The sequence below is a fragment of the Ectobacillus funiculus genome (genome assembly GCF_004138295.1).
In the GTDB taxonomy this organism is placed as follows: Bacteria; Bacillota; Bacilli; order Bacillales; family Bacillaceae_G; genus Ectobacillus; species Ectobacillus funiculus.
In genome coordinates, this window is the sequence record NZ_SCFM01000016.1 from 1 (window position 1) to 57,671 (window position 57,671).

At 37.1% G+C, this 57,671-nt stretch carries 55 protein-coding genes, 2 pseudogenes and 2 riboswitches (1 of these 59 running past the window's edge); of the genes and pseudogenes, 37 read left to right on the top strand and 20 right to left on the bottom strand.

Translation table 11 applies throughout. From position 1 onward, the window contains the following. On the top strand, positions 1–438 hold a 438-nt coding region (locus EP737_RS12255; RefSeq protein WP_165350775.1), incomplete at its 5' end, for an ABC transporter permease. 443 nt (positions 439–881) lie between these two features. On the opposite strand, the gene EP737_RS12260 is transcribed toward EP737_RS12255, so the two are convergent. Together EP737_RS12260 and EP737_RS12265 are read right to left on the bottom strand one after the other, a co-directional pair. After that, a complete protein-coding gene (locus EP737_RS12260; protein WP_129728267.1) occupies positions 882–1,724 on the bottom strand; it encodes an aldo/keto reductase in 843 nt (280 codons plus the stop codon). Between the two features lie 175 nt (positions 1,725–1,899). Then, positions 1,900–2,337 carry an RrF2 family transcriptional regulator gene (locus EP737_RS12265; protein WP_129728268.1) on the bottom strand — a complete coding sequence of 146 codons (438 nt, stop codon included), beginning with the start codon at positions 2,335–2,337 and terminating at the stop codon, positions 1,900–1,902. A 239-nt stretch (positions 2,338–2,576) separates the two neighbouring features. Between EP737_RS12265 and hmpA the strand changes: the two genes are divergently transcribed. Continuing rightward, positions 2,577–3,815 carry an NO-inducible flavohemoprotein gene (hmpA, locus tag EP737_RS12270; protein WP_129728269.1) on the top strand — a complete coding sequence of 413 codons (1,239 nt, stop codon included), beginning with the start codon at positions 2,577–2,579 and terminating at the stop codon, positions 3,813–3,815. A gap of 569 nt (positions 3,816–4,384) precedes the next feature. Next, complete coding sequence (locus tag EP737_RS12275) at positions 4,385–5,785, top strand: amino acid permease (RefSeq protein WP_129728270.1); 1,401 nt, start codon at positions 4,385–4,387, stop codon at positions 5,783–5,785. Positions 5,786–6,103: 318 nt separating this feature from the next. Here EP737_RS12275 and EP737_RS12280 read toward each other — a convergent pair whose 3' ends face one another. Beyond that, positions 6,104–6,649, bottom strand: a complete 546-nt coding sequence (locus EP737_RS12280; protein WP_129728271.1) for a sugar O-acetyltransferase — start codon at positions 6,647–6,649, stop codon at positions 6,104–6,106. A 36-nt stretch (positions 6,650–6,685) separates the two neighbouring features. Continuing rightward, positions 6,686–7,231 (bottom strand): cupin domain-containing protein, encoded by a 546-nt coding sequence (locus EP737_RS12285; protein ID WP_129728272.1) that lies wholly within the window; start codon positions 7,229–7,231, stop codon positions 6,686–6,688. Between the two features lie 161 nt (positions 7,232–7,392). Here EP737_RS12285 and EP737_RS12290 point away from each other — a divergent pair, with 161 nt between their 5' ends. Continuing rightward, positions 7,393–8,745: a D-serine ammonia-lyase gene (locus EP737_RS12290; RefSeq protein ID WP_129728273.1), complete on the top strand. Its 1,353-nt coding sequence runs from the start codon at positions 7,393–7,395 to the stop codon at positions 8,743–8,745. A gap of 325 nt (positions 8,746–9,070) precedes the next feature. On the opposite strand, the gene EP737_RS12295 is transcribed toward EP737_RS12290, so the two are convergent. Then, positions 9,071–9,418: a spore coat protein gene (locus EP737_RS12295; RefSeq protein WP_129728274.1), complete on the bottom strand. Its 348-nt coding sequence runs from the start codon at positions 9,416–9,418 to the stop codon at positions 9,071–9,073. A gap of 22 nt (positions 9,419–9,440) precedes the next feature. After that, positions 9,441–9,716, bottom strand: coding sequence for a ferritin family protein (locus tag EP737_RS12300; protein WP_425455901.1), 276 nt, complete (start codon positions 9,714–9,716; stop codon positions 9,441–9,443). A 212-nt stretch (positions 9,717–9,928) separates the two neighbouring features. On the opposite strand from EP737_RS12300, the gene EP737_RS12305 reads away from it, so the two are divergent. The 3 genes from EP737_RS12305 to EP737_RS12315 all read left to right on the top strand — a co-directional run bounded on the left by EP737_RS12305 (position 9,929) and on the right by EP737_RS12315 (position 12,983). Next, entirely contained in the window at positions 9,929–10,531 is a 603-nt protein-coding gene (locus tag EP737_RS12305) for an NADPH-dependent FMN reductase (RefSeq protein ID WP_129728276.1), read from the top strand. Beyond that, complete coding sequence (locus EP737_RS12310; RefSeq protein WP_129728277.1) at positions 10,506–11,594, top strand: CdaR family transcriptional regulator; 1,089 nt, start codon at positions 10,506–10,508, stop codon at positions 11,592–11,594. Before EP737_RS12305 ends, EP737_RS12310 begins: the two co-directional genes overlap by 26 nt. Positions 11,595–11,843: 249 nt before the next feature. After that, entirely contained in the window at positions 11,844–12,983 is a 1,140-nt protein-coding gene (locus tag EP737_RS12315) for a glycerate kinase (protein ID WP_129728278.1), read from the top strand. 441 nt (positions 12,984–13,424) lie between these two features. Beyond that, positions 13,425–13,570, bottom strand: a riboswitch (cyclic di-AMP (ydaO/yuaA leader). 152 nt (positions 13,571–13,722) lie between these two features. On the opposite strand, the gene EP737_RS12320 is transcribed toward EP737_RS12315, so the two are convergent. Beyond that, positions 13,723–14,226 (bottom strand): DUF6241 domain-containing protein, encoded by a 504-nt coding sequence (locus tag EP737_RS12320; RefSeq protein WP_129728279.1) that lies wholly within the window; start codon positions 14,224–14,226, stop codon positions 13,723–13,725. Positions 14,227–14,567: 341 nt separating this feature from the next. On the opposite strand from EP737_RS12320, the gene EP737_RS12330 reads away from it, so the two are divergent. Next, positions 14,568–15,479 (top strand): 1,4-dihydroxy-2-naphthoate polyprenyltransferase, encoded by a 912-nt coding sequence (locus EP737_RS12330; protein ID WP_129728280.1) that lies wholly within the window; start codon positions 14,568–14,570, stop codon positions 15,477–15,479. A 301-nt stretch (positions 15,480–15,780) separates the two neighbouring features. Here EP737_RS12330 and EP737_RS12335 read toward each other — a convergent pair whose 3' ends face one another. After that, positions 15,781–16,425: a YczE/YyaS/YitT family protein gene (locus tag EP737_RS12335; RefSeq protein ID WP_129728281.1), complete on the bottom strand. Its 645-nt coding sequence runs from the start codon at positions 16,423–16,425 to the stop codon at positions 15,781–15,783. A gap of 124 nt (positions 16,426–16,549) precedes the next feature. Here EP737_RS12335 and EP737_RS12340 point away from each other — a divergent pair, with 124 nt between their 5' ends. Then, on the top strand, positions 16,550–17,002 hold the full coding sequence (locus tag EP737_RS12340; RefSeq protein WP_129728282.1) for a MarR family winged helix-turn-helix transcriptional regulator: 453 nt from the start codon (positions 16,550–16,552) through the stop codon (positions 17,000–17,002). A gap of 25 nt (positions 17,003–17,027) precedes the next feature. After that, on the top strand, positions 17,028–17,558 hold the full coding sequence (gene paiA / locus EP737_RS12345; protein ID WP_129728283.1) for a spermidine/spermine N(1)-acetyltransferase: 531 nt from the start codon (positions 17,028–17,030) through the stop codon (positions 17,556–17,558). A 32-nt stretch (positions 17,559–17,590) separates the two neighbouring features. Here paiA and EP737_RS12350 read toward each other — a convergent pair whose 3' ends face one another. Further along, on the bottom strand, positions 17,591–17,770 hold the full coding sequence (locus tag EP737_RS12350) for a LysR family transcriptional regulator (protein ID WP_205650930.1): 180 nt from the start codon (positions 17,768–17,770) through the stop codon (positions 17,591–17,593). A 625-nt stretch (positions 17,771–18,395) separates the two neighbouring features. On the opposite strand from EP737_RS12350, the gene EP737_RS12355 reads away from it, so the two are divergent. Both EP737_RS12355 and EP737_RS12360 read left to right on the top strand, forming a co-directional pair. Further along, positions 18,396–19,328 (top strand): ABC transporter ATP-binding protein, encoded by a 933-nt coding sequence (locus EP737_RS12355; RefSeq protein WP_129728285.1) that lies wholly within the window; start codon positions 18,396–18,398, stop codon positions 19,326–19,328. Next, positions 19,321–20,265, top strand: coding sequence for an ABC transporter permease (locus tag EP737_RS12360; RefSeq protein ID WP_129728286.1), 945 nt, complete (start codon positions 19,321–19,323; stop codon positions 20,263–20,265). Before EP737_RS12355 ends, EP737_RS12360 begins: the two co-directional genes overlap by 8 nt. 262 nt (positions 20,266–20,527) lie before the next feature. Here EP737_RS12360 and EP737_RS12365 read toward each other — a convergent pair whose 3' ends face one another. Then, the gene (locus EP737_RS12365; RefSeq protein WP_129728287.1) at positions 20,528–20,830 is read right to left on the bottom strand and encodes a hypothetical protein; all 303 of its coding nucleotides are present in this window, start codon (positions 20,828–20,830) and stop codon (positions 20,528–20,530) included. A gap of 894 nt (positions 20,831–21,724) precedes the next feature. On the opposite strand from EP737_RS12365, the gene EP737_RS12370 reads away from it, so the two are divergent. Then, positions 21,725–22,012 (top strand): ArsR/SmtB family transcription factor, encoded by a 288-nt coding sequence (locus EP737_RS12370; RefSeq protein ID WP_129728288.1) that lies wholly within the window; start codon positions 21,725–21,727, stop codon positions 22,010–22,012. A 70-nt stretch (positions 22,013–22,082) separates the two neighbouring features. After that, positions 22,083–23,414: an MFS transporter gene (locus tag EP737_RS12375; protein ID WP_129728289.1), complete on the top strand. Its 1,332-nt coding sequence runs from the start codon at positions 22,083–22,085 to the stop codon at positions 23,412–23,414. A gap of 470 nt (positions 23,415–23,884) precedes the next feature. Here the strand turns inward: EP737_RS12375 and EP737_RS12380 are convergent, their stop codons facing one another. Continuing rightward, positions 23,885–24,631 (bottom strand): NADPH-dependent F420 reductase, encoded by a 747-nt coding sequence (locus EP737_RS12380; protein WP_129728290.1) that lies wholly within the window; start codon positions 24,629–24,631, stop codon positions 23,885–23,887. A 244-nt stretch (positions 24,632–24,875) separates the two neighbouring features. Here EP737_RS12380 and EP737_RS12385 point away from each other — a divergent pair, with 244 nt between their 5' ends. Further along, a complete protein-coding gene (locus EP737_RS12385) occupies positions 24,876–25,235 on the top strand; it encodes a winged helix-turn-helix transcriptional regulator (RefSeq protein ID WP_176541386.1) in 360 nt (119 codons plus the stop codon). 202 nt (positions 25,236–25,437) lie between these two features. On the opposite strand, the gene EP737_RS12390 is transcribed toward EP737_RS12385, so the two are convergent. Next, complete coding sequence (locus EP737_RS12390) at positions 25,438–26,277, bottom strand: tyrosine-type recombinase/integrase (RefSeq protein WP_129728291.1); 840 nt, start codon at positions 26,275–26,277, stop codon at positions 25,438–25,440. Positions 26,278–26,612: 335 nt separating this feature from the next. Here EP737_RS12390 and EP737_RS12395 point away from each other — a divergent pair, with 335 nt between their 5' ends. Continuing rightward, the gene (locus tag EP737_RS12395; protein WP_129728292.1) at positions 26,613–27,065 is read left to right on the top strand and encodes a MarR family winged helix-turn-helix transcriptional regulator; all 453 of its coding nucleotides are present in this window, start codon (positions 26,613–26,615) and stop codon (positions 27,063–27,065) included. Further along, positions 27,062–27,484 (top strand): organic hydroperoxide resistance protein, encoded by a 423-nt coding sequence (locus tag EP737_RS12400; RefSeq protein ID WP_129728293.1) that lies wholly within the window; start codon positions 27,062–27,064, stop codon positions 27,482–27,484. The genes EP737_RS12395 and EP737_RS12400 overlap by 4 nt, the downstream gene beginning before the upstream one ends. Positions 27,485–27,909: 425 nt before the next feature. Here the strand turns inward: EP737_RS12400 and EP737_RS12405 are convergent, their stop codons facing one another. Next, the gene (locus EP737_RS12405; protein WP_129728294.1) at positions 27,910–28,410 is read right to left on the bottom strand and encodes a CBO0543 family protein; all 501 of its coding nucleotides are present in this window, start codon (positions 28,408–28,410) and stop codon (positions 27,910–27,912) included. A gap of 153 nt (positions 28,411–28,563) precedes the next feature. Between EP737_RS12405 and EP737_RS12410 the strand changes: the two genes are divergently transcribed. From EP737_RS12410 to EP737_RS12420, 3 genes are all read left to right on the top strand, one after another. After that, positions 28,564–29,568: a DUF3231 family protein gene (locus tag EP737_RS12410; RefSeq protein WP_129728295.1), complete on the top strand. Its 1,005-nt coding sequence runs from the start codon at positions 28,564–28,566 to the stop codon at positions 29,566–29,568. Positions 29,569–30,122: 554 nt separating this feature from the next. After that, positions 30,123–31,127 (top strand): DUF3231 family protein, encoded by a 1,005-nt coding sequence (locus EP737_RS12415; RefSeq protein WP_129728296.1) that lies wholly within the window; start codon positions 30,123–30,125, stop codon positions 31,125–31,127. Positions 31,128–31,636: 509 nt separating this feature from the next. Continuing rightward, positions 31,637–32,116: a hypothetical protein gene (locus EP737_RS12420; protein WP_129728297.1), complete on the top strand. Its 480-nt coding sequence runs from the start codon at positions 31,637–31,639 to the stop codon at positions 32,114–32,116. Between the two features lie 131 nt (positions 32,117–32,247). On the opposite strand, the gene EP737_RS26555 is transcribed toward EP737_RS12420, so the two are convergent. Further along, positions 32,248–32,400, bottom strand: a complete 153-nt coding sequence (locus EP737_RS26555; protein WP_129728298.1) for an aspartyl-phosphate phosphatase Spo0E family protein — start codon at positions 32,398–32,400, stop codon at positions 32,248–32,250. A 106-nt stretch (positions 32,401–32,506) separates the two neighbouring features. Then, positions 32,507–32,597, bottom strand: a riboswitch (cyclic di-GMP riboswitch). Between the two features lie 432 nt (positions 32,598–33,029). On the opposite strand from EP737_RS26555, the pseudogene EP737_RS12430 reads away from it, so the two are divergent. The 4 genes and pseudogenes from EP737_RS12430 to EP737_RS12445 all read left to right on the top strand — a co-directional run. Then, positions 33,030–33,149, top strand: a pseudogene (locus EP737_RS12430) (NAD(P)/FAD-dependent oxidoreductase); the annotation flags it as partial. Between the two features lie 659 nt (positions 33,150–33,808). Beyond that, positions 33,809–35,644, top strand: coding sequence for a beta-glucoside-specific PTS transporter subunit IIABC (locus EP737_RS12435; RefSeq protein WP_129728299.1), 1,836 nt, complete (start codon positions 33,809–33,811; stop codon positions 35,642–35,644). Positions 35,645–35,788: 144 nt separating this feature from the next. After that, entirely contained in the window at positions 35,789–37,231 is a 1,443-nt protein-coding gene (locus EP737_RS12440) for a glycoside hydrolase family 1 protein (RefSeq protein WP_129728300.1), read from the top strand. A 130-nt stretch (positions 37,232–37,361) separates the two neighbouring features. After that, entirely contained in the window at positions 37,362–37,739 is a 378-nt protein-coding gene (locus EP737_RS12445) for an MATE family efflux transporter (RefSeq protein ID WP_205650931.1), read from the top strand. Between the two features lie 89 nt (positions 37,740–37,828). Here EP737_RS12445 and EP737_RS12450 read toward each other — a convergent pair whose 3' ends face one another. After that, positions 37,829–38,623, bottom strand: a complete 795-nt coding sequence (locus EP737_RS12450) for an HAD family hydrolase (protein ID WP_129728302.1) — start codon at positions 38,621–38,623, stop codon at positions 37,829–37,831. Positions 38,624–38,985: 362 nt separating this feature from the next. On the opposite strand from EP737_RS12450, the gene EP737_RS12455 reads away from it, so the two are divergent. The 3 genes from EP737_RS12455 (at position 38,986) to EP737_RS12465 (ending at position 42,255) form a co-directional block, all read left to right on the top strand. Further along, a complete protein-coding gene (locus EP737_RS12455) occupies positions 38,986–40,020 on the top strand; it encodes an ROK family transcriptional regulator (RefSeq protein ID WP_425455899.1) in 1,035 nt (344 codons plus the stop codon). A gap of 53 nt (positions 40,021–40,073) precedes the next feature. Further along, complete coding sequence (locus EP737_RS12460; protein WP_129728303.1) at positions 40,074–41,306, top strand: MFS transporter; 1,233 nt, start codon at positions 40,074–40,076, stop codon at positions 41,304–41,306. A 262-nt stretch (positions 41,307–41,568) separates the two neighbouring features. Further along, the gene (locus tag EP737_RS12465; RefSeq protein WP_129728304.1) at positions 41,569–42,255 is read left to right on the top strand and encodes a hypothetical protein; all 687 of its coding nucleotides are present in this window, start codon (positions 41,569–41,571) and stop codon (positions 42,253–42,255) included. A 186-nt stretch (positions 42,256–42,441) separates the two neighbouring features. Here the strand turns inward: EP737_RS12465 and EP737_RS12470 are convergent, their stop codons facing one another. Next, positions 42,442–42,621 carry a small acid-soluble spore protein H gene (locus EP737_RS12470; protein ID WP_129728305.1) on the bottom strand — a complete coding sequence of 60 codons (180 nt, stop codon included), beginning with the start codon at positions 42,619–42,621 and terminating at the stop codon, positions 42,442–42,444. Between the two features lie 413 nt (positions 42,622–43,034). Here EP737_RS12470 and EP737_RS12475 point away from each other — a divergent pair, with 413 nt between their 5' ends. The 5 genes and pseudogenes from EP737_RS12475 to EP737_RS12495 form a co-directional block, all read left to right on the top strand. Continuing rightward, a complete protein-coding gene (locus EP737_RS12475; protein WP_165350776.1) occupies positions 43,035–44,369 on the top strand; it encodes a cytochrome P450 in 1,335 nt (444 codons plus the stop codon). An 834-nt stretch (positions 44,370–45,203) separates the two neighbouring features. Beyond that, a complete protein-coding gene (locus tag EP737_RS12480) occupies positions 45,204–45,596 on the top strand; it encodes a hypothetical protein (RefSeq protein WP_129728307.1) in 393 nt (130 codons plus the stop codon). 321 nt (positions 45,597–45,917) lie between these two features. Beyond that, on the top strand, positions 45,918–46,823 hold the full coding sequence (gene bla / locus EP737_RS12485; RefSeq protein WP_425455902.1) for a class A beta-lactamase: 906 nt from the start codon (positions 45,918–45,920) through the stop codon (positions 46,821–46,823). 853 nt (positions 46,824–47,676) lie between these two features. Beyond that, a complete protein-coding gene (locus EP737_RS12490) occupies positions 47,677–48,768 on the top strand; it encodes an MBL fold metallo-hydrolase (protein WP_129728309.1) in 1,092 nt (363 codons plus the stop codon). Positions 48,769–48,964: 196 nt separating this feature from the next. Further along, positions 48,965–49,222, top strand: a pseudogene (locus EP737_RS12495) (hypothetical protein); the annotation flags it as partial. Between the two features lie 67 nt (positions 49,223–49,289). Here EP737_RS12495 and EP737_RS12500 read toward each other — a convergent pair. Together EP737_RS12500 and EP737_RS12505 are read right to left on the bottom strand one after the other, a co-directional pair. Then, complete coding sequence (locus EP737_RS12500) at positions 49,290–49,595, bottom strand: AzlD domain-containing protein (protein ID WP_129728310.1); 306 nt, start codon at positions 49,593–49,595, stop codon at positions 49,290–49,292. Continuing rightward, positions 49,588–50,304 carry an AzlC family ABC transporter permease gene (locus EP737_RS12505; protein ID WP_129728311.1) on the bottom strand — a complete coding sequence of 239 codons (717 nt, stop codon included), beginning with the start codon at positions 50,302–50,304 and terminating at the stop codon, positions 49,588–49,590. Before EP737_RS12505 ends, EP737_RS12500 begins: the two co-directional genes overlap by 8 nt. 111 nt (positions 50,305–50,415) lie before the next feature. Here EP737_RS12505 and EP737_RS12510 point away from each other — a divergent pair, with 111 nt between their 5' ends. Both EP737_RS12510 and EP737_RS12515 read left to right on the top strand, forming a co-directional pair. Then, complete coding sequence (locus EP737_RS12510; RefSeq protein ID WP_129728312.1) at positions 50,416–51,285, top strand: LysR family transcriptional regulator; 870 nt, start codon at positions 50,416–50,418, stop codon at positions 51,283–51,285. A gap of 362 nt (positions 51,286–51,647) precedes the next feature. Further along, the gene (locus EP737_RS12515) at positions 51,648–51,794 is read left to right on the top strand and encodes a YjcZ family sporulation protein (RefSeq protein ID WP_129728313.1); all 147 of its coding nucleotides are present in this window, start codon (positions 51,648–51,650) and stop codon (positions 51,792–51,794) included. Positions 51,795–52,377: 583 nt separating this feature from the next. Here EP737_RS12515 and EP737_RS12520 read toward each other — a convergent pair. Further along, the gene (locus tag EP737_RS12520) at positions 52,378–52,800 is read right to left on the bottom strand and encodes an RrF2 family transcriptional regulator (RefSeq protein ID WP_129728314.1); all 423 of its coding nucleotides are present in this window, start codon (positions 52,798–52,800) and stop codon (positions 52,378–52,380) included. Between the two features lie 218 nt (positions 52,801–53,018). Here EP737_RS12520 and EP737_RS12525 point away from each other — a divergent pair, with 218 nt between their 5' ends. Together EP737_RS12525 and EP737_RS12530 are read left to right on the top strand one after the other, a co-directional pair. Then, on the top strand, positions 53,019–53,522 hold the full coding sequence (locus tag EP737_RS12525; protein WP_129728315.1) for a cysteine dioxygenase: 504 nt from the start codon (positions 53,019–53,021) through the stop codon (positions 53,520–53,522). Next, the gene (locus EP737_RS12530; protein ID WP_129728316.1) at positions 53,519–54,952 is read left to right on the top strand and encodes a 4-hydroxyphenylacetate 3-hydroxylase family protein; all 1,434 of its coding nucleotides are present in this window, start codon (positions 53,519–53,521) and stop codon (positions 54,950–54,952) included. The genes EP737_RS12525 and EP737_RS12530 overlap by 4 nt, the downstream gene beginning before the upstream one ends. A 323-nt stretch (positions 54,953–55,275) precedes the next feature. Here the strand turns inward: EP737_RS12530 and EP737_RS12535 are convergent, their stop codons facing one another. Beyond that, a complete protein-coding gene (locus tag EP737_RS12535; protein WP_129728317.1) occupies positions 55,276–56,271 on the bottom strand; it encodes a helix-turn-helix domain-containing protein in 996 nt (331 codons plus the stop codon). Between the two features lie 482 nt (positions 56,272–56,753). On the opposite strand from EP737_RS12535, the gene EP737_RS12540 reads away from it, so the two are divergent. Continuing rightward, on the top strand, positions 56,754–57,671 hold the 5' portion of the coding sequence (locus EP737_RS12540; RefSeq protein WP_129728318.1) for a tyrosine-type recombinase/integrase. It continues 258 nt past the right edge of the window; only the first 918 of its 1,176 coding nucleotides appear in the window; the start codon lies at positions 56,754–56,756; its stop codon lies beyond the right edge, outside the window.

A 57,671-nucleotide genomic window follows, 5' to 3' on the forward strand; every position in this document is an offset into this window, starting at 1 on the left:
ATCGTAATGGGTATTATTTCACATATCATGTTAAGCCAAATGAGATTTGGTAAGTACACATACGCAATCGGCGGGAATGAACAAGCTGCACGTATTTGCGGGATTCCAGTCGATCGCTACAAAATTATGATTTTCACATACGCAGGTCTTTTAGCAGGTATTGCAGGTTTGATGTTAACAGCGCGTATTTCTGCGGGACAGCCAAGTCTTGGATTAATGTATGAATTGGATGCAATCGCTGCTGCGGTTATCGGCGGAACAAGCTTAAATGGCGGAATTGGTACGATTCCAGGAACAATGATTGGTGCTTTGATTATCGGGGTTCTAAACAATGGACTTGATTTAATGAACGTATCTTCTTACTGGCAGCAGATTTTAAAGGGAGCGATCATCGTAGCAGCAGTACTTCTTGACTCTCGTAAAAACAAAAAATCTTAAAAAGTTGTAGGCGAACTCTACGAAAAAATCTATTTTATAAGTTGAAAAGTGGCAGGGCTCGCCGATTGGCGAGCCCTGACCTTGGGCGGAGACAGAGGCGTAGTTGCCCTTATACTGTATTCCTAAAGTTTCTTACTACGTCGAATGGTCTCCTAGCTAGAAATGTATACTTTCTTACAGTGTAAATAAATTCAATACCCGTGTGTAATAAAAATCAGCCAAGTGCTTTTTCAAAGAAGCCTTGGCTGATTTCGTATGTATTCTCTCCTTGGATAATCGCAGTTGATAAGAATCAGTGTATTCTGTAGTGATGCAAGAATTACAAGGAAAAAAGCAAACCTTCTGGCACACAAATAAGAAAACAGAAGTATCTGTATAACTAACACTATTCATTTTTGCAAACGATCATTGTATTTACACCAGAACCGTTTTACTTGCAATTGTTAAAATTCTTCATAAGTAGCAGGATCTTGATTGTTAATTCTACCATCTGGACGAGTTAATTCTGCGATCATACTCATTTCCGTTTCAGTTAGGGAAAAATCAAAAATTGAGATATTCTCAAGTTGTCGTTCAGGAGATGAAGATTTAGGAATTGAGATTGCCCCTAGCTGATAGTGCCAACGTAAAATAACTTGTGAAATCGTCTTGTTATGATAGTCAGCAATCCTTCCAAGCGTTTCATTTCGTAGAACGGCACTTGCACGAGCTAATGGACTCCAGGACTCTATTGTAATGTTGTTCTCTTCGTGCCATATTCTTTGTTGTTCCTGGTTAAAGAATGGGTGTAATTCTATTTGGTTTATGCTTGGCTTCGTGCCAGTTTCTTTTTCTAAACGTTCTATATGTTCAGGTAAGAAATTACAAACACCAATTGAACGAATCAGCCCCGATTTTTTAGCGTCAAGTAATGCTTGCCAAGCTTCTACATATTTATCCTGCTTAGGATTAGGCCAATGAATAAGGTATAAATCATAATAATCTAGATTTGCACGATATAAGGATTCTTGAATGGTAGTAACCGCTTTATCGTACGCTTGATAACGACCTGGTAATTTGGAGGTAATTCTTAATTCCTCACGTGGAATCGAACTTCGCCGAACAGCTTCACCTACAGTCCCTTCATTTTCATAATTATAAGCAGTATCAATTAGTCGATAACCTGCATCAATTGCGCTAGTTATAGCATTGGCACCTGCATTTCCATTCAGGCTATATGTACCAAGACCTATAACTGGTAAAGTAAGGCCATCATTAAGCGTAATCTCTGGGATTGATATACTCATAATTAATCACTCCTTTTCAGTAATATTTTAAGATTATCATCTGTATGAACAGAAATTCAAATAATTGAACTGCTGTTGCCTTGTCAGATTTATATAAACGGTAATCGTTAGATTTCTGTACTAACACAATTGAAAAAGCTGTTCATCTTTCCAACAGCTTTTTCAATTGTAATCGTCAAGTTTGAAAGTTAAATAGTTCTAAAAGCCCATCCTGTGTGACAATATCGGCAAGCGTATATTGATCTAGTACATTTAGATAAGCCTGAAGTGCATCATGTAGAATATGTTTTAATCGGCACGTGGGACTCAAAATACAAGAGTTTTTTTCAGCATTAAAGCATTCCACCAGATGGAAATCTTCCTCGGTCTTACGAATGACAGCTCCTATGTTAATTTGATCTGGTTTTAATGCAAGACGAATTCCGCCGTTTCGGCCTCTTATCGTTTCAATAAAGCCAAGCTTACCAAGTTCATGGATCACTTTCATGAGATGGTTTTTGGAGATGGTATATTTATCGGCGATATCCTTAATATTTGCAAGTTGGTCATTATTTTGCATTGCTAAATAAATCAGAACCCTTAAGGAATAGTCAGTATATTGTGTTAGGCGCATTGCCTCGACCTCTTTCAAAACAGCATGTAATTACTTTTATCTTACTATATTTTTTTAGGAATACAAAAGGGAGATACCCATTACCAAGTTATAAGTTTGAAAAAAAGCAAATTATGTCTAATTTGTTAAAGATGTATTTTAAATATTGCTTTTAAGTAAGGTTATCACTATGATAAAGATATATTTAAAATACATCTTTAAATGAGTCATAAAAAAACAGACACATGGAGGTTATCGCTATGTTAAGCGCAAAAACAATTGAGACAATTAAAGCGACCGTTCCCGCATTAGAAATTTATGGAGAAGCAATTACGAAGCGTTTTTATGAAATGATGTTTACGAATCATCCTGAACTTTTAAACATCTTTAATCATATGAATCAAAAGCAAGGGAGACAACAAGGAGCGCTTGCAAATACTGTATATGCAGCAGCCCAGCATATTGATAAGCTGGAACAAATCATTCCTGTTGTTAAGCAAATTGCACACAAGCATCGCAGCCTCGGTGTAAAACCAGAACATTATCCTATTGTTGGTGAGCATTTATTATTAGCAATTAAGGACGTATTGGGTGATGCGGCAACAGATGAAATCATTGATGCATGGGGTGAAGCATACGGTGTCATTGCTCAGGCATTTATTAGTATAGAAAAAGAAATGTATGATGAAGCAGAACAGCAAGAAGGCGGATGGGCAGGATTCAGAACCTTTGTTGTGGACAAAAAGGTAACAGAAAGCACGGCTATCACATCATTTTATCTAAAGCCGCAAGACAATCAACTTCTTCCTTCATTTCTGCCTGGGCAGTATACTAGTGTCAAAATAAGTGACCCAGGAGAACAGTATACACATATCCGCCAATACAGTCTATCAGATGCACCAGGGAAAGACTATTACCGGATCAGTGTAAAGCGTGAGTGTGGAAACAACTACCCTGATGGAAAAGTGTCCAATTACCTTTATAATCAAATAAAAGAAGGAGATACATTGGAAATAAGCGCTCCTGCGGGTGACTTTACATTAAATATGGATACTACTATACCTGTTATTTTAATCAGCGGTGGAGTTGGCTTAACGCCAATGGTAAGTATGCTGAATACAGTTGCAGAAAAGCAACCTGAACGTGATGTAACATTTATTCACGCAGCCATTAATGGAGAACACCATGCACTGCGTGATTCTGTTGAAAAGTTGACACAGGAAAAGAAACATGTAAAATCCTTTATCTGCTATGAGGCGCCAACGGAAAAAGATCGTGCAGCGGGCAATTACGACAAGGAAGGCTACATCGATCTTCCATGGTTAAAAGAAGTGCTGCAATCAAATGAAGCTGATTTTTACTTCTGTGGACCACTTCCATTTATGAAAACTATTCGCAGTGCACTTTTAGAGTGGGGAGTACCGCAAAATCGAATTCATTTCGAATTTTTCGGACCTGCTGTGGATTTAGATAAGAAAGAAGAAGTAACTCAAAATTAAAGCGAAAGATAGAACTGGAAGAAAGCTAGATTTTTTAGGTTGCTTGTATCTATTAACAGGAGGCGTGTTGAACGGTTAGTTAATAGAAGGGGAACGAGGAAGCTAAGTGTAGGACTCATCAGAGTGCCTATGCTTAGCTTTTTTTACTGTTTCTAGTTGAAATCAACAAAACTAATGTACACCTATAGGAAATAGTTTACATTCAACACAAAAAATCCGTGTTCCAATAAGAAAGGAACACGGTCATACAAATTAGGAGGAAGGTCTTATGGAATACCTCAAACTTCTCCTTCATACGCTGTATGTAGCAAAGACAAGCAGAGGGAAGGATGAAACAAGCGATTTCTCCCTATCAAATTGAATACAAGATGACCATGGGAAATCGAGTTGTAGGTGAATGTACAGCACATGTCTTTTCTGAATTCCTTGTTATAGAAAAAGTTAAACAGGAATTGTTTTGGTTTTGCAACATCCATTGAATTACTTTACTATGAAAAAATGTTATAATTATTTTTCATAACTATATATGAATAGAACTTTGTATCGATTTAGTGTAGGAGAGGTGAATCATGGTTAAGAACACACAAAACAAAGAACTTCAGAGGGGATTAGAGGAAAGGCATATTACCCTAATGTCTTTAGGGGCTGCGATTGGGGTCGGCTTATTTCTTGGTTCGTCTACGGCCATACAGACAGCAGGGCCGGGAATATTAGTCGTATATGCCATCGCTGGACTTATTATGTTTTTTATTATGAGAGCCCTTGGGGAAATGGCGATCCAAAAGCCTGTTGCCGGTTCCTTCAGCCAATATTCGCATGATTATTTAGGACCACTTGCGGGGTACTTAACTGGATGGACCTATTGGTTTTTATGGATTGCCACCTGTATGGCTGAAATTACAGCTGTAGGTATTTATATGCAATACTGGATTCCTGACATCCCGCGCTGGCTTTGGTCGTTAGCCGCACTATTGCTAATGTCATTAGTCAACTTCCTTGCTGTAAAAGCCTATGGTGAATTGGAGTTCTGGTTTGCCCTTATCAAAATCGTCACAATTATTTTAATGATTGTGTCCGGTGCTGGAATGATTATTTTTGGTTTTGGAAATGGCGGGATTGCGACTGGCATTCATAACCTTTGGAGCCACGGAGGATTTTTCCCGCACGGTATAAACGGACTGTTAATGTCGATGCAAATGGTCATGTTTGCCTACCTTGGAATTGAAATGATTGGCGTCACTGCCGGGGAAGTTAAAAACCCGCAGAAAAACCTAGCTAAAGCCATTGATAATGTGTTCTGGCGGATTCTTATCTTCTATGTGGGTGCATTATTTGTAATTATGTCCATTTACCCCTGGAATGAAATCGGCTCAAAAGGTAGTCCGTTTGTGTTGACCTTTGAACAACTTGGGATTCCAGCTGCAGCAGGCATCATCAACTTTGTTGTTTTAACAGCCGCACTTTCATCTTGTAACAGTGGAATTTTTAGTACGGCGAGAATGCTGTTTAACCTTGCTGAAAATGGAGATGCACCCAAAAAATTAGGGAGAGTAACAAAAAATGGCATCCCAGGATTCGCTGTTATTTGTTCAGCCGTTGTTTTATTGATGGGTGTTCTATTAAATTATGTTGTGCCAGCCAAGGTATTCACATGGGTAACGAGTATTGCCACATTTGCAGCTATTTGGACATGGGGAATTATTTTACTATCACAGATAGCTTACCGCAAAAACTTAAATTCTAGTGAGAAGAAAACGTTGAAATATAAGGTTCCTTTTTTCCCATTGTCATCGTATATTTCGCTCGTGTTTTTAGCCTTTGTTCTTGTCGTGATGGCTATTAGCCCAGATACACGAATTGCCTTATATGTTGGCCCATCTTGGATCATACTTTTAATTGCTTTTTACTTTTTAACCGGCTTACATAAAAAGAATTCAAAGGATAGAATAAAGGAAGAGCATATCAGCTAAGCAGCAAGGAGGATTTATTGGGGCTGCTGACAAGCTAAATTGCCGAACACTAAGGCACAAAATATAGTAATAACAAAGAAGATGAACCACTATCCTGTAGTGATTCGTCTTCTTTTGCTTTTGGTCTTTATTTGTCAACATCCCCTAGGGGGTTGCCTTTTTATATAGTTTTTGGTAATCGGCATTAGTAGATTTATTTAGAAAGTATTTGTATTGTTACTTTTGTAGTAAGTCCCTTTGTGGTCTATGACAGCTATTCTGTCTGGGGCTGCCTGTTGGTATAACATTCGAAAGCGGAAGTCATCTTTTAACAACTCCTTACTCGATGGTTCTTAATGGCTTTGCTGGATTTCCTGCTACAATCGTATTAGGAGGTACATCTTTTGTAACGACTGATCCTCCCGCAACAATGGAGTTATCACCAATCGTAATTCCAGGCAAAATGACACAGTTCCCCCCAATCCATACACTGTTACCGATCCCGATTGGTATCGCATATCCACTCTTATTCCTATCTTTAGGTTCTATCGAGTGTCCAGCGGTATAAATTCCAACATTCGGACCTATCATGCAGTCATCGCCAATTCTTACTTCTGCCATATCTAAGATTGTGCAGTTATATCCAGCGTAGAAGTTCTTACCAACGTGAATGTTATAACCTAAGTCACAGTGAAAATTGTGTTCAATACTAACATTTTCACCTACACTTCCGAACAACTCTTGAATAAGGTTTTCTCTTTTTTCAAAGTCCTCAACGTCACTTCTGTTAAATTCCTGAACGAGTTTATGAGCACGAATACTCTTCTGTTTCAATTCTTCTGTTCCTCTTTGGTACATAATTCTTTCTTTATCTGTTTGAGCCATATTGTGTCTCCAATCTTATTAAAATTAGACTCTTATCTAAAAAGCTGGTGGAGTTACTGAAAAAAGTATAGCAGCATTTTTATCAAAGTTATTTTCCCATTTATGCTTCATATGTGCTGGTATTTTTACACTGTCACCAGATTCTAATATGAATTCCTCATCATTTAAAAACACTTTAATTTTACCTTCTAATACATAAGCAACTTCTTCTCCTTTATGCCCCAACAGTTTCTCGGATGAAGCTGTGTTCGGTGGGAAATTCATAATGGCTGCTGCAAGGTTTCCAGTAAAATCAGGCGAAACGAGCTCATAAGATAAGTTTTCAATGATCATTTTCTTTCGGCTATTCGATCTAACAACTAAATTCATCGTGTTGGTTTCTTCAATGAAGAAACTAAATGTAGGAACATCTAGGGATTTCGCTAAAGTTTTAAGGGTTTGAATAGAAGGGTTTGCTAAGCCACGTTCAATCTGGCTTAACATTGAAGGTGTTATTTCAGCTAACTTTGCTAGTTCTCTAATACTTAAATCTTTAGTTTTCCTATACTTTTCAACCTTCTTACCAATATCTATATTTTCCATTGCTATGCACTCCTTGATAAAGAACGTTAATTTTAATTTAACATCTTTAAATAAAACTTAACAACTTAAACGGTTTGTGTTAAATTTTATTTAACGTTTGTTTAATTAGATTTTAATTCACCTTGATGGTTATAATCAAGTCGATTAGGAGGATTAACTAAATGAAAGAGATTGAATGCAGAAATCTACAAACATTAAAAGACCACTATCCTTTACTAAACAAACTCATTTCGATGGAAGAAATATTGTGGTTAAATCCTAATGTTAAAAAATATAAAACAGGAATCGGAAATTCTCCCCTTACTCAAGATAATGTAGAGGATGCAGAGGAAAGATTGAAACGTTTTGCTCCATATATCGCAAGGGTCTTCCCAGAAACAAAAAAGCTGAATGGGATAATAGAATCTCCTTTAGTGAAAATTCCTTCCATGAAACAATCCTTAGAACAGAATTATCAACAGCCTATATTAGGTGAGTTATTGCTTAAGTGTGATAGTCACCTTCCTATATCAGGGTCTATAAAAGCAAGAGGCGGGATTTATGAAGTTCTCAAACATGCCGAAGAATTAGCTCTTCAACATCAATTGTTGACAATTCAAGATGACTATTCAATTTTAGATAGCGATAGGTTTCGAACATTCTTCTCACAATATTCAATCGCAGTAGGTTCGACTGGGAATTTAGGACTTAGTATAGGCATCATGAGTGCAAAGTTAGGTTTTAATGTGACTGTTCATATGTCTGCTGATGCAAAACAATGGAAAAAAGACTTGCTTCGAGGAAAGAATGTTCATGTCATTGAATATGAAGCGGATTATAGTAAAGCAGTGGAGGAAGGTCGAATCCAAGCAGATGGGGACCCTACATGTTATTTTGTGGATGATGAGAATTCTCATGACTTATTTTTAGGATACGCCGTGGCAGCATCTCGATTAAAAAAACAATTAGAAGAGTTAGAGATAACCATTGATGAAAATCATCCTTTATTTGTTTACCTTCCATGTGGAGTAGGCGGTGGTCCTGGCGGTATAGCTTTTGGTTTGAAGTTATTGTATCAAGACCATGTTCATTGTTTCTTTGCTGAACCTACCCACTCTCCATGTATGTTACTTGGTTTAATGACCGGACTTCATGATAAGATTTCTGTACAAGAAATTGGTATTGATAATGAAACAGACGCTGATGGGCTTGCTGTTGGAAGAGCATCTGGATTTGTGGGTAAAACTATGGAACCGTTTATAAGTGGTAATTATACGATTAGCGATGAACAATTGTATAAATTATTAAAGGAACTAGTTGATACAGAGGGGATTCATCTAGAACCTTCAGCACTGGCAGGCATGATAGGACCAATTAAATTATATAAAGAAGGGGCAGATTATTTACTGAAGCACAATTTAACAGAAAAAATGAGTAAGGGTACGCATATTGTTTGGGGGACTGGTGGAAATATGGTTCCTAAAGAAATGATGAAGCAATATTATCAAAAAGGATTGAATGTAACACGGGGTTAGTTGATCCCCGTGTTTTTTATTTTAGACAACCACATTTAAATTTAGAGAAATTACGTCAAATAAAAAAGAAAGTCACACAGACCGCATATTTTAGAATAAAGTTTAGTAAAAAACGTTTATAATCCTTAATGTATCAACGTTTTTATAAAAATACGGACTATATTTTGATCAATCTTTTTTATAAACACCGTAACTTCATTTCAAAGCCATAATACAGAGTAGAACGAAACAATAACTAACTAAACAAACACAAAACTTTTACCTATCTATTTAGGTGTGAAGTTTGAGTTAATAAATAATACTGGATGTCTCTTTTAACTTTTAATTAAGAGTATGGAAATTGGGTTGAGTAGTTGCTAAATTGCTTGTATGCTTGATCCAGTTTTTGCTGATCTTCAGCTTCAAGCTTATACCAGCCATTTTGAAACATTAAAGTATAGAGCTCACGGCAGCTTTGATGTGTTTCGTTTAGTATTTGAAGTATGTCGTTATGAAGCTGATCGTGGCTTGCTTCACGTACAGCGATATTTAAACTGTCTGTTAAATGTTTACAAGCGCTGAGACCATCGTTGATAAAATCACGGTCATTCATTTCTGGTCCTTTCACTTTTGGCAGCTGGCCTGTTTGTTGATTCGCAATTTGGTTACTGTTTTGATTTTGCTGAGTTTGCATTTTTGCTACCTCCATTTTTTTTTTACTGTAAAGGATGAGAATTCGGTAAATGTGCTAATGCTTCATTGTTATTAACCTGCAGATGGGGGAGTAATCTTTGATAGTGATTTTGGTGCATTTGCCCTGTTTTTTCCAGTACTTGTTTTATATCAGGATTGTTTACCTGCTCGGCTAGATGATGAAATTTCTTAAATGCTAGAAGCTCCCATGATAAGACATCTTTAATGTAAAGCAAATCTTTCGTCGTAATCGCTCTAGGTGGATTAGGAATCTGTGGTTGATTCATTTGTGTTTGCATTTGCATTGAAAAATCTCCTTTCGTTTTCATATCTGGCTTAGAATTAGCAAATAATATCCAGAATATACAGGGTTCTTTATTCAACTGATGAAGCAAATTAGTTGAACATAACATTTCAAAACAATATGATTATGGGGATGGAATATTAAGGGATTTGAAGAAATAATGGAAATTTAAAAATCAAATTTGTAGTTAATAGAATGGATGATACTATGAATGAAAAAAGAATAAAGATACTTGCTATTTCAGGAAGTTTACGAAAGAACTCTTCTAATACAAATATTTTATATGCTATTTCTAATCTGAAATCAGAAAATATTGATTTTCATTTTTATGAAGGACTGGAACATCTCCCACATTTTAATCCTGAAATAGATACAGAGGATCCTCCTTCTTCTGTTAAAGACTTACGCGAACAATTAAAACTAGCTAAGGGCGTAATAATATGCACTCCAGAGTATGCTAGGGGGGTTCCAGGGGTCCTAAAAAATGCTCTTGATTGGGTTGTGTCTTCGGGAGAACTCATGAATAAACCAGTTGCTGTTATTAGTGCTTCTCCACATAGTTCAGGTGGAGATAAAGCTCATGAGTCAATTATGCTCACATTGCAGATGGTCGAAGCAAAAATACCAAAAGAAAGCACACTACAAATTGCTCATGTAGGAACCAAGATTAATAATAAAGCTGAAATCTTAGATTCCACAACAAAGAAACAGTTAAAGTCAGTGCTTAATTCCCTTATTTCATCTATTTTTAATCATACATTTTATAATATTGAGGACATAAGCGATGATGAAAGAAAATTTCCGAATTAGCCATTCGTTAGCCCAAACAATTGTAGATGCAGCAAAAGAAGTGGTTGGAAAGGACATCAACTTTATACAATTAGACGGAAAAATTATTGCTAGTACTGATCCCAGCCGAATTGGCTCCTTTCACGAAGCTGCTTTTCAAGTAAAAGAAAAGAGAACGGTAGTAGAGGTTTCTGAGAATAACACATTCAAAGGAACGAAAAAAGGCATTAACTATCCGGTTATGATTGACCAACAGATGCTTGGTATCATTGGTATATCAGGTGATCCCGAAGAATGTAAATCGTTAGGATTTTTACTCACAAAGATTACAGAAGTATTGATTAAAGAACAAACGATGGCAGATAAAGTTTATTCTTTAGATGAACTACGTTCCTCTATTGTGCGCATGCTTATTTTTGAGGATGAAAAAAATAATGCTTCCATGAAGGACTATTTACAACAGCTTCAATATGAGCTAGAAGAGGTTGCGTTTGTAAGTGTCATCCATATACATGGGTTAAACAATCCCTCTTCACTTCCTGTTAATATGCACGATATTTTACTAAAGCAAGGAATCAAACTCTTTACTTATTTGTTCCCAAACCAATATGCTATCATTGTTAATGAATCGCAGTATGAAACGACAGTACAAATATTAAAAACGTATTTTGATTCCATGCAGATAAGTTGTTCTATCGGAATTGGCAGCATCAGTGCTTTAGAAGAACTCGCGACGTCCTATAAACATGCAAAGTTTGCCTTAAAATATGCCCTTTCAAAGCAAGTACGTGTATGTGAATACGCAAAACTTGACTTAGAAATGATCATGGAAAATATTGATCCCCATATAAGAAATGACTATGCTTTGAAACTAGTGGGTAAGCTTTCGGAAGCAGAAAGGACACTCTTACACACCTACTACAAGTATAATCTTTCTTTAAAAGAGACAGCTGCGGAGTTATTTATTCATAAAAATACGCTACAATATCGTCTTGACAAAATTACTGAAAAAACAAAGGTAAATCCAAGAGAATACCATGATTCCGTTAAACTTTATATTGCTCTTTTGCTTCAAACGCTTTAGTTTGAAGTTTTTTGCACTTTAAGAAAGTATAAATTTCTAGCCAGAAGACAATTCGACGTAGTGAAAAATTTTAGGAATAAAGTATAAGTAGGGCTACGCCTCTGTTTTCGCCCAAAGGCAGGGATCGCCAATCGGCGGGTTTTCTTTATTACAGGAACCAAAATTTTGTCTAATTATTTGTTACGTAGCCCATAACATCCTCATTTTACTTCGTCTATAATTAAACATAAGTAAAGGAGGTCTTAAAAAATGAAGGTTTTAATTGCTATCGATTCATTTAAAGGAAGCATTTCTTCCATAGACGGCAGCAAAGCCATTTCTTTAGGAATAAAAGATGTCGATCCTGATATAGAGATTGTGACCCTTCCTTTAGCGGACGGTGGAGAAGGAACTGTAGAAGCGTTGGTTCAAGCAACCGAAGGACAATTTGTCAAAAGGGAGGTAATAGGCCCGTTACATGAGAAGGTAGATGCTGTATACGGTATTTTAGGAGATAAAAAAACAGCAGTGATTGAAGTGGCGGCAGCATGTGGTTTACCACTTGTTCCTTCTAACAAACGCAATCCATTTGTTACAACTACATATGGAGTTGGTGAATTGATTTGCGATGCGATAGAGAAAGGATGTCGCGACTTTGTCATCGGGCTTGGAGGGAGTGCTACAAATGATGCGGGCGTTGGGATGCTTCAAGCATTGGGGTTTAAATTCTTAAATCAGTACAATGAAGAAATCGGTTGGGGAGGAAAGGAACTGCAAAACATCCACAAAATCGATGTAGCCGATATACACCCTGAGCTCCAGGCTTGCACATTTAAAGTGGCTTGTGATGTGAATAATCCTCTTTATGGACCAACCGGAGCTGCTTATATTTTTGGTCCCCAAAAAGGTGCAACAGCAGAAATGATCAAAGAGCTTGATCAAGGGCTTGAAAACTTTGCACAGATTGTTCTGGATGAGTTAGGTATGGATATTCATAATATAGCTGGTGCAGGAGCTGCCGGTGGACTTGGAGCTGCATTTGCAGGCTTTTTACATGCCAGTCTCCAGTCTGGAATCCAATTAATTTTAGATCTCATTGCAATGGAAGAAAAGATACAAGGTGCCGATTTTGTTATTACAGGGGAAGGAAGGTTAGATGGACAAACTTCAATGGGGAAAGCTCCCTTAGGTGTGGCACAATTAGCGCATAAACACCATATCCCAGTAATTGCACTAGCAGGCGGTATTTCAGAGGAAACATCAACCTTAAATAAACTTGGCATAACTTCTTATTTCTCTATTATGAATGCACCAATGTCTCTTGAAGAAGCAATGGATTCAAAAATAACTTTTGATAATTTACGATTAACTACTAAGCAGTTATTTCGATTGATTCGAGCGGTTCGTTAATGATGATCAAAGTGTAAGCGAACATCGGCAACTCTCTCGAGAAACTCATAACACATTCAAAAGAGAAGCCTTGTATCAGTGTATTGATTACCTGAACAGCTTATTTTTGTTAAGACACACAACAGAAGATTAATTAAATAGACTACTTAATATAATTCGATTTATAGGAAGCTATAGAAAAAATACTACACAAAAAGTGGCCACAAGGGTCACTTTTTGTGTAGTATTTTTATTGTTTATGAGATAACATGTCGATGTATGCTTGGATAATTTCTAATATTTGATATCCCATGAGAGATACTGCAGTAAAAGAGAAAAAACCAATGACAATAAAACGAATCCACATAATAGATCTTCTCCCTTCATATGGTAATAGATGCTAATAAGTGACTCTAAAAGTCATCTATACCCTTAAGGAGAACTTATATGAGGCATGATGCCACATCCTCTCTTCATTACGCTTACGAGGTTAGCTGTCGGACTCGGGATTAGAGAGTTTCCCTACCTTAAAAGGATTCGCCCCTAGTGACTTATAATCACTGGTTTGGTTCCCCCGTTCCTAATTCAGGATTCAGCAAAAAATTTTTTGGTATTTTATAGATTACCATATTTTAACAATGAGTGCAAATGAAATTTTTTGGTTGTGGTGCAAAACTCGTTTGTGACATAAAAAAATATGCATGTGTCATGCGACTTGCATTTTGATGAGAGGATAGCATCTATTTCTCCACCTGGTTTATCAATTTGCACTTTCCAAATAAGCCTTTTCTTCTTCTGCTGTAGCAAGTCTTGTGGCTATTCCAACGTTTCCACCTTGCCATTTCCAAACCTGATTATGAACCTCAACACAGTAGGAGAAATCACCCTTTTCCCATTCTCTTAGAGCTTTCATATAAAAATCATACTGAGAAAGATGGTCTTTATTTTTCTCAGCTATTGCAATTGTTGCCTTAATGTTTTTTGAAGACATTCTAGTAAATGTCCATTTCTCATTGGCTGCTACCTTTTGGTGAGTCATTCCATGAAGAATGGTTTGTACCTCTGCATCAGTAATCATTTCAGACTTTAAATCCACTTCATCTTTGATTTGAACCTCAGTTGGACCTTTTTCAGCCTTGGTTGAAGTCTTTACATTCTTACTTTCCCAATGGTCAATATAGGAAAAAGTAGCATAAACACTTCCTACGAGTAAACCGATGGAAATCGTAATCCACATTAAAAACTTCATTATTGATTTTGTCATAATATCCCCCTGTTGGAAAATCCTTTATTGCTCATTATAACATCTGAATAATTTGGATGGTCTACAAGTGAGAAAGAAGACTTATTGAACTAGCACTTAGTTTTGATTATCAAATACCATAGAAAAGTGATAGATGATGACATATCTGAACGTGCAAAAGAAATATTTCTTAATTAAAAGTGCAGGACAGTTTAATTTTTGATGTGTGTTTTTAACTTTCCTAATATTAAATCATGTCAGGATAAGCATTTACTTGGTATAATGTATCATGCAAACAGGAGGTAGATAGAAAAAATACTTCTAGTGATGTAATACTGAAATGCAGGGAGAGGGAACAATTTATGGAGAATCAAAAAGAAATTAGTTCCGCTAAATTAATGTGGAGAATGACGCGACCTCATACATTAACGGCGACGTTTGCTCCTGTCATATTAGGGACAGTTGCAGCACTTTATGAAACCAAGATCCATTGGCTTTTATTTATTGCGATGATGCTTGCATGTTTAGCATTGCAAATTGCAACGAATTTATTTAATGAATATTATGATTTTAAACGTGGATTAGATACTGCTGATTCTGTTGGAATTGGTGGTGGAATCGTCCGTCATGGATTGAAGCCAAAAAATGTTTTAACAGTTGCGATTGTATTGTATATCGTGGCAGCATGTATCGGTGTGTATATCTGCATGAATAGTAGCTGGTGGTTAGCGGTCATCGGTTTATTCGGGATGGCAGTTGGCTATTTATACACAGGTGGTCCATTCCCAATTGCGTATACGCCACTGGGAGAGTTATTTTCTGGATTGTCAATGGGGACAGGATTTGTACTAATTGCTTTCTTTATTCAAGCCCATATGTTAACAGTTGAAAGTATATTGATTTCCATTCCGATTGGGATTTTAGTAGGGGCAATCAACATGTCGAATAACATCCGGGATATTGATGAAGACATTAAAGGTGGAAGAAAAACGTTGGCTATCCTCCTTGGAAGAGAGAAGGCAGTGGCAGCCCTAGCTATTTTCTTTTTAATTTCTTATTTATGGATTGTAGCGATTGTATTGCTGGGTTATGTAAGCCCTTGGGCATTGGTTATGTTCCTGGGTTTGAAAAAGCCAATTTCTGCCATTCGAAGCTTTCGAAAAGGAGCAAAAGAACCGCAATATATGCGTGTAGCAATGAAAGCAACAGCGATCACAAATACGATTTTTGCTTTCCTGTTATCAGCAGGACTATTAATTAGTTATTTGTTTTAAATAGAAAAGCATTCCCGAACGGTAGAGGGGATGCTTTTTTCATTTATTTCACTTTAAGAAAGTATAAATTTCTAGCGAGGAGACAATTTGACGTAGTGAGAAATTTTAGGAATAAAGTATAAGGGCAACTACGCCTCTTACGAAAATTATGTAAACAAACAATGCCCTCCATGTCACTTGACTGGAGGGCATTGCTATAGGCTTTTAGATACGTTGAATTCTGATAGTATGTGATTAACATGCATAGGATATACACTGTTCCTTGTTCAACTACGGGCAGGCTAGTTGAACAAGAAAAGTTCTATATTGAATGGTTTTTATCTTTAGCATAATTTGGTGATGTACTAGAGTTTGTTAATATGCGGTCTAATACTTTTTCAGTAAATGGCATAAAGTAATTAAGTACTAGCCCCCCTAAACAAACGGTTAATAAAGTTCCAACGCCAATTGGTCCATGTAAAATCATTGCTATTATCAAGAATACGAGGTAAATGAATGTTCTCGAAAAAAATATGTTTGTTCTAGTTAATTCTTGTATGATTAATGTTAATCGGTCAATTGGAATCGGTGCAAAATTTGTGTGTAAATATGTTGCAGTTCCTAATCCGATAACAACTAAGCCGATTCCAAAACAAACAACTTTGCTGTACCATAGTTCGGGTGTTATCAAATTGTGTAATAAAAAAAGCCACATATCAATACCAATACCTGTTATAAATGCTGTTAACAACCCTAAAACTTCTGGTCTTTGTCTTTTTAAAAATGAATTACAACATATCAATATAAAAGCCAGTATGATTTCCCAACTTCCCACAGTAAGCCCCACATTTATGGACAGTCCTACTAAAAGTGCATCAAAAGGTGAAGTTCCAAGGTCTGATTGTATGGTGAAAGAAATACCAAGGGTTAATACTAAAATTCCTAATACATAAAAAACATATTTCACTTGATTCGACCTCTTTATTATTGTTTTTTTTTTTTTTTTGTTGCAAATGCAACAAAATTAAGTTACATTTAATATATGCCATTTTTGTTGTATTTGCAACAAAATACATACTAAGGAGTTAATTATGAAGGAAATTCTTCGTGAAATTGGAATGATAGCAAGGGCATTAGATTCTATAAGTAATATAGAATTTAAAGAATTTGAACTTACAAAAGGGCAGTATTTGTACCTTGTGCGAATATGTGAAAACCCAGGAATCATTCAAGAAAAGTTAGCTGAGATGATAAAAGTAGATCGAACAACAGCAGCTCGTGCTATAAAAAAACTTGAAATGAATGGCTTTATTGAAAAAAAGGAAGATAAACATAACAAAAAAAATAAAAAACTCTTTCCAACAGAGAAAGGGAAAAATGTTTATCCTTTTATAAAAAGAGAACATGATTATTCCGATATCGTTGCATTAGAGGGATTTTCCGAAACAGAAGTAGAAACCATTTTCAATCTTCTTCAAAGAGTAAGAAAAAATGTAGAAAAAGACTGGGAATTTGTAAAAAAGGGAAACAAGAGAAATTATTGATTGTATAAGGGAGCGACGTATTTAAATGACTATAGATATAAAAAAGTGTATCCTTGAAGATTCACGCAAACTTCAAGAAATTAGTTATGAAACATTTAGTGAGACCTTTAAGCATCAGAATTCGCTCGAAAATATGAACGCCTATTTGGAAAGGGCATTTAACTTAAAACAATTAGAAAAAGAATTATCCAATATTTCTTCGCAATTCTTGTTTGTTTATTTTAATAATGAAGTTGCTGGATATTTAAAGGTCAATACCAATGATGCTCAGTCGGAAGAGATGGGTGATGAATCACTTGAAATCGAGAGGGTTTATATAAAGAGCAAATTTCAAAAACATGGGCTTGGTAAATATCTGCTAAATAAGGCTATAGAAATTGCGTTGGAATGTAATAAAAAGAAAATCTGGCTAGGCGTATGGGAAAAAAATGAAAATGCTATTGCCTTTTATCAGAAAATGGGGTTTGTTCAAACTGGAGCTCATGCCTTTTACATGGGAGATGAAAAACAGACAGATTTTATTATGACTAAAGAATTGGAGTTAGCTGGAGAATAAACTCCTTGTACGTACTTCCTGTATTGAGGTTCCTACACGGATGACATACTTACGATCTGGCCTGCTCGTTGGCTGACTTCTTCATAATACTCCATTAAAAATTGGGCGACTTTATAGAGGGACTTTCCAGCATCCGTGAGACGGGTACCATGATTGGTCCGGATTAAAATATGAACGCCGATATGTGCCTCCAATAGATTCATCTGCTTCATAATCGCAGCAGCAGATTTGGACAAAAGTGGAAGCTTTCCTGAAAGGACTCGAGACAGACCATATTGACCGGTATTATCAGCACAGAGTGAATGTGGAGGAAACGGTAAAAATAAGAATACTGGTCAAAGCTTATTTGTAAAGTGCTTCACTTAAACGAACGGTTAGGTTAGTTGAACAAGTTATAAATTCAATAGTTTAAATTTAGAGAGCATTTCTTTGTAATGAGGAATGCTTTTTATTTTTGTTTACACTGTAAGAAGAAATTTCTAGCTAGAAGCGAATTCGACGTAGTCAGAAATTTTAGGAATACAGTGTAAGTCCAACTATGCCTCTGTGTTCGTCCAAGAGCAGGACTCGCCAAACGGTGAGTTCTCTTTGAAATTAAAGTTTATTTAACAATAAAAATAACATAAAAATAAATAAAAATTTATTGAAAAACGATAAACTATGTGTTAAATTTCAAAATGACAGTAAATAAGTGAGGTGCTTTTTATGAAACAGGTATCAACCTGGAGATATTCTGGAGTACAAAAGTGACGAAGACACTCAGTAATAAAGTAGGGATATTTAATATTATGAACAAAAGGACGAAACGTCTAAATCCATCATTAAAGGAGGACCTATATGAGCAACGAACCTATCATCAGCTTAAGGAATGTGACCAAACGGATTGGCCGAGCTACCATCATCGACGATCTTACATTTGACGTACCGCAAGGGGAAATTTTCGGCTTCCTTGGCCCAAATGGGGCTGGAAAAACCACCACAATCCGTATGATTGTTGGACTGATGTCGATTACTAAGGGTCAAATACTGATTAAGGGAAAAAATATCAAAACCGAATTCGAGCAAGCAATCCGGCACGTAGGTGCCATCGTGGAAAGTCCAGAAATGTACAAGTATCTGAGTGGCTACCATAACCTCGTTCATTATGCCCGCATGGTGCCGGGGGTAACTAAGGAACGGATTGATGAAGTGGTGTCGCTGGTTAAGCTAGAAAACCGCATCCATGACAAAGTCAAAAAGTACTCGCTCGGCATGCGCCAGCGTCTGGGAGTCGCCCAAGCACTGTTGCATCGGCCGTCCCTGCTCATTCTCGACGAACCGACGAATGGTCTTGACCCGGCGGGAATTCGCGAGCTGCGCGATTATTTGCGGCATTTGACTCGTACGGAAGGAATCACTGTTATCGTCTCCAGCCATCTGTTGTCCGAGATGGAGCTCATGTGTGACCGGGTCGCTATCCTCCAGCGGGGTAAGCTGGTCGATGTGATGCCGATTCAGCATTTTACCCAGGGGAACGATCAGGTTCAAACGTATCTGATCCAAGCACAGCCGCCGGAACAGGCGTTGGCGGCTATGAGGCAGATGGATGGGGTCCAGGGGGGCAAGCTCGCTCAGGAAGGGATCGTCGAGGTCAAAACCGAGCGGGAATGCATCCCGGATATTCTGGCAGGGCTGATGCAGAACCATATTCGTATCTATGGCGTCCAGATGGTTTACCAGTCTCTAGAAGATCGATTCTTGGAAATAACGGAGGGTGGACAAATTGGTTAATCTAGTGCTCAATGAAAACATGAAAATCTACCGGCGGGTGCGAACGTGGATCCTGGTCGGACTCATGTCCGCTATTGTGCTTTATATCAACATTATTGAATGGCATTCTGATGGAAAAAAGGCACAAGGCGAAGGCTGGCGGGCAGAACTGCTGCAGGAGAATCAGCAATGGAGCGAAATTTTGAAGCAGCCCAATCTCGATGAAGAGGCTCGAACGTTCTATCAGCAGCAGATTGCCGTCAATGACTATCACTTGGAGCAGAATATTCGCTCAACGGACGGTACGATGTGGGATGGCGTGAATGTTTCGGCCAATCTGATAATCGTAATTACCATTTTCACCATCATTATTGTGGGAGACAGTGTGGCGGGAGAATTTTCGTCAGGCACGATCAAGCTGCTACTCATCCGGCCGGCTAGCAGGGTCAAAATCCTCGTCTCCAAATATATCTCTTTTCTGTTGTTCGGCATGCTGTTGTTAGTTACTTTGTTTGTCATATCCGTCGCAGTGAACGGAGTCTTATACGGTTTTGGATACATGGATCTACCGTTGATCAGTATGACTGCGGAAGGACAAATCGTCGAAAGGAATATGGTCCTCAATCTGTGGAAAACGTATATGCTCAACGGTGTATCCACAGTCATGTACGTAACCTTGGCCTTTATGATCTCGTCCGCCTTCCGAAGCAGCACGATGGCTATCGGGTTTTCCATCGGCGCCTTATTTGCGGGCAATATTGTTCTGGAGGCACTTCAGCGGTTCGATTGGAGCAAGTACCTTTTGTTCGCCAACACCGATCTCACCCAGTACCTGACTGGACATCCTTTCCAAGAGGGAATGACATTGTCCTTTTCCATCGGGGTACTTGCTGTCTATTTCCTCGTGTTCAATCTAATTTCCTGGCTCTTTTTTACACGTAGAGATGTGGCAGCCTAAACTTGTCGACATAGCCGATATAAATATCTTTCAGCATTGATCATGGCTGTGCGCCTATCCCTCTAGCCTGAACGGTGGGGGATGCTCCATGATTTTTTTGTACACTTTATGAAATTTACATCAATTTCAATAATAATTAATAGAATTGGTTCATTATCAACAAAAGATTCTATGAAATAAGCGGAATAAGTACGGTGAGTGTAGCCGGGCTAAAAGTACCTAAAGGTATACCTTTGGGAACACACTAAAGGACACATCATGTTCAGATGTGTCCTTTAGTGTGTTCCGCTATCAACTTAACTGCTCTCTCATACTCAAGTCTAACTTCTTCTTTACTCAATCCTTTTATTTCTCCCCATACGTCATACGATTCTTTATTCAAACTATCAGCTTTCGCCCGAAATTCTGCCGCCAATACTTCATCATCATAGTATTCAGCTTCCCATGCTAAAGCGTAGTACTTAGCTCTATCCCTATAAATTTCTAAAAGACGTAGTTCTTTCTCACCTACCTTGTCGCGATATTTCTCTAATTCTATTACTTGAGAAGCCTTTGGCTTGTCCATGTTTTCATCCCCTTTTTAGTCTTGTATTATCTCAATTGATTCTCCCCAAAACCTAAGCTTTTTACTGCTCTCCTCAAATAATTTACCAAAGTCACTCACCTTTCTTCAACTTCAAATCTACGCTACCTGATAACTTTGTTACCGTCATGCATGCGTATCTAGGATAGATCGAAAAGAACGTCGGCCGGATATGCTTGGTAAAATACTTCCCTATCCATCATTTTAGTGTCTGAGTAGGAAGATATGTCTATTGGGATTCTTTGCTTTTGTTTCTGTGAAACCCGTTTATGAGGTTTAATGCGTAATAGTCTATAATCTTTGAAAAAATCAAATTCATGTTCCTCCAACTTATAAATGAAAATAATACCAAAATTATAACATATTATTAAAAAACCACATTATGTTCAAAGGTTATAAATAGATTCAGATTAACAGATTTTTTAAGTTGTAGTTTCTGCTGTTAAAAGTTTGATGAAAAAACTAGGATAAACGGTTCTGATGCAAAGACTAAAGGGGTGTTTTTATAGTAAAAAGTGAAAAGAAGATCTGAACTGAAAGGTGGATTAAGGAACTGTTGAGTGGCAATCAAGTTACTCCACTAAAGGGACAGATTGTAGATGATATCTTCTGGGAAATCGGATATTAATGTTAAAATAGATGGGGAATGTGAAGGAATGTACTTAAACTATATGGCAGTTTAGCGTAATAAGGAAATAATAAAAGAAAATGGGACAAGGGAGACCTGCTAAGTATAGGGGGAGAGGACTAGAAAGTCTTAGAAATTATTCAACAGCAATTCATATCCAAATTTGTTGAAATCTAATGGAGAGTTGCCTTACATTAATACATATTTTAAGCATTGACATTTTCTTATTTTGCTTTTACAATAGTTTTATGACTTTAGAACAATTGAGTGATAACCAAAGGATTAGAATATTTAACGCTTTAGCAGATGAGAAAAGGATCAACATCATCCGAATATTATCTCAGCAAGATACACGCCCGCGATGCTCGGATATTGGAAGGAGGCTAGAAATAAGCAAATCAAATGGTTCTTATCATTTGAAAATCTTGTCCGAAGCGAACCTGGTGCTTATTGAAAAAGAAGGGGTAACAAAATATGTTTCTTTAAATAAAGAGACATTTAAACAATACTTGCCCGGATTTTTGGCTACGTTATAAGGTAGCCAATTTTTTTCTCCATTAGTTCCAAGGTTTTATGACTATTAAACAAAGGAGAGTATAAACTAAGATGAATAAACTTATATGTACATTATGTTTAATTGTGCTGGCAGGTGTAATGAATTCAATATTATTTAATGTAACGCTGGAAGATATGGCTATTGATTTGAAAGTCAATAGTTCTGCAATAAGTTGGATAGTTATTTCTTACACACTGGTCATAACATTTGGTTCGGGTATATACAGTAAGCTCGCTTCTTATTTTCAAATCAAAAAGTTGTTGTTAATAGGAGTAACATTATTTACTTTAGGTTCTTTAATAGGGTATTATTCTAGCATCTTTACTGTGGTCTTGATAGGCCGTATTATTCAAGCAATGGGAGGAAGCTCATTTATCGCTCTATCCATGATTACAGCTACAAAATATATTCCTTTACCTAAACGGAACGTTGCTCTTACCCTGATAGGAGGATGTTTATCTTTAGGTTCTGGTATAGGTTTCTTAATAGGTGGATTATTTGCTTTTACATGGGGCTGGCACTCTTTGTTTCTATTAATGAGTCTAACATTACTAACAGTAATTGGTATATATTTTCTATTTCCTTCTGGATATGCAAGCAAAGAAAGGATAACAGAGCCCTTTGATATTCTAGGAATGTTCTACTTGATCATATTTGTCACATCATTCATTTTAGGTGTAAAACTGAATATCTACCTGCTTTTTCTATGTATAATCTCTATATTTATATTAGGATTGCACAGTAAAAAGAAAAAAATTGTTTTATTAGTTGATCCTTCTGTATTTAGATATTTTTCTTACGATAGATTGATTTTGATTAGCTTTATTAATAATGCTGCTATGGTTGCAACTTTGTTTTTATTCCCCACATTGATGAATAGGGCCTTCCACTTATCAGTTGTACAGATAGGGTTCATCATTTGTATCGTTGCGATAGGTTCCTTTTTTATCAGCCTAATGATAAGAAAAATAGTTCAGGTTATAAGTAATGGAAAGTCAATGTTTCTATCTATATTGTTACAGTTGCTTGGTTTTTGTGTCTTAGCATTTTTCGGCATTCATTCCATTATAATGGCCATATTAGGACTTTTTTTGATATATTCAAGTTACGGGGCATTAACAGTGATTATAAACCTAGAAATACCACAACATTTAGAGCCGGAAAAAGCTGCGATGGGGTTGGGAATGTACAATCTTATAAATTTTTTAGGAATGTCATTTGGACCATCCGTCTCAAGTAGGATACTAAGTGTCTATTCCAATATTTCCTTTGTACTTCAGTGCTTCGCTGTTTTATTAGTTGTATTATTACTATTAATGTTTGTTGGAAGAAAGAATAGCCAACTTTCGTTAAAAAGAAACGTATCTTTAGAGAAGGACTGATGGGGTAGGTTTTTTACTAAAGAGATGAGTCTGTAATTGACCTACTCTATTTTTCTCTGGTTAGATATGTTTAAAGGGCAATTGATCTAAGAAGGATTAATGTTCTTTTTTCGCAGGTTTCTACTGGAACTATCGTGGCAGCATTCCTGTAATAAATTCATGATCATAAGGTGGAATTGTGAATCATTTCACTTACACTAACGGGGTGCGAGAGTTAAACAAAGGGGTGCTACGGCAGCTCTTTTTCTTGTTCCACTGGCAGGTTAGTGGTAGAGGGATTTTAAACACAAACATACTTAGACTCTGTTTTTTGAAAAAATGAGATCGTCCTGGAAGGACCTTTGTAAGCTCTCAGAATTACTAATATTATTTAGGATTGTCTGGCGGAAAAAGGTAAGACATATCTTTACAAATTTATGGGGATATATGGATATGCAAAAAGGTGCGCTCTAACGAGTGCACCTTTTGTTTTATGAATTGTATATTTCTCTGTTTAAATTCACAATATCCTTATGTGAAAATTCAACTTCTTTTTTTTCTGCAAGGAGCTCTGCAAACATTTCCATCACTTTATCCCGTAGTAATGGTGCTTTTTCTTTACTTGCCTTTTTCAACGCTTTCGTTAGTTCATCTTTTGTTAGCTCCGTACAGTAAGCAGGAGTTCCTGGCTGTTGTCTCCAAGAGTCACTTATAGAACCACTATCTACTGCGTCGAATCCTAGCTCGTTTACTACGTTCATGACTACTTGTTTTTGTGATGGGTCATTACCAGCAACTGCCATCGCAATTCGTCCACTAGAATCTTCGGATGTTCCTTCATTTTCTAAAGTATGGGCTAATAAGTTGTTGAAAGCTTTAATGATAGGTCTGCCTAATTGATTTGAAACCCAAACACTTTCAACCATCCCGTTCTCGATTTCTTCAATTTTGCCGTCTCTAAAAGGATAATAATTTGAAGTATCTACAATGATTACTTCCTCTCCGACTTGATCGATAATGTTCCGAATGCTTGGCAGTGCTTTTATAGGGAGAGATAGTATAAGAACTTCAATATTTGTAATTGCATCCTCTACACGCACAGGTGTTCCAGCAAGCTCTTTTCCTTCTAAACGTTCAATTCCTCGTGCATCTGCAATCTTGACATTATGCCCGTTCTTAACTAATTTTTTAGAAATAATGGACCCAATTGGTCCTGCACCTATAATTCCAAATCGCATGATTGTTCCTCCTAAAGAATTTGTATATCAAAGAATAATTCCGCTAACGTTACACAATCATATTTTCAGCTGAATCATTCACCTCTTATCAAACCGTAAACAAAGCATCATATGTCTTTATAAACGTATTGAGTATTTTGGTTACATATACTAGAATATAATCATTTCTCATCTTTTTGAAGAAGGCAATAAAAATTGACATAGTACATTTTTTTGTACTTAACAGTAGAAAGCAGGTGAAATGGTGTCTAGATTATGTAAGGATGGATTTGACAAAAAGTGTATAAAGGAACAAAGAGAAGTATATGGTATCGCCTATACCCAAAACATACTTTCAGGCCGTTGGAAATATCTTATTCTTTGGTTTTTAAAGCCCACAGAGCGTCGTTATAGTGAAATCAAAGCTTTTTTAGGTGATATTTCACAAGGTTCTCTTACAAAGCAACTTCGAGAACTAGAAACAGATGGCTTAATTAACCGCATGGTTTATCCAGAGGTACCTCCTCGTGTTGAATATTCATTAACCTCAAAAGGGGAAGAATTCATTCCTATTATCGATTTGATGGAAGCGTTCGGAAAGAAGTTTGGGGAGCAAGCAGATTAAACCAAAACGGTCACATCTATCGTTTCCCCCACAGAAATGAAAAATTAAATGGTGGATAAAGTAAACGTTGTGGGGACGAGAAATCGTTCCAAAGGCAACTTTTTCTTTTACGATAAAAGTTTGTGAAGAAATGTACTTAAAGTAACGGGGTGCAAGAATTTAAAAAGCAGCGGAAGATCCGTTGCTTTTTTCTCTTCCTTATCTAAAAATATTTTCTATGAAATTCTCTTCTAATACTTCCACTTAATTGAGCATAAATCCTAGTGGTCTCGCTCTTTTCGTGCCCTAGTAAACTTTGTATTACATCAATAGGAGCTCCATTATTTAATAGGTGTGTAGCATAGCTATGGCGTAATTGGTGTGGATGGATTTCTTTGTTGATCCCTGCACGACTTGAAGTTCGTTTAATAATGTACCTCATCTGTGCAATGCTCATTTTATGTGGGTGCCGTTCAGTAACAAAAATAGCTGGGTCTTTATCTTGACGAAGCTCTAAGTATCGTTTCAACCAAATTTCACAACGTATATTAAAATAGACTTCTCTTTCTTTATCACCCTTTCCAAGGACAATTGCAGAGCAATTTGACCAATTAATGCTATTCTTTTCTAAGGTCACAATTTCACCTATTCTACAACCTGTTGAGAACATAAACTCAAATAATGCCTTTTCCATTGGAGTAAAACAAGCTTCCCTTAAATGTTCGATTTCGCCCTCTGTTAAGAATTTGGGGATTCGTTTCCCTTGTTTAGGTTCTTTGATTTTCGCTGCTGGATTTTTAAAAATATGTCCTTCTTCGTGTGACCAGCGAAATACCGATTTAATAAATCGAATTCGATGAGCTAAACTTGATGGTTTTAGGTGTTCACTGGACTTTGCTAAGTATTCTTTCAACTGATCTGTTGTCACTGATACAATACTCACATCGTTAAAGTGCTGAATTAATAATTTTGATTGAAGTCTATATGCTTTCAGCGTCTGTGGAGAGAACCCTTCAATCCTTTTATCCGATTCGTAAAGTTCCCAGGCTTTTGATAAAAGCAAATATATCCCTCCTTAGATTGGTGATATTAGAGGAATTATTGCCTTGATTTTAGAAATAAAAACATCGGATATTGAACTATCTGGCAGAATAGTTCAAGAAGAAAAGAACATGTATTCAGGGTTATTGCATCCCTCATTACAAAAGAGATTTCCCAATAGGAAATGTTGTAAAACCATTTTCGACAATCTCATAATTTCCTCTAAGAAAACAACTACTTTGAATCAGTGTATGGAAAGTTATAAAAAGGATTGTTGACATTTTAAATTAAATTTTTTAATATTTAATTGTACACAATTTAATTTTATAAAACTTAATTACTTGAAAGGGTGGGAATTTGAATCTTACCGATAACTTGAAGCTTGAGAATCAACTCTGTTTCGCTTTATATGCTTGTTCCCGTGAAATCACCCGATTATATCGTCCTGTACTTGATCAATTTGGGATCACATTTCCCCAGTACTTAACCTTACTTGTCCTTTGGGAGCATAATCGTCTTACAGTAAAGGAGATTGGAGATTTGCTTTATCTTGATAGTGGTACATTGACTCCGATGCTAAAACGAATGGAAACGATGGATTTAGTCAAGCGTGTAAGGGCAATGGACGATGAACGGAAGGTATGGATTGAGATAACAGAGAAAGCCAATGAACTAAAGAATGAAGCAGTATGTATCCCGCAAATGTGTTCACCCCATTTCGGTATTACACACGAGGAGTATGTGGATTTGATGGCACAATTGAAACAAATTTTAGGAAACTTACAAAAAGAAACGAGGAATATAAAATGACAGTATTATATACAGCAAGTGCTACAGCGGTGGGCGGAAGACACGGACGAGTGGTTTCTTCTGACAAGGTATTAGATTTAGATTTAAAAACACCTAAAGAACTTGGTGGTCCAGGCGGATATGGGACAAATCCAGAACAGTTATTTGCAGCTGGATATTCAGCCTGTTTTGACTCTGCTTTAAACCTGGTCATTCGTACAAAAAGGGTAAAAGAAGTAACAGCAACTGCAGTAACGGCAGATGTTTCGATTCTAAAAAGTGGAGATAACAAAGGATTCAAATTAGCGGTAGTCCTTCAGGTGGAAGTTGAAGGCGTAGATAAAGAAACTGCCGAGGAGCTTGTAGAAGAGGCTCATCAGGTGTGTCCATATTCCAACGCTACTAGAGGAAACATTGAGGTAACTTTAAAGGTTATATAAATGCAGGTGTTACACAGGATATTAAAATGCAACACTTTGAAAAATACGGATGACTGATACAATAAATTTGAGTTTGCATATTATGATGAAAGCAATGTTCAAGGAATGAGAGTAACTGTTCCAGAAGAAGGATATGAAATTACATTGATTGCGACATTTTATCAAAAGAAGAAATGGGAAAAATACTATTATCAATGGTTGAATAGTAATTGTGTGCGATTGCGAATATAAGCAATCGCTTTTTTCTATATTCAAGAAACGTACAACATACCAGTGCTAAAAGTTAAGTTTGTGAATCAATTCACTTAAGCTAACGGGGGCTTGAGTTGAAGAGGAAAACCAAAAAACGAATCATCAAATAACTTCCGCTTTCGTTAATTATGTGAACACAAATACTCTCCAGATTGCTTAGCTGGAGAGTGTTTTTATTGTTCTTTGTTGATAGCGCTATATCCTGTGTGGGTGCCTTTTCGGATTATACCCATGATGAAACGTACAATCAAAAATGTTGTGGTTATAGAAGAAAACGTATATTTCCAATCCCATGACTTTTTGTACTCAATTAGTCGTGTGTTCTGTTCAAGCCAGTTTTCAACAATTGTCATAGGAATGCTGAAACACATGGCTTTCACTATCATGCCGAAAATATTCGAATTCTTGGTTAGTTGATTGTAGTACACACATGAAATCGGGAAGAGGATGTAGCTGAACAAGACACTAACATCAAATGTTTTAAACAAAGGAACAGGATACTTTAAGTAACCCTTTTTCACAGCTATAACGTTTAGAATTGATGAAATGTAACTTTTAAGAAAAAATATAATGAGCCAGTCTTTCATCAAAGGTTTTCTTACCAAGTTAAAAAAAGCGAATACCCCAAAAAGGAATAAAGATTTTAGAGTCGTTTTTTCAATGGTGCTATTCATACTGATGCCCCCATCCTGTAATCCAAAGAGTAGTTAATAATATCCTTTCAAGGGTATCAAAAACTACACATTCACAAACGTCAAATTATGACTTTTAAATTTTATCAATCCTTTTTGGTCATAATAAAAATAAAAAAGGAGTTCCCATTAGAAATGGAACATAACCCAAAACTTGTTTCTTCAGAAGTTGCAGCCTTGTGGGGTGCTTATATGCAGAACTCAATGGTTTATTGTATCGTTCAGCATTTTGCCAATGTAAATGAAGATGCTGATAGTACAGACATTATTCAAACTGCTTTAACAAATTGTAGTTATGTTGTAAATGAGGTCAAACGAATCTTCGAAAAGGAAAAGCATGCAATACCTATTGGATTTACACAAGAAGATGTAAACTTAAAAGCGGATCGAGTCTACTCAGACCTTTTTACCTTGCGATATATTAAATACATGGCTGCTGCTGGAACAGCAGCGGCGGCAGCTTTACTCGAAGTATTGGCACGAAAAGATGTAAGAGAATTTTTTTCTACAACTTCCGAAATGTTTATGAAACTTTACAACAATGCGTGCGACTTACTCCTGAAAAAGGGTGCTTTTATTCGTTCACCAACTATACCTCCAATGGAAAAAGCCGAATACCTTCAAAATGAATCATTCCTATCAGGATTAATAGGCAAACATCGCCCTTTAACTGTCGTGGAATTAGCCCATATCTCTAAAAATACGGAAACAAACTCAATTGGTAGAACATTTATTTCTGGTTTTTCCCAAACTGCTCAATCACCTGAAGTTAGAAAGTATATGGAAAGAGGTGCGGAAATAGCAGCAAAGCATGAAACTGTATTTAGAGAAATATTAGTAGAAGATGGGGTAGCTTTCCCAAGCTCATGGGATTCAACAATTTCCCGTTCCATTGAAGCTCCATTTTCAGATAAATTAATGATGTTTCATATGAATAGTCTAACTGCCATTAGTGTAGCAGGTTATGGGGCGGCGATTGGGGGAAGCCTTAGAAAAGATTTAGGGGGACATTATACAAGACTGCTGACTGAAATACTGCAATATGCAAATGATGGTGTTAAGTTGATGATTGAAAACAAGTGGCTGGAACAACCACCACAAAATGTAGACAGGGAAGCATTAAGAAAGAGAAGTTTGTAAACATATCTTATGAAATAAACTAAAGTGTATTTGGACATGCTATGATTCAGATATCCAGTTCATATCAACGCTATCACAGTTCATATTTTAGTACCTCCTAAAGAATATCTTGACGTAAGATATATTCTTTACTAAAAGGTACATATGCATTAAAGAAGTAGTTACTTAATAAAGTGACTACTTCTTTAATTTCCTGCACATTTTAAAATGACTGAATGAAGAGAAAGAGAGCCTCATCATTGATTTGTTTCAATTAAAAAGTGTTTATGTTAAGCAATCCATATTTATTAACTTCTGTTTTCGAATATTATGTTAATACGCTCCCTTCAGATTGCTTAACTGGAGGGTATTTTTTATAGGTTTTTAGATACAGTTACTTCCAATAGTGTAGGGTTATGTCAAATTCACGTGTATACCGATATACATTGCTCCTTATTCGTCAAACGTTACAGGATAGTTTTAAATCAAATACCTATAAAGATATTGCAGAAACTTTCTTATTCATAAAATAAACCTCTCAGGGTTACATTAAAAAATAAAACTAGGAGGATTGCATGATGATTTCACAGCGAACACCTATCACATCATCAGAATTAGCTAATTTGTGGATGACTTATCAAGAAAAGACCATGATTATCAGGATATTAGAGCATTTTATAGAACATGCCGATGATGAAGCAAAGCAACTGTTACAGTCCCATTCTAACACTGCCGCCAAAAATGTAGAGACGATTACAAACATTTTTCATCAAGAGGGAGCAGTAATTCCTATCGGCTTTACAGAAAAAGATGTATATAAGGGAGTCCCAAAGTTATATGACTACATGTACGATATCATGTATTTGCACATGATGACTAAAGTAGAAATGAGCCTGTATGCACGTTCTCTAGACATGTCTTACCGGAAGGATATTGAAGATTTTTTTATCAGTTTGACTGCAGAATCTCAAGCGATGAATAGCCAATGCACCCAATTGCTTTTAGAAAAAGGCGTTTTGGTACGCCCACCCTTTGTGTCAATGCCAACAAAAGTTGGATTTGTACAGAGTACAAATTACACGGACGGGTTAAAGTTATTTGGTGAACTAAGATCTCTTAATACAGTTGAAGTTTCCCTTATCCATCACGCGATTGAAACAAATCTTGTAGGAATGCAATTAATGATTGGATTTGCTCAAGTGGCCACTGATAAAGAGGTACAGGACTATTTTGTCAAAGGAATGAAACTTTCAGAAAAGATAGAAACTTCTCTAGGTGAATTTTTACGTCAGAGTTTTATTGAGCCCCCTGCCACTCCTGCTGGAAAAGCAACCACGTCCAAAATGGCGCCGTTTTCTGAGAAATTGATGATGTACAACACCAGCTTGCTCACTTCACTTGGATTCGGAAGTAGTGCACTGGGCGGGGCTTTTAGTTTAAGAAGCGACATACCAACAAAAATGAGCTTGCTGACAAAAGATATTTTCTCTTTTGCTCAGGATGGTGGAAAACTTATGATTAAAAACGGCTGGTTGGAAGAACCTCCACAAATTGAGGATCGAAATCAGCTCACTACATAATCGTTTTATCATGATAGGACTTATTATTTCCATTCTACTTTTCAACCTAATTGCGTTCAAAACAAATCAGCATCTTACAAAAATTCTAAAAAGGAAAAGCTACCCAACTGCTCAATTGGGTAGCTTCTCGGCTAAAGCCGATTGTTTTGTGTGCTTCACAGATTACTTAAAATTAACGCTTAATACTAACGCAACAAGGTGTACTAGGCCTATGAGGTTGAGTGCACTCTTATTATGCACTTTTCTCCTAGAATTTTATTCAAAAAGGGGAAAAGCTATACACTGCTGAATGTATAGCTTTCCTTAGAAAGTTGGTTTTTGCGTACTTCACAGTAGGCGAATGTCAAGTCACCAGAATGCACCATTAACTCCAAGTTTTGGATGCGACCTTATTATGTACTTCTTTCCTATAATTATTCAACAAAGGAAAAAACTATCCATAATGAATTGGATGGATTAAGGGGTTTTTGGAAAACTATAACAAATTAAACCTAAAGGATAATTCATATATGATAAAACTTGTCTTATGGGCTTTCTTTTTATTACCTTGGATTTCCTTAATCTTTTTAAAGAACTCGGCTATTCGCAGATATATGCCTGTTGCTTTGTTAGCGACAGTGATAAATACAATACTATACCAAGTTGCTTGGACATATGATTGGTGGAAGTACAAGGAAACTCTTTTTTCGTGGGATAAAGTAGCGCAAATACATACAGTTTATGGAGTTTTTTTGGTAGGGACTATATGGATATTTTATTTTACATTTCGTAGATTTTGGATTTATTTCGTTGTTAATTTAATTATAGATTGCATCTACTCATTTGGTTTCAGAGCTTTATGGAAAAAACTCAAAATTACAACTAGTGAAGGAAACTTATCTCCTCTCGAAGGGATTATTATCATGACAATAATTGCTGTCACTCTTTACGTGTATCAAATGTGGCAAGAAGGATTGATTTGGAGAGAAAATAAAATTACAGAAGAATAGGATTCTTATTAAACGAACGAGTGCTAATTAACTTTCGCTTTCGGATTTTATGTTAACTCAACATGCATAGGACATACAAAAAGGATACATCTGTACTGAAGAGGTATCCTTTTACATAGTTGTACGTAATTTCATTTTTGCACCTTGTTTTTCATAGATATATTGATCAATATATCTAATTTTTGACTGCATTGAATAGTCTGAGGATGGGCTAACCCATATAATTTGGATAAATAAAACAATTGTTGTCTTTTCTTTTCAATTAGATTTGCAAGACGAGACATATTATATTGAAAATCCTTCTATCCTAAATCAATAGAATTCGATTTTTGTTTTTGGCCTTTAACTATTTTTTCAATTTTCCCTTGCATCTCTTTAATCCCCCAGATCAGCGGCAACTCAGCCATCATAGCGATATTGTTACCGCCTTAGATCTGGAGCTTTGCGTCCCTATCTTTCGATAAGTTTGCCTTTATCAAATATGAATTTTTTAAATTTTATGGAAACAAATTATATTATATTAGTTCCTAAACTTATGAACAAGTGGAAAAGTTTCACCTTACATGTAAATTAAAACGTCCGCTTGAAGCAGCCTAAAAAGGCTGCTTTCTGTTTTTTTCTTTAGAATATTATCTCCTTCTCGAAACCTAATAAAATCAGTGAAATGAATGTATACTTTTGTTAGACATTTGCAAAATGTCACTAAAAACAAGAAGAGATCAATAAAAACAACAAAACGAATGTAAGCTTTACTCCACGGGTATGCGTTCGGTTCGTCATGCCGAATCGAATTGCCAAGTAGGGGATGGAAAGGGACTATCGAAAGAACAATTGGAACAGCTTAAATCCCATCGCTGGATTCGGAATTTCTATAAGGCTTGAGGGTTTCAAGTTGAAATTTATATAAATAAAAAACCAGCTAATCAGTTCCTATCCTTTGGCGATAGAGAAACTTTTAGGGATTTATAATTATGCAAATGAGCCCGCTGCTTTAGAAGAAGAGCTCGCACGGATTATGCGGTCAATCTCATAATAAGTGTTAGAGATTAAGTGGTTCTGGTTCCAAAAATAGTTAGAGTATCAAGAAAATTACTCAGGAACTTCATTATTCATCCACTGCTCACTTTAGTCATCATTTCTTTAAAACAGTTGGACAGTCACTGTTAAAATTCCGGAATCATTCTAAGGTGGATTCATAGAAAAACAAAACTGGCTCACATACTCTTAATGAATTAATTAAAAAGAAAACGTTGACAACGTATTTTAATCATGTTAGATTGTATTCATCAACTAAACACAATATTTAACTTGAATATTCGAGTTATTTTAGGATTGTTACTGGTTAAGCAGGCAAAACCTAAATCGCTCACAGAATAGGGGTATGTATTCCTAACTCTAGGTGTATATACATGTCCATATACTGTGGTGATTTAGGTTTTTTTATACCCTTTGAAAGAAGGATGTGGTGTTTTACAGTGGTGCGACAAATGAATAAACAACTTGTTACACAGGATTGTTACTGGTTAGGCAGGCAAAACCTGAATTGATGTTCCTTGCTCGGGGGATTTTATTATCCGTAGCAATGGAATCAATTCAGGTTTTTCTTTTTTGTAACAGAAATACCCGCATTTTTTCTTTCTTTAATAGCAGTCATTTTAAAAGGAAATTCTAATCACAAAAGGAGTGTAGAACATGAGCTACAATGGTTTAGCAAAAGATATTGTTAGACTTGTTGGCGGCGAGCAAAATGTATCCAGTCTTGTGCATTGCGCCACTCGCCTGCGTTTTAAACTAAAGGATCGCGCAAAGGCAGATAAGGCAACGCTTGAAAATTTAAATGGGGTTCTCAGTGTTGTTGAGAGCGGCGGACAATTTCAAGTTGTTGTTGGAAGTCACGTTGCCGATGTATACAAGGAAATTACAAAAATCGCAAACGTAGGTGCGACAGCTGCTTCATCAGATGAACCAAAGGGAAACATTGGGGCCCGCATTTTCGAAGTCATTTCACGCAGCTTTTCACCACTATTAGGTGCACTTGCTGGAGCAGGTATGCTGAAAGCGTTGTTAACGATTTTAACAATGGCAGGACTATTATCAGCCAAAAGCGGAACGTATTTTATTCTATCCGCTGCTGGAAACGCTGTCTTCTACTTCTTACCGATCTTTTTAGGGATTACACTTGCAACGAAGCTCGGTGCAAACCCGTATGTTGGCGGTACAATTGGGGCAGCGCTGCTCGAACCGAATTTCACCGGTTTGCTAGCTGCAGCTAAAAGTACAGATTTTATCGGCATTCCCGTTATATTGATGGATTATTCATCTTCTGTGTTTCCAGTCTTTATAGCTGTATCTATCTATGCTGTTTTAGAAAAGTTCCTTAAGAAAATCATTCATAAAGATTTACAAATGTTCTTGGTCCCAATGCTATCAATAGCAATTATCGTACCGCTTACTGTTATCGCTTTTGGACCATTTGGAGTCAATGTCGGGAATGCGATCGGCGCAGCGATTGACTTCTTGAGCACAAAGAGTGGTATTTTGACAGGGGCTGTTGTGGGTGCAGGATGGACATTCTTGACATTGTTTGGTCTTCATTGGGGACTTGTACCGATTCTTTTAGATCAGCTTGCACATGGAGGCAGCCCGCTCTTTGCAATGCTTGCAGCTGCTCCACTTGCACAAGCAGGCTTAGCACTTGGTGTTTTCTTACGAGCAAAGGATAAAAACGTAAAAACACTTGGAGCATCAACTTTAGTTCCAGCTTTATTATCCGGTGTAACAGAACCAATTCTTTATGGTTTAATGATGCGTTATAAAAGAACCATTCCGTATGTTATCATCGCTGCTGCTGTTGGTGGCGCAATTAACGGTATGTTTGGAACAAAAGCAGTGGTGTATGCATTCCCAAGCGCCTTGTCTATCCCAGCCTTCGCACCGATGGGAATACACATCATCGCGATTGGAATTGCTTTTGCAGGTGCAGCATTAATGGCAGTATTACTTGGATTTGAAGACAAAAAACAAAAGGAAGTAGTATCTGATAACAAAGTAGAAGCAGGACAGCCGCTTGTGAAAAAAGAAGCGATTGTGAGCCCATTGACTGGAGCAATCAAAGCATTAAACGAAGTAGATGATCAAGTATTTGCATCAGAAGCGATGGGAAAAGGGATTGCAATTGAACCGACAGTAGGTAAAGTGTTTGCACCGGCAGATGGCGTTGTGTCTATCCTATTCCCGACAGGACATGCAATCGGGATTACATCTGAAGAAGGTGCAGAGGTTTTAATTCATGTCGGGATAGATACAGTTCAACTAGAAGGAAAATATTTCTCACCAAAGGTTCAACAAGGAGATCGTGTGAAGAAAGGCGATTTATTAGTTGAGTTTGACATTGAGAAGATTAAAGAAGCTGGCTATCAGATCACAACACCAGTGATTATTACAAATACGAGCCAGTATCACGAGATAGTAGAAACAAATCAACAAAGGATTGAAGCAAAAGAAGGTTTGCTGACACTTGTCATTTAAATTCATCATGGATTGAGAGGGGCTTATTAAGAGTCCCCCTTCCTTCCACTTATTTTGATATGGCATAGCCGTGTGGGCTGAAATCATTACTTTTTTACATGGATAATATCTTTTATTTGATTGATTATAAGGAGGAACAAGAAAATGGCTGAATTGAACAAACAATTTCCGGAAGGTTTTTTATGGGGAGGGGCTACGGCTGCTAACCAGCTAGAAGGTGCATATCTTGAAGGTGGTAAAGGATTAAATACACCTGATGTTTTACCAGGTGGGAAAGTAAGACTACAAGTATTGAAAGATCCTGGTTTTGATTTTGAGTTGAATCTAGAAAAATATACGTATCCAAATCACGAAGCAATTGATTTTTATCACCGTTACAAGGAAGATATTGCACTTTTTGCTGAAATGGGCTTTAAAGCATTTCGTCTGTCAATTTCATGGTCACGCATTTTCCCTAAAGGCGATGAGCTCGTTCCAAATGAAGAAGGGTTAGCGTTCTATGACCGCGTATTCGATGAACTGCTTAAATACGGCATTGAACCGGTTGTCACGATTTCTCACTATGAACTACCCATTCACCTTGTAAAGGAATATGGGGGCTGGAGAAGCCGTGAATTGGTTACATTCTTTGAAAGATATGTAACAGCACTCTTCGACCGGTATAAAAATAAAGTAAAATACTGGATGACATTTAATGAAATCAACAGCAGTCTCCATATGCCAATCTTAGGACTGGGGTTTGCGATTCAAAACGAAGAAGACCATTATCAGCCAACTTTCCAAGCATATCATCATCAATTCGTCGCAAGTGCGAGAGCAGTTCAGCTTTGCCATGAGATGATTCCCGGCGCTCAAATCGGATGTATGATTGTGTACCTTCCAACTTATTCTGTTGACTGCAATCCAGAAAACGTACTTTATGCTTTAAAGGAAGAACAGCTATTTAACTATTTCTGCGGCGATGTACAAGTGCGCGGGGAGTATCCAGCCTTCATGAAGAGATACTGGAGAGAGCATGGAATCAAGCTTGAAATTCAAGAAGGCGATCTTGAACTCATGAAAGAAAATACAGTTGATTATATCGCTTTTAGTTATTATATGTCTCGTACAGAGAAGAAGAATAAAACACCTGAAGAGGTGGGTCAAGGGAATATCTTAGGCGGAATTAAAAATTCATTCTTAAAAGCAAGTGAATGGGGATGGGAAATTGATCCGATTGGTCTTCAAATCTCTTTAAACCAATTGTATGATCGCTACCAAAAGCCGTTATTTGTCGTGGAAAATGGTCTTGGAGCCTACGATAAGATAGAGGAGGACGGTTCAATCAATGACGATTACCGAATTGACTATCTTCGCGAACATATCAAAGCAATGGGTGAAGCGATTGATGATGGAGTGGAACTGATGGGTTATACTTCATGGGGATGTATTGATTTAGTTAGTGCGTCAACTGGTGAGATGAGTAAGCGTTACGGCTTTATCTATGTTGATAAGCATGATGATGGCAGCGGCACATTGGAACGCAAAAAGAAACAGTCCTTTTTCTGGTACAAAAATGTCATTGCGACGAATGGAGAAGAACTGTAAATTACACTATTTCAAAAAAAGAGATAAGTTACCAACCTTATCTCTTTTTTTTACTACCTTGAACGTGTAAAAAACGTTTAAAATGCTTATTATTTTTTCCCTTTGCTTTTCAATTACGTCATGGTTTTTAATGATACTTTTTCCAAAAACAATTATTTCTTTATTTAGTAATGATCCTATGTTGGTGGGAACTACTGTTTGGGCAATGCGAATTTACATGGTCACAGCTTTTGTTATGAGTGCACAGCTTAGTAGCTGTCAACAAACTTTCATTGCCCTTGGACAGGCCAAAAATTCTCTTTTCCTGGCTCTTTTACGGAAAATTATTCTGTTGATTCCTTTAATTTACATCCTGCCAAATTATTTTTCTAAAAAGGATTTTGCAGTATTTCTCACAGAGCCAATCGCAGATTTTCTTGCTGTCACATGTACTGTAATCTTATTTTCCATTCAGTTTAAAAAGTTATTAGCAAAGAAGCCAAAAACAAAAAAGTTACAAGCAAGCTAAAGATTTCTAAAATTGATCTTTCAACAATAGAAAAAATAATTTCAAAATTAAAAAAGAAGTGATGTCACTTCTTTTTTAATTACCTTTTATTATAACGATAACATTTGAATGATTGTTTTCATTACAGCATCTTCTTCGTTTGAACGGGTAATAAAATTTGCAGCATCCTTTAATTCTTGAACTGCATTTCGGACAGCAAAGCTATATGTTGCGCGAGTCATGAGTTCTAAATCATTGTAACCATCTCCGAATGCCATTGTTTCTTCAGGAGTAACATTCAATAAACGCTGCAAATGTTCAACGGTAGTACCTTTATGAACATTTGCATTTGCTATATCGATCCAAGCAGCTTCAGAAGCAACAATATAAGCTGACTCAAAAAACGGAGATAGTTTTTCCCTAGTCTCAAAACAATTAAACGATGGATCATGAATGGTAATCTTAACAAAATCATCTGTTATTTCATTAAAATCAGAAACTTGCCTTACTTGCGCATAAGACCTTCTGACAATGGCTGCTTCTCCTTGAGGGATGTTTTCTTTTATTACTGCACCGTTTCTTGTACACGCAATAATCGTATGTTCTAAGCTTATTTCCTCAAGTAAACGGATAATTTCCAGTCCTAATGTATTACTGAGCAGAGATTCATAAACAAATTCCCCGTTATGCTTGATTCGAGTTGCGCTATCCCCTAAAATCCATAGACCATCTCCATCATCACCAAATAACTCTTCTACGCGTTCACATTGCTTGCCAGTAACAGGAGCAAAAACAACTCCTTTTTCTTTCATTATCTTTTTTACATCCTTGTACAGTTCCCGGTTAAAGTCGCCGCTATTATTCAAGAAGGTTCCGTCCATATCAGTTAACACTAATTTAATCATAAGCTTTCTCCTCATACTTCTATTTTTTGAAAAAATTTTAGTGAATGTCCTTTTTTACTTTTTCTTCTTTAATAGCGAAAGTAAAAATACTTATGAATGAATTGTATCTGCGTTGATTAGGACGGTAAATAAGTCAGGAGCATCTAGTTTTTAATAACACGAAAAGTCATTTGTTACACAGATGTAACAACATGTGTCTTATGAAGTAGGTATCTTAAGATTGAGTTATAGAGAAGGTTTAACAGTTTAAGTAACTGAGGAGTGGTTTGAAAAGCTATTGTTTTCAAAAATTGTATGTGGTATATTAACACCGTTACTTATTAAAGGTATTTAATAAGTTTATTTTTTAGGTGGTGAATCTAGTGGATGAATTATTAGCTACTCCTAAATCCATGAAGAAGGTGATTCTTCGTGGTATTCGTACAACTCTTTTAAAACTTGGAAGCGCAACAAAAGTTGAACTCAGCCATACATTAGGAATTAGTTTCCCGACAATAAGTAAGTTCCTAACGCAGATGGAGAAGGATGGGGAAATTCTTTCAGTCGGTTTAGATGATTCTAGCGGCGGGAGAAGGGCCAAAAGATATACATACAATCCTGAGCATATGCTAGGTCTGGCAATATTTTTAGAGAGAACCGAGACGAATTTTACAATTTTCAACTGTCTGGGAGAAGTAAAAGAACAGGGAAAAGCGCCGAGTGTATTGATAGATGATGGTTTACATGTATTAACTACGTACATTGAAAACATAATGACTACATATCCGAAGATCAATTCTATGGCAATTGGCGTTCCTGGTGCAGTCGATAATGGCCGGATTTTCTATATACCAGGATACGAGCAGTTTCAAAATTTTGATTTAAAAGGATACTATGAGGAACATTTTTCGATACCTGTCGTGGTAGAGAATGATATGAATGCTGCTGTTCTCGGATATCACAATAATAAGGGACTTAAGGATAAGCAATCCCTTATCTATTTGTATTCTGGTCAAAATGGCCCAGGAGCAGGGATTATGATAAATGGAGATGTGGTGCGAGGAAGTACTTTTTTCTCAGGAGAGATTTCATTCGTCCCTCAGTATAATGACCGCAATTTTCGGCAAGCTTTGGAAACCGGAAATGGCCCTAAAAAAATAACGATTCATGAGGATTATGAGATTGATGCAATTAGCAGGTTAGTCGCCTCGCTTGTAGCTATCATTAACCCTCATACTATTATTTTTTGTAATGATGAAGTTGAAAAAGCAATATTAGACAAAATTGCCCTAGGCAGCTCAAACTATGTCCCGTCAGAACATCTTCCAGTGCTTACAATGAGTGATTGGAAACAAGACTATTTATATGGATTACAAAGTCTTGGACTTGATCTCATGATGAATGGAATAAGCAGGTAAAACAAATCGGAAAGTACCATTGACCATTAAATAGTTAAAGGAGAGATTTACATATGACAACATTCCTTTTGGTCATTATTTATTTGGCTTTTATCAGCTTAGGTTTGCCTGATTCATTATTGGGGGTAACATGGCCTGTGATGCAATCGGACTATGGGGCCCCACTTGAGACTGCTGGATTGCTTTTTATGACGATTGCCGGCGGTACAATTATTTCCAGTTTAGCTAGCGGAAAGATACTTAAACGGTTTGGCACTGGCAATGTCACATTTGTCAGTTGTTTAATGACTGCTGGTGCTTTGCTAGGATTTCATTTTGCTCCATCCGTCGTTTGGTTAATTGTATGTGCCATCCCACTTGGATTAGGTGCGGGATCTGTTGATACAGGATTAAACAATTATGTTGCTACCCATTATAAGGCACACCATATGAGTTGGTTACATTGTTTTTGGGGAGTCGGAGCTACTTTTGGTCCTATCATTATGGCTCAGTTTATTTCAGAACAACATTCCTGGAGAAATGGGTATCTTGCAATCTCTGGAATTCAGTTCACGTTAACTGTCATCCTTCTCTTCACCTTGCCCTTATGGAATAGAGTGAAAAAAAGCAGCGATATCAACTTACATGAAGAGCCAGAGGATTCAAAAGGTGTATTTCATCATGAAGATGCTAAACATGTAAAGCCTTTACAAATTAAAGGAGTTAAACTAGCTCTGATCTCCTTCTTGTTTTATTGTGGGGTTGAGTCAACAGTAGGTCTTTGGGGAAGTAGCTTTCTGGTAAATGTCAAGGAGTTACCCGTAGCGGCTGCTGCACAATGGGTTTCCTTATATTACGCAGGAATAACAATTGGTAGATTTATTACAGGCTTTATTACCTTTAAAATGAGTAACCGTACTCTCATCCGAATGGGGCAAATAATAGCATTGACTGGTGCAACATTTCTATTCCTACCATTGCCGTCCACTTTCTCGCTTGTAGGTTTTATTATGATTGGCTTAGGATTAGCACCGATATTTCCGTGTATGTTGCATGAAACACCAGCACGTTTTGGGAAGAAGCATTCCCAAACAATTATGGGCTATCAAATGGCTGTTGCCTATACAGGTAGTACATTCATGCCACCTCTTCTTGGTTTTATTGCATCCCATTCAACAATAGGAATCTTCCCATTTTGTATTGTTGTTTTTGTTGCAGCGATGCTCCTAAGTTCAGAAAAATTAAATACCTTACTGACAAAGAAGGAAGTATTCAAAAGGAAAGATGCAAGCTCAACAGCATTTTAATCATGTAGGGATTCAACAGATAACAAAGGGGCTAACATGAGATAAATCAAATACATTAACGAGGGTGCCCATAACTTTTGGGACACCCTTGTTCTGATTAAACGTGAAATAAATAACTTTTCGATTTTTGCATGCTTCTTAGAATTTTGCAGAGCCAATAAAATTGTAAGATACAGTTGTATACGGTAGCAAGTGAACATTTATGTGAGCATATTGTAATGTTACAGGTGTTTTTACTTTAACAATCGGGAGAGATGATTGGATGCAAAAATGGAAAACTGTAATGCTTGTTTCATTTTTTCTGTTATCATTCTTGCTTCTTACAGGGTGTTTCAGTAATAATACCTCTGATGGAAAAACTAATTCCAATTCTGAACAACCGAAACCAGCATCTTCACCAAAGCCTAATCCGGACCCAGATGTAAAACCAACTCCAGCTCCAGATCCACAGCCGCAGCAATATGTAGTGCCAACACCAATCCCATTATCATTTCTTGAACCTAATGCTCTTCCTGATGCAATGATGGAGCAATTTTTACTTAATTTTAATGCATATGCGAATCAAGTTGGGTACGAACTTCATCAAGTGGGGGATATAGACCATCTTGAAGATGGTACTAGATTCAGAGCAGTCTTCTCAAATGGTATGTCATTTACAATTGCATTTCATGCTAAAACAAATGAAATTATGGAAGTCACGATTGGGTTGGATAACGGATCGTCAGCAGCAAAAGATATCGATGAATTTTATCAAACTGTTGGTACCTTTTTAAATTGGTGGCTTGGATTGAGTGGAGGTACAGAGACTTCTGAACTTCTGGAGCATCTCGGCTACGGAGGGAATATATTGACCCAAGATTACGAAGCTTTTGGGAATGGATATAGATACTATGTACACTATGATCCAACTGCAAAGACATTTATGTTTTCGCTCAATAAGCAATATTGAGTGAAAGAAGATTTTATTTAAATATTATATAAGGTGTGAGGAAGCACCTTGCGTCATCCGGACTGACTTTTTTATAGTGAGTTCATTCTTAAACCTAACTTGTCCAAAACTTAAGTTTTTTTTAAAACTATCCTGTCCCGTTCGTATTATAAGGTCAGGATAGTTAAAGGAGACAAAGAAATAAAATTAATGTTCCATCAAGTTGGATACAGGAACACTTTGTTTGTTATTTGGGTTATCAAGGGAATGAATTGTAGCCGTTCCGTTTTGTTCATCCACATGTTCAATGTAGATGCGTTCCCCCTGACAGGTTACATTAGCCATGATTGGTGAAGCAGAGATTTCTTGCGCTCGTTGTGCATTCATTATAGCCACCTCCTTTTGAGTTACAACAGTTATAATTATTTGCTTCAGATTACTTAGATATACTTGTTGAAGGTGTATTTTTAAACAAGGATAACTAAATCATGTTTGTATTACTTTTTACTTTATGGAAGCAATCCAGATTTTCTGAGTTGCTTTTACTTTGAACGAGGAACATCGGAGTGATGGGCCGGCTAAGTATAGGATTGGTAAAGTGCCTTATGCTTAACATTTTAGATGCGAGAGATTAGCGATGTAGTTTTTCCATAGAACAACAGGGCTTGGTTTTCAGGGATTCTGTAATCCTTCAATCAAATTTTGAAGAAGAAAACTTAAAAAATACAAGGAATATAAAATCACAATTTCTTATTTAGTATACAATGGTAGAGGTGAAAATTTTCAAAGGAGGATTATATATGTCTCAAATAACTCAAGCTAGAGTAGTTACGGCTTTAACAGGAGATTATCAAGACTATCAAACCAATGTACTTGGCACATTAGATTATTTAGTAGAAAAATATGAGGATGATTATGACTTTATTAATATTCCATTCCCCAATGGAGAGAATCGGTATCTTATCTTAAATGCTGAGTATACAGAGGAAGTTCTGCAGACGAAACAAAAATCATTTGTAAAAGGGGCAGCTTTTAACTTCTTTAAACCATTATTAGGTGAGGGTTTACTAACAAGTGAAGGGGAGAAACATAAACGTGATCGGAGAATCATTCAACCTTCTTTTCATATGAGGAGTTTATCGGGCTATGCTGATACAATGGTGCTGAATGCTTTAAATTTAACAAAGCAGTGGGAGGAGGGAGACCTTCAACAGACAGATGTCTCAAAAGACATGATGAAACTTACATTAAATATTATTACGGAGACAATGTTTGGTACCAATATAGATCAAGGTAAAATTGAAGAAGTGGACGAAGCGTTTACTACCTTCTCAAAAGTAATTAGCAGTGCTTATAGAGGAATAACAGATATGGCGTTGTTTAAACAGCAGGTAGCCAACAGTATTCAAAAACTGCAATCCGCTGTGGCACCTATTATTACGGAGAGAAGGGGATTAGAAACACAAGAAACGGATGATTTACTTGCTGCTCTGTTTCGTGCAAAAGATGAGGAAAGCGGGGCTGGAATGACAGACGAGGAGATTTATGAACACGTTATGACGTTTTTTTTAGCAGGTCATGAAACAACGTCTAACGCGTTGTCATGGACATGGTACTTGCTCTCCCAAAACCCACATGTCGAGGAGAAGTTCCATCAAGAGATAGATACAGTTTTGGGTAATCGTACGCCTATGTTAGAGGATTTTGGTAAATTAACCTATACAAAAGCAATTATTCAGGAGTCCATGCGTGTTTTTCCGCCAGCTTACCAAACTGCTAGACAAGCTTTCGAGGATGTAGAAATAGGCGGCTACAACTTCAAAAAAGGAGATACATTCTTAGCATCTCAGTATGTTTTACATAGAAGCAAGCGTTATTTTGAAGAGCCGCTCATGTTTGATCCTGAAAGGTTTGAAAATGGTACCTTAAAGGGTGTTCCTAAATTTGCCTATTTCCCATTTGGCGGGGGGAGTAGGGTATGTATTGGTAACCATTTTGCAATGTTAGAGGCTGTTCTTGTTTTAGCTACGCTTGGGCAAAAATATAAATTGCAAACCATTAATGAAGTCAAGCCTGAACCAATGATTACACTAAAACCAAAGACTTTAAATATGAAGCTTATAAAACGTATATAGAACGCCGAAGTGTTATTTATAAAGGATATTGATCTATAGAGATGCGGTAGTGAAGAGGGGAATAGCAGCAGGTGCCAAGGTGGTTGCACTAGCAGGGGGTCGTACAGGAGACATAAGTTTTGGTATGAAGAGTGTGATAAAGAGGTTGTTATTGTTCAGAAAGTAATGCATATACTTTGATTCCAGCGAATCTTCTTCATTCCAGCACAGAAGCATAATGGCATTTTCTATATCGTAGAAAGCACCGTACCCTCATTGCAGTTCACGTAAGGATAATCGGATTTTCTCTTCCAAAATATGTATTATTGTAAGTTTTTCGTGTTTTGACGTCGCTACCCCATAGCTATCAACATAAAAAAACAAACTACTCCCAAAACGATAAAAGTGAGAAATTTGCACAAAATTTTCGTTCTGGGGGTATCCTTTATTCTTAGTTTGATGGGCATGGAGTGCTCATCCGTCCGTTGTGCTTCTCTTGCTCCATATGTCTACACGCTGATGTGGTGGCTCTGCCCCTAAACATCCCCGACCAGCACAACACCCAAAAAGCAAGGGAAGTGCAAAACCTTAATAAGTCCCTTACTTTAATATCCCGATCATTCAGATTATAGGAAAAATATTACATTTTAACCTATTTATTTGTAAAATATATATGTATTATTCAATATTATGTCCGCTAATACTTAACGTAAGATTTGGTTCGGTTGCTACACAGACCCCAGCTACGGTATATTGCAAAGTAGCTTAGCTCCCTTACCTTGTATAAAATCAATTTAAAACTTTTTCTAGGCATGTTATAAAAGTGTGGGGATTTATACCATATGGGGTGAGCTAATGGGGAAATATGTACTATCAAAAAAGATCGGGATTGTCTTAGGGATATTAACGATCATTGCTACGTTAGGATATGGCTTTCTGTATTTACTTGGTACATCCTTAGGGAAAGCGCTCAACTCCGAAATCGATACATCAGCAACTGATAGGCTTACTTTAGTCATTCTTATTGGTCTTCTCATAGTCGGCGTAATAACCGGAGCAGGTCCTTTTGGATTAAACCGGAATGTATGGAGAATCGTTTACTTTGGATTCTGTTTGGTACTTGGAATTTGTCTTCTTATTATCTTTTTTATTTCTATAGGAGCATTAGGAAGAACATATGAATTTATGATTTTATGTATTAGTATGATGTATTTTTTGTTGGGCTATTTAGTAAGAAAGGAGAAATGAAAGTTACAAAGGTTGATTGTGGTTTCATCTCGCTCTTGAATGAAAAGGCATCAGATGCGCTTTAGCCTGTGAATAAAGGGTAGAAGAACTAAGCTGCTTTGCGGTATATCGTAGCTCTAGCCCCCTCTATCACTATTAAAGCAGAAAATTCTATGAGTATTCTGAATTATTACATAAAAATATCATGAACATTGCTCTGTTCTTCCGTGTTTATTATGGAATCAAGTTGATAGAATCAGGCTGTGATTAAATTTAGGTCTTGAACCAAGATCACACACACTCGAGGATATGGGAGGACTGATCCTTTTGAAAGGTGTAAAGATGTTAAAAATATGGACGCGTGTTGGACTATTAAGCTTAAGTCTTGTAAGCTTAAGTTTCTTTGGAGACGGATCAAAGCAGACGGAAGCAAAAGAAAAAGTAGAGCAAACAAAAAGTACAAGTCATGCGACTAGTCGAAAGTTCGTGCAACTTGAGAAAAAGTTTGATGCTCGGCTCGGCGTCTATGCTATTGACACTGGCACAAATCGTACGGTAGCCTATCGACCTGATGAACGGTTTGCTTACACATCCACCTTTAAGGCTCTGGCTGCAGCGGTAGTGCTGCAGCAAAACTCGATTGACAAACTGGACGAGGTAATCACCTACACCAAAGATGACCTAGTCACGTATTCGCCAATCACAGAGAAACACGTGGATACCGGGATGACCCTTAGGGAAATCTGCGATGCTGCTATCCGTTACAGCGATAATACCGCAGGGAACCTTTTAATGCAGAAACTGGGCGGCCCTAATGGATTCGAAAAAGCACTGAGGCAAATCGGCGATAATGTCACCGAGGCTGATCGCTTCGAGACTGATTTGAACAGTGCCATCCCAGGAGACATCCGTGATACAAGTACAGCAAGAGCACTTGCCACCAACCTGAAGGCTTTCACGGTCGATGACGTGCTCCCGAATGATAAGCGTACAATCCTTACAGATTGGATGCGGGGGAACACTACTGGAGACGAACTGATCCGTGCGGCCGTACCTAAAGGCTGGGAGGTAGGCGATAAAACCGGAGCAGGAGACTACGGAACGCGAAACGACATTGCCATCGTTTGGCCGCCGAATAGAGACCCCATCATCATCGCGATTCTATCCACCCATGATACTAAGAATGCTACCTATAATAATGAACTTATAGCAAAGGCTGCCAAGATCGCACTCAATGTCTTCAAGTGAATTAGGGGCGAGTATCAAAACAAGGAAAAATACACGTTTAGACATTAGATACTTTTTAGTTTTAGGAAGCAATGTCCAATTGCTTCTTTTTTTATGTGTGCCAGGCATGGCAACTATCTAGGTGGTGAAAGTCCACTGTGGGGGTACATATCGACCAATCACTAAGGAAGCGCAAGGTACTTATCGTGAGGTAAGGGCTGGAGGAAGCGTGGAATAAAATCTTGGCTCGACGAACAGAAATCTGATACCAAGGCTCTATAAAGGGATGAGACTCCACAACAAGTCAAAGTCCAAAAAGATGTGCGTAACTCTGTAGAGTAAATCAGGTGAGTAAAAGAGGAAAGATAGTTGTCTTACCCTGGGAGATCTTGCGGATAGTAGTACAGTCGGAAAAGGGTAGTCACAAGAAGTTAGCAGAAGCCATAGTAATGAAATACATTCATGAAGAGCCGAACAATTTATAGTGTTTCAACGCCACAAATGAGTAAGTGACGTACTCCGAATGTGTTAATGGTAAAGTATGAGCATATCTCAAAGGATAACCAAAATGGGAGCTATCACTTACTACGTGAGAGGAAAGGAGAAACGAGTGTGGAACTTTTAGAAACAATTCTAAGTAATCAAAATATGAATAAAGCCTACTTGCGTGTCTATAAAAATAAAGGTGCAAGTGGAGTCGATGGAGTAACAGTCAAGTGTAGACTTGATTAAAGGTTAAAATTTCACGTATCGAATTAAAAAATATTTAATAACTATTAAATATCGTGTAGTATTATAGTATCTACATGTTGCCGTCAGGCTCCTGTAATGGAGGAAATATGTCAATATATATAAAGATATGGAGAATAACCAAATGACGATTTTCATTATATGCGCAGCCGTTATATTCGGTATCGTATCTTTCTTAGCTTATTACCCATCCTTTGGAGCAAAAATGTCCAAAGAGGACATACAACTCTTCCGCCAACTTCCGAACTTCAACAGGAAGAGTTTCATAAACCAAACTCCTACCCCAATGAGTATGGGAATGGCAGATGTTTTGTCGCTTTTGCGGGATTATGTAAAGGGCAACCCAAATCGGAAGCCGATTGCGCCTATTCCCATGCAGCACGTGAATTTTGGAAGTATACAGCGCCACAAGCAAACACGGGTGACGTGGTTTGGACATTCAGCACTAATGCTGGAAATGGAGGGAAAGACGTTGCTGCTCGATCCAATGCTTGGACCGACCCCTTCGCCTATTCCGTTCATGAGCAACCAACGTTATAGCAAAGATGTGCCCATTGATCTAAATCAACTCCCAATAATTGATGCAGTTATTTTTTCTCATGATCATTATGATCATCTTGATTACCGCTCCATTCAAAAGTTGAAGGATAAGGTGAAACGGTTCTTTGTGCCGCTCGGTCTTGGCAGCCATTTGGTACGTTGGGGTGTCGCACAGGAAAATATCACTGAACATAATTGGTGGGAGGAATCCGAACTAGACGGACTTCAGCTTATCTGTACTCCGGCAAGGCACTTTTCAGGGCGTAGCCTCTTTGATCGCAATGCAACCTTATGGTGTTCATGGGTCATTATTGGTCAGCAGGATCGAGTGTATTTTAGTGGCGATAGCGGGTATGCTACGCATTTTAAGGAAATTGGCGAACGATACGGTCCGTTTGATTTGACACTTATGGAGTGCGGTCAATATGACGAACGTTGGGCTAACATTCATATGATGCCAGAAGAAACAGTACAGGCTCATTTGGATGTGAAAGGGAAGGTATTGTTTCCAATACATTGGGGTGCCTTCACCCTAGCGTTGCATGATTGGAATGATCCTATTGAGCGGGTGATAAAAGCAACAAAAGAGAAGAATGTGGAGATTGTGGTACCGAAGATTGGAGAGCCAGTACAAATCCCTTCAGCACAATACCCTAATGCTTTGTGGTGGAAGTGACTGTGGTCTTTCCTAACTATCCAGATCTTAAAAGGGTTGGTTTTGCTTTGTTAGCGCAAGAACAGCAAGGATTCACCTTCATGGAAACATCTTAGCGTATAATATCCGCCTTTTTCCATCAGTACCCCCTGCCCATCAAACTAATTTGAATAAATATATCCCCCATATGCGAGAAATACGCTATCCTTTTAGTAGAATGATTGATAAGGATGGCGTTTCTTATGGAGGCTTCATTATGCGACAACTGCAACTCTTTGCCCAGGAATTATACCGTAATTTATCTCCTGAAACCCTTCATAGACTCGCAAAAGAGGTAGGATTTGTCCGCCGAACAAGTAAGTATAGTGGACAAGATCTTGTGTCACTGTGTGTATGGCTCAGTCAAGAAGTTGCATCCGCGTCCCTCAACCAACTATGCAGTGCATTAGAAGCTGCGACAGATGTACTCATTAGTCCGTAAACATACTGAGCTCACGAAGGTATTTCTTCGTCTTTACACCCTAATACTTTATTTTTTATGTTTATAAAACAAAAGCTTCCACCAAAAACACAGCGACACAAGCAAACAGCGATACACGAAACAAACTTGCACCCTTATAAGCTAGTACTACAGCAATGATGAATCCAATAAGGGCGGAGGTGGTTGAAGCAGTAACATTTAGAATCGCTGGAAATATCATGACAGCCAATGTAACAAATGGCACATAGTATAAAAAGGACTGGATATAGACATTTTTAATTTGTTTTCGTATTAATGTTAGTGGCAGCACACGAATGAGGTAAGTTACTGCAGCCATAACTAGCATATAGAAATAGACACTATTCATTGGCTACATCCCCCTTTATCGGAAACAAATAGGCAGCCGTTCCTGCTATAACAAAGGTTAATACGATAATCTTCACACCCGATGAAATGCTTTTTAAACCTGGTACCACACTAAAGAAAAAGCTCGCAATCATCGAAAGTAAAATTAGTACAGCTAAGATGTTATTCCCTTTCGCTGGAGGGATAATAACAGCTAGCAACATACCGTAAAGGGCGATGCTTAATGCACTTACCACGTTTGCTGGTAAGACGTCTCCGGAATAGGCACCAAGAAACGTACCAAGTGTCCAACCAGGAATCGCAACACTCATAACGCCATACGTATAGAACGGACTTAATTTCCCTTTTACCGATATTGACAGGCCGAATACCTCATCGGTAATTCCGAAAGCCATGATCATTCGATGAACAAGTGATGTTTGTGTATCTATTTTTTGCGATAATGCTGCCGACATAAGAAAGTAGCGTGAATTGATAATCAATTGTGTGACCGCAATTTCCACAAGATGTGCCGAGGCCGCTATTAATGTTAGGCCGGCAAACTGTCCAGCAGATGTTAGATTTATTAATGACATAAGTACGGCTTCTACCGAGGTAATCCCTGCTTTCGCTGCTAAAATGCCAAAACTAAACGCTACGGCAAGGTAACCAAATGCAATTGGTAGCCCGTCCTTTGCTCCTTTTCTCCATAACGCCCCTTTTGTGTTCATGTCCAATCCCCCTGATGTTAAATTTCTTTGATTCTATCAGACGAATTTACATTAGTAAAATTAATATTTATAATAGTTGTATTAATAAAATTAATTCAAAAGGGGATAATTATGAATCGGTATGAAGTCTTTCTAAAAGTAATGGAAAAAGGAAGTTTTACAAAGGCTGCAGATGAGCTCGATTATACACAATCAGCGGTTAGCCAAATGATCCATGCAATTGAGGAAGAGCTATCAACGACGTTAATTTTCCGCTCCCGAAAAGGAATTAGTTTGACTCCAGACGGGGAGCAAATTTTGCCATATATTCGAAACATCTGCTATGCCCATAGAGAACTAATCGAGAAAAGCAAGGAAATGCGAGGATTAGAGAACAGTAATATTCGAATCGGGACATTCTCTAGTGTGTCTAGTAATTGGTTGCCAATTTTTATGAAAGAATTTAAGAAAAGCTACTCTTCAGTCCACTTCCACCTACAGCAGGGAGAATACACGAGCATTGTTCAATACATTAAAGAAGGTAGTGTTGATTTTGGCTTTGTGAACCCAGATGCCGTCACAGACTTGGAAACCATTCCACTAACAACCGATGAGATGCTTGCTGTGTTGCCCTTTGACCATCCACTTACAAGCAGAGAATCCATTTCAGTTGATGACTTAGTGAATGAACCGTTTATTTTATTAGATGAGGGAGGACTAAGCGAACCGTTAGAAATATTTAAGCAAAAAGGATTATACCCCAATATTCAATATCATGTACATGATGATTATACGATTATGTCTATGGTAGAAAATGGATTAGGTATCTCGATTTTACCAGAGATGGTACTAAAGAAAGTAAGCTATCGGCTTGTCGCAAAACGAATTGAGCCATCTATTAGGAGGACAATTGGAATAGCCTTTAAAAACAAAAAGACATTACCAATATCAAGCAGGTACTTTATTGATTTTCTAATCAAACAGTTTCATTACAAAGGGTAGTAGGGGAGAAATGCGCTACCCTCTTAGTTGAATAACTAATAAGGCCGGCGGTTTTATTTTCCATTAATTTGTACAAGCACTCTATTAAGTTATGAATATATTGATAGTGTTTTTCACTGTACAGAATGTGTATTCATGTCTTGAGTTGAGCAAAATCACTTACACTAATTTATAAATAAAAAGAAACATAAACAAATGACCTTGATAGCATAAAAGCGCCAACCAGAGAATAGAAACGTAAAAAATGGGCGATTTCATCATTTATTCGTGATATGTACCCAAATACAACAGGGGGAAATATAATGAATTAACCTAGATGAAATTCCATAATTAACCTTTCGGAATGAAGGAGGGAAGTATATATGAGTGATGGTGGAGTTGCTGGTGGAACTGATTGTGGACATGGACATAGTAAAGGTCTTACGCTAATGCTTGTTCTCTTTATCCTACTTATTATTATCGGTGTCGGTGTGGCTTGGTTTGGCGGCCACGACGATAACAGCTTCTAGGAGCCCTGACGGCAAAACGCGGATATTATTATACATTGAGGGGATTTTTGCAATGGAAGTTCTTACTACAGTAAGAAAATGAGAAAGCAGCCCTGATTTGGGCTGCTAGTTCACGTAATCTCCGATATAGGAGGTAGACAAATCAGGTCAGTATTTTCTTAACCAAGGACTCAGGGCTTCTCATTTGTATGATACCGACTAGATTCGAATCAGCAACCTCCAGGGACGACTAGGATTTATAATAGTTGTAGTTAATTCAGTTAGTTGATATGGTGGCTCTTTTTATCAGTTTTTATATGATTTTATTGATAAAGTTGATATATTTGATGCAATTTTGCCATCCAAAGGTATTTTACTAACAAGTTCGCTACTAACATTATTTTTGTAAGTGTCTAATAGTACGTGAGTCAAATCTAGCTCTGATTCAGTGATGTTATTTTGAAGATAGCTATAGTTAACATAATAATTTTATGGTATCTAAAAATGAAGGACATTGTTGAATATAAAGTTTTAGCGACGACTTCTACTCCTTTAGCTCCTTTATCTTAATGTAAATTTTTTTAAGGGCTTGGAGAGTAGCCGCCTAATTTTTGTAGATATTTCCCTCCAATAGGTCCTTCAAGGTTGTGTGATCCAATAGGTCTGCCACTACGTCTCGAATTAGTCCCCAGAGCGGTTTTAAGACACATGCTTTCTCCTCCAACGGGCAATATTCGTAAGCAGTGACGCTTACACAGCTCATTGGTGCGAGCGGTCCTTCGAGATCACGTATCACTTTCCCAATGACAATTAAATTTGTTGGTACTTTCAATATATAGCCTCCATTAATTCCCCGTTTGCTTTTTACATACCCGTGACTTTTCAATTGCAGTAATATTTGTTCAAGGTATTGTGAAGGAACTAATGTTTCCGCAGCGATTTCTTTAACCTGAATGAGCTTGTTTTCATTTTTCCCTAACATTATAAGAGTCCTTAAAGCATATTCTCCTTTACTGGATATTTTCAAATCGTGCTCCCTCCTTAAGAAAAGGCTTTTTTACCATGCTATTTCTCTGAAAAAAATATATACATGGAGCACGTCCATTTAAATAAAAGTTAAGCACGTCCAAGCAAATTTTTCATATTCTAATCTAGAAAGTCGACTAAGTTTATCATGTTTCTCTACAATTGTTTATTTTACTGAGAATAAATAGAATTCACTAAGAAAGGAAAGGAAAGGAACAATTGGCTTTTCTAGATGAGATTAAAGAAACGTTTAATAATTTATCATCTTTTAAACATGAAAGTTTGGCTCTTACTGTTAAGAATTTAAATTTAAATATTAATCAAATTGCCCATTTTCTAAAGCAGCCCGAGAACCTTGAATACGGAAGGAATGTTATATTCAAAAATAAAAATACAGAAGTGATTGTTATTTATTTACCAGCATTGGCTAAAACATTAGTCCATGACCACGGTACTTCTATCGGGTGTATTGCCATAGTAGAAGGGGAGTTGTTAAACGTAGTGTATAAGAAAAAGGAAAATAAATCTTATCCTATATATGAAGAAATACAAAAATATTCAAGAGGTGATGTCTTTCATGTGAATGGCGATACCATCCATATGATGCTTAATCCGACATTTTCACCCGTTGTTACATTTCATGTATATTCTTCACCATTAAATGGAGGACAACTTTACATTCCGAGTACAAACATTGAGGAAGATTGGAAGGGGAAAACATGACAAGTATCAAAGAACAATTTATTCAAAGCTTACAGGACGGAAGAAATGTCTGGTTGGATGGAAAAATTGTTGATGTGTCAAAAAATCAAAACTTTACAGGTACTTTATCGACCATTTCCAGCTTATTTGACATGTTTGAAGATCCGGATATAAGGGACTCCATTGGATATATTAGTCCCAAAACACATGAATATGTCCATACGGCATTTTTGATTCCTCACTCTTATGAGGATTTAATGAAAAGAAGGAGAGCCTTTGAAGTATGGAGCCAAGCAACAGACGGTGTTATGAGCCGTTTATCTGATTATGCGAGATCCAGGTTGACGGGATGGTATGCTTCGAGAGAAGAGTATAAACGATTTGATCAACACTTCCCCGGAAAAATAAGAACCTACTATGAAGAAGCAAGAGATCGCCATCTTTTTTTAAGCGTTGTGCAGCGGGATCCCCAAATTAATCGTTCTATTCAACCTGTCCCAGAAGTAAAAAATTTAGGCTTATTAAGAATTACAAAAAAGACAGAAGATGGTGTATTTGTAAACGGGGCCAAGATGGTTGGAACCGCAGCTCCATATAGCAATGACTTGATTATTTATCCGCTTGGAATGTTAAAAGAAGAGCAGAAGCCCCTAGCCCACATGCTTATTGTCGCAGCAAACTCTCCAGGCTTGCACCTAGTTTGCCGTGAATCCTTTGCCTCAGAGCCTTCAAAAAAAGCAGATTCCCCACTCAGTTCCCAGTATGATGAGATGGATGCGTTATTAATTTTCGATAATGTTTTTGTTCCGTGGGAACGTGTTTTACTTCATGATAACCCAGAAGCAATATGGCAAATCAAATCCGATTCCGTATCGAATAGCTTAGCGTATCACCAGGCTATTGTCCGGTTGGGAACAAAATTGGAATTTGTGGCGGCTCTTGCATATGAAATTGCGGATGCTATAGGAGCCAATACTTATCTGCATGTTCAGGAAAAGATCGGAGAATTGATCATGCAGGTTAAAACAATCAATGGTTTACTAATAGCTTCCGAGTTTCAAGGAAAAGTCGACCAATATGGAACCTTTACCCCGGACTTTACTTATATTGAAACAGCAAGAAACCTAGGGGCCAAATATTATCCACGTGCGCTAGAAATATTACAGCTTATAGGAGCTGGAGGATTTATTCAATTACCTTCAAGTGTTCATGATTTCCAGGGTCCGTTGTCCCCGCTTTTGAAGGAATATTTTAAGGGCGCTGCTATAGAAGCCGAAAAAAGGACAAAACTATTTAAACTAGCCTGGGACTTGATTGGAAGTCCATTAGGGTCCAGACATGAATTATATGAGCGTTTCTATGCAGGAGACCCAATTCGTAATACGGCAAATCAGTATAATAACTTTGATAAAACTAGACTTAAGCAGATGGTGGAAAAGTATATTAATTAACCTATAACTGACTTGTACCCAAATACAACAGGGGGAAATATAATGAAGTAACCTAGATAAAGTTCCATAATTAACTTTTCGAAATGAAAGAAGAAAGTATATGAGTGATGGTGGAGTTACTTGTGGAACTGATTGTGGACATGGATATAGTAAAGGTTTTACGGTATCGGTGTGGCTTGGTTTAGTGGCCACGACGATAACAGCTTCTAGGAGCCCTGACGGCAAAACGCGGATATTATACATTGAGGGGATTTTTGGAATGGAAGCTCTTACTACAGTAAGAAAATGAGAAAACAGCCCAAATCAGGGCTGCTAGTGTACTCTTATTTATTAATATTTATATACTCTCTTACAGCATTCAACAAAAATTCCTCTAATCCCACACCTTGCTCCTTAGCAAGCATCTTTACCTGATCCTTAAATTGTTTATCTACATAGAAAGAAAGAGTTTCAATTTTACTATCCAATAATACTCCATTATGGCGCACAGCTATTTCCCCATCCACAACATGCCGATGCATATACCTAATCTCTTCCTGATATTGCAGCGGATTGATTTCTAACAAAAATGGTTTTACTTCTATTTTAATATTATCCCCATTTACCTCCATTCGAATATTCGCTGCCCCTTGATATTGATAAAGCCACTCGATCATAGTATACGTCGGGGATTGAAGAAAAGCCGGTTTTTTAAAGAGAAACGAAACATACCCACGCTTCGTATTATAAGAACCACGTTCAATTACAACCTTAGGTTTATATCCACGAGTTTTCAGTTCATGCAGTGGAAATACTTCTTCTTGCTCTGTTAATACCTTTCCTTCTCCCTCTACAGAGATAATACGTGCTAATTTGTTGTCAAAATTTACAAATGGCTGAAACAAGTACACTTCTGTGTCATCCACATTTGCGATGAATGTTTTTCGCTCATATATATAGGAAGAAATCGGATTATTATCTATGAAACGCTCTAATTCCTCTTCTTGAATGAAATACGTATCTCTTCCTCTATATTTCTGTAATTCTGCCTGCAGTGTTCCTTTTTGGATATGCTTAATAATAGTAGAAGGGGCTACATCTAAAATCTTGGCTGCTTCTTTAGTAGTCAATCCAGGTTTTTGCTGCTGCTCAAGGAGTTGCTCTACATCCTTCTTATAAAAAATTTTCGTACCATCTTGCTGCCAAGAATCCGGATATAAAGATGCAAGCATTCCATTTTTTTCATACCGGAGAATCGTACTTTCCTTTACCCCTAACAATTGTGCTGCCTGTTTGGTTGTCACGGTTTCCTCTTGAATAAATAATAAATTCTCACTCATTTTTTAGATCCTCCTAGCATTCTATCTATTCGGTTATATATTTTCTCAAACTATGTAATATTCAATATCTGACTTTATAAATAAAAGATGTATAAAAGAAAAGAAGCATGTATAGTTCTAATTCTAGTATATCACGCACTAACTTACACTTACACTTATTTATTACAAGTAAGCTATTAGATAATGTATCATTCATTTCTTTTTATTTATTAATGAAAAGTTATTTTTAATTTAAAGATAAAAGTTAAATAAGTAATAAATTGCATATTGATAACAAGATAATTACTTGTAACAAATAAAAGAAATACAAGATATTTATAAAATACTTAATAAGTAGGTTATATCAGTAAGAATAGACCATTCTTATAGGAAGACTTATGTAATTAAATATTTATAGTAATAATAAGGGTTTTATAGGTATGTTATAATTAACATATCTATGAAAAGTCATAAAAGATAAACAAATAGAAAGAAGGGCTTATATGGATAAATTAGATATAACAAATATTAATGATCTAATCAATCAGAACCTTATACATAACCATCTCATACAAAACAATATCCATGATGCAATAAACATTTTAATAGATAACAAATACATCCATACAATGAATATAAAGATAGAATTAGCGGAAAAAGAGGGAAGAAAGAAATATGAGTATCTAAGTGATATGGAAGTGATCTATTACTATGTACACTTTGAACGAGATATGGATGAGAAGAAGAATCGAAAAAGAGACACAAAACAAATCTATCTAAAAGAGCTACTAACATTTTGTCAGACGCTCATCAAGGATGCAGATGTATTTGATATAAGGGGAGAGGAGGTTGAGAAGAAAGGGTCACTTCTTCAAGTATTAGCCCCTTGGAATATCCGGCGTTATAATGATTGGTTAAAGACAGCAAAGTTAGGAAGAGGAGGAAAGCCATACTCAGTGGCAACATTAGCTAAAAAAGTAACAATCATTCGCTCCTTTTTAAAACATTTATATACCATGTCTTATATTGAGGCACCCTTACATGAGGAGTTACAAAAAGCAAATGTGCGGAGTGAAGATCGGCCCAATCGAGATCTCTCATATGGAGAAGTGATGCAAATTCTAGAGTATTATCGACAAGAGCGAGATATCTTCAGCTATACAATTTTACTTGCTTTAGCCAGTACAGGGGCACGTATTCAAGAATTATGTCAGGCCAGAGTAAAAGACTTGTTTTATGCAGAGGGGAAATACTGGTTACGTGTAACTGGGAAACGTGATAAACAGAGGGATTTGTTTATTTCAGATTATCTTTTTCAATGCATATGTGAATTTCGAAAAAGAAGAGGATATGAAACGGATATTAAAACAGGAGATATAATGCCATTGCTCCTGAATCGAAATGGAAAAATATATAATTTT

Excerpts from the sequence above, each read along its gene's own strand:
- EP737_RS12260 (WP_129728267.1), bottom strand. The coding sequence starts at position 1,724 with ATGAGTATATCAATCCCAGAGATTACGCTTAATGATGGCCTTACTTTA.
- EP737_RS12265 (WP_129728268.1), bottom strand. The coding sequence starts at position 2,337 with ATGCGCCTAACACAATATACTGACTATTCCTTAAGGGTTCTGATTTAT.
- hmpA (WP_129728269.1), top strand. The coding sequence starts at position 2,577 with ATGTTAAGCGCAAAAACAATTGAGACAATTAAAGCGACCGTTCCCGCA.
- EP737_RS12275 (WP_129728270.1), top strand. The coding sequence starts at position 4,385 with ATGGTTAAGAACACACAAAACAAAGAACTTCAGAGGGGATTAGAGGAA.
- EP737_RS12280 (WP_129728271.1), bottom strand. The coding sequence starts at position 6,649 with ATGGCTCAAACAGATAAAGAAAGAATTATGTACCAAAGAGGAACAGAA.
- EP737_RS12285 (WP_129728272.1), bottom strand. The coding sequence starts at position 7,231 with ATGGAAAATATAGATATTGGTAAGAAGGTTGAAAAGTATAGGAAAACT.
- EP737_RS12290 (WP_129728273.1), top strand. The coding sequence starts at position 7,393 with ATGAAAGAGATTGAATGCAGAAATCTACAAACATTAAAAGACCACTAT.
- EP737_RS12295 (WP_129728274.1), bottom strand. The coding sequence starts at position 9,418 with ATGCAAACTCAGCAAAATCAAAACAGTAACCAAATTGCGAATCAACAA.
- EP737_RS12300 (WP_425455901.1), bottom strand. The coding sequence starts at position 9,716 with ATGCAAACACAAATGAATCAACCACAGATTCCTAATCCACCTAGAGCG.
- EP737_RS12305 (WP_129728276.1), top strand. The coding sequence starts at position 9,929 with ATGAATGAAAAAAGAATAAAGATACTTGCTATTTCAGGAAGTTTACGA.
- EP737_RS12310 (WP_129728277.1), top strand. The coding sequence starts at position 10,506 with ATGATGAAAGAAAATTTCCGAATTAGCCATTCGTTAGCCCAAACAATT.
- EP737_RS12315 (WP_129728278.1), top strand. The coding sequence starts at position 11,844 with ATGAAGGTTTTAATTGCTATCGATTCATTTAAAGGAAGCATTTCTTCC.
- EP737_RS12320 (WP_129728279.1), bottom strand. The coding sequence starts at position 14,226 with ATGACAAAATCAATAATGAAGTTTTTAATGTGGATTACGATTTCCATC.
- EP737_RS12330 (WP_129728280.1), top strand. The coding sequence starts at position 14,568 with ATGGAGAATCAAAAAGAAATTAGTTCCGCTAAATTAATGTGGAGAATG.
- EP737_RS12340 (WP_129728282.1), top strand. The coding sequence starts at position 16,550 with ATGAAGGAAATTCTTCGTGAAATTGGAATGATAGCAAGGGCATTAGAT.
- paiA (WP_129728283.1), top strand. The coding sequence starts at position 17,028 with ATGACTATAGATATAAAAAAGTGTATCCTTGAAGATTCACGCAAACTT.
- EP737_RS12350 (WP_205650930.1), bottom strand. The coding sequence starts at position 17,770 with ATGAAGCAGATGAATCTATTGGAGGCACATATCGGCGTTCATATTTTA.
- EP737_RS12355 (WP_129728285.1), top strand. The coding sequence starts at position 18,396 with ATGAGCAACGAACCTATCATCAGCTTAAGGAATGTGACCAAACGGATT.
- EP737_RS12365 (WP_129728287.1), bottom strand. The coding sequence starts at position 20,830 with ATGGACAAGCCAAAGGCTTCTCAAGTAATAGAATTAGAGAAATATCGC.
- EP737_RS12370 (WP_129728288.1), top strand. The coding sequence starts at position 21,725 with ATGACTTTAGAACAATTGAGTGATAACCAAAGGATTAGAATATTTAAC.
- EP737_RS12375 (WP_129728289.1), top strand. The coding sequence starts at position 22,083 with ATGAATAAACTTATATGTACATTATGTTTAATTGTGCTGGCAGGTGTA.
- EP737_RS12380 (WP_129728290.1), bottom strand. The coding sequence starts at position 24,631 with ATGCGATTTGGAATTATAGGTGCAGGACCAATTGGGTCCATTATTTCT.
- EP737_RS12400 (WP_129728293.1), top strand. The coding sequence starts at position 27,062 with ATGACAGTATTATATACAGCAAGTGCTACAGCGGTGGGCGGAAGACAC.
- EP737_RS12405 (WP_129728294.1), bottom strand. The coding sequence starts at position 28,410 with ATGAATAGCACCATTGAAAAAACGACTCTAAAATCTTTATTCCTTTTT.
- EP737_RS12410 (WP_129728295.1), top strand. The coding sequence starts at position 28,564 with ATGGAACATAACCCAAAACTTGTTTCTTCAGAAGTTGCAGCCTTGTGG.
- EP737_RS12415 (WP_129728296.1), top strand. The coding sequence starts at position 30,123 with ATGATGATTTCACAGCGAACACCTATCACATCATCAGAATTAGCTAAT.
- EP737_RS12420 (WP_129728297.1), top strand. The coding sequence starts at position 31,637 with ATGATAAAACTTGTCTTATGGGCTTTCTTTTTATTACCTTGGATTTCC.
- EP737_RS26555 (WP_129728298.1), bottom strand. The coding sequence starts at position 32,400 with ATGTCTCGTCTTGCAAATCTAATTGAAAAGAAAAGACAACAATTGTTT.
- EP737_RS12435 (WP_129728299.1), top strand. The coding sequence starts at position 33,809 with ATGAGCTACAATGGTTTAGCAAAAGATATTGTTAGACTTGTTGGCGGC.
- EP737_RS12440 (WP_129728300.1), top strand. The coding sequence starts at position 35,789 with ATGGCTGAATTGAACAAACAATTTCCGGAAGGTTTTTTATGGGGAGGG.
- EP737_RS12445 (WP_205650931.1), top strand. The coding sequence starts at position 37,362 with ATGATACTTTTTCCAAAAACAATTATTTCTTTATTTAGTAATGATCCT.
- EP737_RS12450 (WP_129728302.1), bottom strand. The coding sequence starts at position 38,623 with ATGATTAAATTAGTGTTAACTGATATGGACGGAACCTTCTTGAATAAT.
- EP737_RS12460 (WP_129728303.1), top strand. The coding sequence starts at position 40,074 with ATGACAACATTCCTTTTGGTCATTATTTATTTGGCTTTTATCAGCTTA.
- EP737_RS12465 (WP_129728304.1), top strand. The coding sequence starts at position 41,569 with ATGCAAAAATGGAAAACTGTAATGCTTGTTTCATTTTTTCTGTTATCA.
- EP737_RS12470 (WP_129728305.1), bottom strand. The coding sequence starts at position 42,621 with ATGAATGCACAACGAGCGCAAGAAATCTCTGCTTCACCAATCATGGCT.
- EP737_RS12475 (WP_165350776.1), top strand. The coding sequence starts at position 43,035 with ATGTCTCAAATAACTCAAGCTAGAGTAGTTACGGCTTTAACAGGAGAT.
- EP737_RS12480 (WP_129728307.1), top strand. The coding sequence starts at position 45,204 with ATGGGGAAATATGTACTATCAAAAAAGATCGGGATTGTCTTAGGGATA.
- bla (WP_425455902.1), top strand. The coding sequence starts at position 45,918 with ATGTTAAAAATATGGACGCGTGTTGGACTATTAAGCTTAAGTCTTGTA.
- EP737_RS12490 (WP_129728309.1), top strand. The coding sequence starts at position 47,677 with ATGACGATTTTCATTATATGCGCAGCCGTTATATTCGGTATCGTATCT.
- EP737_RS12500 (WP_129728310.1), bottom strand. The coding sequence starts at position 49,595 with ATGAATAGTGTCTATTTCTATATGCTAGTTATGGCTGCAGTAACTTAC.
- EP737_RS12505 (WP_129728311.1), bottom strand. The coding sequence starts at position 50,304 with ATGAACACAAAAGGGGCGTTATGGAGAAAAGGAGCAAAGGACGGGCTA.
- EP737_RS12510 (WP_129728312.1), top strand. The coding sequence starts at position 50,416 with ATGAATCGGTATGAAGTCTTTCTAAAAGTAATGGAAAAAGGAAGTTTT.
- EP737_RS12515 (WP_129728313.1), top strand. The coding sequence starts at position 51,648 with ATGAGTGATGGTGGAGTTGCTGGTGGAACTGATTGTGGACATGGACAT.
- EP737_RS12530 (WP_129728316.1), top strand. The coding sequence starts at position 53,519 with ATGACAAGTATCAAAGAACAATTTATTCAAAGCTTACAGGACGGAAGA.
- EP737_RS12535 (WP_129728317.1), bottom strand. The coding sequence starts at position 56,271 with ATGAGTGAGAATTTATTATTTATTCAAGAGGAAACCGTGACAACCAAA.